Consider the following 47255-nt stretch of genomic DNA (forward strand, 5'->3'; position numbering starts at 1 on the left):
GCGTCCCCGCTGATGGCCACGGCCGCCGCCTTCGAGGCCGTGACGGACGAGTTCACCTTCGTCATCGGCCCCGTGCTCGCCTCCGCGCTGTGCACCGGCGTGCACCCGGCGGCCGGCCTGGTCGCCGAGGCGGCGCTGACACTCCTCGGCGGTGTCCTGTTCGCCGCCCGGCGCTCCACCGAGCCGGCCGTCCGGAGCGCGGCGACCACCGCCGAGCCGCACCGCTCGGCGCTCTCCGTCCCGGGCGTGCGTGTCCTCGCCGTCACCTTCCTGGGCATCGGAGCGGTCTTCGGGGGCATGCAGGTCTCCCTGACCGCGTTCTCCGAGGAGATCGGCCGCCCCGGGGTGAACGGCCTGCTGTACGGGATCTTCGCGGCCGGCAACATGCTGGCCGGGATCGCCTGCGGCGCCATCGCCTGGAAGAGCAGCCCGCGCCGCCGGCTGGTCGTCGGCTACCTGGCCCTGACAGTGACCGCGTCCGGGCTCTGGGCCGTCCACTCGGTACCGCTGCTGGCGGGACTCGGACTGCTGGTCGGCCTGTGCATCGCCCCGGCCCTGATCAGCGGCTACACGCTGGTCGAGGCCCTGGTCCCGGCCTCCGCCCGCACCGAGGCCTTCACGTGGCTGACGGCAGCGGTGGCGCTCGGCCAGGCGGCCGCCGTCACGGTGGCCGGACAGCTCGCGGACGCCCATGGGGCGAGCACCGGTTTCGTGGTGCCGCTGGCCGGGACGGCACTGGCCCTGGTCACCCTCCTGACCCTGCGCTCGCGGCTCGTACCACGAGCCCCGGGGCGGGCGGTGGCACGTGGGATCGGTCACCGCGAGCCGGTCACAGTGGACTGACGGCTCGGAATGCGTCAGTATGGAGCGTCGTTAGCACTCATTGAGTGAGAGTGCCAGGAGGAGCAAGTGCCGACCTATCAGTACCAGTGCACCGAATGCGGCGAGGGCCTCGAGGCGGTGCAGAAGTTCACCGATGATGCCCTGACCGTGTGCCCGAACTGCGAGGGACGCCTCAAGAAGGTGTTCTCGGCGGTCGGCATCGTCTTCAAGGGTTCCGGTTTCTACCGGAACGACAGCCGCGGCTCCTCGTCGAGCAGCACGCCGGCCACCCCGAAGGCGACCGGTTCGTCCACCACGCCGTCGTCCTCGTCGGGCTCGGACTCCAAGCCCGCGACTTCGTCGTCCACGGCGTCCTCGTCGACGTCGGCTTCCTCGTCGTCGAGCAGTTCGTCGGCCGCCTGAGACCGCGCGGACATCCCAGGCTCCGCAGTGGCCCCGCCGATCCGTTCGGCGGGGCCACTGTCGTGCCCGGCCCCCGTCGTGCCCGGTCCCGGTGGCCGGCTGCCCCGCCCAGGCCGTGATCGGCCGGCCCCGTGGTGACCATCACCGCCGTTAGTGTGACCGCATGGCCAACGCAGAAGCAGCTACAGCGGAAATCGGCGTCATCGGCGGATCGGGCTTCTACTCCTTCCTGGAGGACGTGACCGAGGTCCAGGTGGACACGCCGTACGGGGCACCGAGCGACTCCCTCTTCCTGGGCGAGATCGCGGGCCGCCGGGTGGCCTTCCTCCCGCGTCACGGCCGGGGGCACCACCTGCCGCCGCACCGGATCAACTACCGCGCCAACCTGTGGGCCCTGCGCTCCGTCGGTGTGCGCCAGGTGCTGGGGCCGTGCGCGGTCGGCGGCCTGCGCCCGGAGTACGGGCCGGGCACCCTGCTCGTACCGGATCAGCTGGTGGACCGCACCAAGACCCGTACGCAGACGTTCTACGACGGCGAGACGCGCGCCGACGGGGTCCGGCCGAACGTGGTGCACCTCGGTTTCGGCGATCCGTACTGCCCGGAGGGGCGCAAGGCCGCCCTCGCGGCGGCACGCGGGCGTGACTGGGAGCCGGTGGACGGCGGGACGCTGGTGGTGGTCGAGGGACCCCGGTTCTCGACCCGCGCGGAGTCGCGCTGGCACGCGGCCATGGGCTGGTCGGTCGTCGGGATGACGGGACACCCGGAAGCGGTCCTGGCCCGGGAACTGAGCCTCTGTTACACGACGCTGACCCTGGTGACCGACCTCGACGCGGGCGCCGAAGCGGGCGAGGGCGTCAACCACGGGGAGGTCCTGGAGGTGTTCGCGGCCAACGTGGACCGGCTGCGGTCGGTGCTCTTCGACGCGGTGGCCGCACTGCCTCCGGGCACGGACCGCGACTGCGTGTGCGCGCGCGGACTGGACGGCATCGAGACCGGGCTGGAGCTCCCCTGAGCACCGTCCGCGTCGTCCCCGCCGTCTCGCGGGGTCGACTCGTACGGGTGGCGGGGTTGTTCACAACCTGAGGTCTGTCCCCAGGCATCAGCCGAGGGCGCCGCTTCGGGGGAGGGTGAGGGAGTCCCTCACGCACGCCTCTCACGACTGGTGGTGTTGGCCATGTTCCCGTCGGTGCCCGATACGCGTCCCGCACCTCCCCCGCCCTGCGGGATCCCGCCTTTCGCACCCCTGCGTCCGCGCGGCGGCGGTCGCGGACGGCTGCGGTCCACGCTGCGCAGGCACCGCCGGGCGGCCGCGGCCGGTTTCGCCCTGTCCTGCGCCGTGTTCGCCGTGTCCGGTCTCGGAGGTTCCGGGCCGGGCGCCGTGGCTCCGGCGGTAGCGGAGGCCGGTGCCGGGCACGGCGTACGGCAGGCGCCGGAGCGGCAGCGGGTCCGCCTGGTGTCCGCGCCCGTACGGATCGCCGACGCGGCGGCGGTCGGCCTGCTGCGGCCAGGAGACCGGGTCGATGTGCTGGCCGCCTACGAGGGGGAGCCGAAGGCGCGCCTGGTCGCGAGGGATGTGCGCATCACGCGGATTCCCCGGGGCCAGGACGGCTCAGGAGCGGACGACTCGGGACCGGACGGCTCAGGACCGGCCCGGGCGGATGCTCCGTACGGCGGGGCGGACGCGGGCAGCGGGGCTCTGGTGGTTCTCGCCGTGCCGCGGGCGACCGCGGCCGCCTTGGCGGGGGCCGGCGTGTCGGGGACGCTGGTCGTGGCGGTGTCCCGTGCCGCGTAGCCGGTTCGGCCACGGCAGCCGGTCAGAAGTGGTGCGGCGGCTTCTCGTCGAGGAAGCGCGCCAGATCGGCGGCGCTGCCGCCGGCCGGAGCCCGCTCGCCCCACCCCTGGTCCGTGTCGTCCACGGACTGCCCGTCCAGCGGATCGTCGAAGACCAGGGCCGGCTGGGGCCTTGGCTCCTGTCGCGGCTGCTGGTGCGGCTGCGACGGCTTCGGCTTTCGCGGTCCGGGGGCGGGGGCGGTACTCATGCCTTCAAGGGTACGGCGGTGTTCAGCGGTCCTCGGGGGCGAGTGCCCACAGCCCCAGGACGACGAGGAAGGACAGGCAGAGGAAGCCCGCACCCCACCACGCCGTACCGGTGTTGCCCTCCATCCATTCGTCGACGACGACCGTCAGCCCCCAGAGCTGTCCGACGACCACGCTCAGGGCCAGCACCAGCCGGGCCGCCAGCTTCGCGGAACGCTCGGGTTCCTGCTCGCTTCCCGCTCCGGGCCCGGGGCCGGTGTGGCGCACCCGAGGATCGCCGTAGCCGCTGGTGGGCCGGATCTGGGGATAGCGCTCATGGATGGGGCGGTTCAGTTCGCGGCGTTCGCTGCCCGGGTGGTAGTCCGGGTACGGCGGTCCCGGGAGGCCGGGGGGCCGTGGCGGCTCGACGGGGTCCAGGGGCTCGGTCATGTCCGTCCCCCCGGGGCGGAGGCGCCGGACGAGGGCGCGGGGGGTGGCGCCTCCGCGCCGCCCCCGGTGCCGGGGCAGCCGATCCGGGCGGCGAGATCCGGGCGGTCCTCGCCGACCTGGCGGCACAGCCCCTCCTCGGCGCTCTCATCGGAGCGGGTGGTGCCCACGGCCCAGATGCTGCCGTCGTCCAGCTCGGCCAGCACGACCTTCGGCAGCCCGCGGGGCGGCGGGCCGGCGGTGACGTCACCGGTCCGGGCGTCGAAGACGCCTTCGTGACACGGGCAGTACAGCTCGCCCTCCGTGCCGCGGTCCTTGCGCCAGAGCACGGCGCAGGCCAGGTGGGTGCAGACGGCGGAGTAGCCGACGAGGGTGCCGTCGTCCATGCGGACGGCGACGGCCCGGTCCTCGTCGCCCGGGTACCGGAAGGCGAGGGATTCACCGGGGAGCAGCCGTGGGGCGATCTGCTTCGCTTCGGGCGCCTTCCCCCCCTCCTCGTCCCCGTGGCGGTGGAGGATTCCGGCGGCCACACCCAGGCCCCCCAGTGCGAGGCCGCCGGAGACGGTGGTCACGATCCTGAGGTAGTCGCGCCGGGTGGTCAGCGCGTCGGCTGCGATCCTGTCGTGCAGCGCCTCGCGGGGGTCGCCGTCGGAGTCCCGGTCGTTGCCCGGCTGCTCCTGTTCGGTGACGCTCATCGGCGGACGTCCCTCCCGTTGATCTCGACGACGGGCAGCCCGCCCGGCACCGGCCACTGGACCCGCTCCGCGGGCACGACCATGGCGACGCCGGTACGGACCTCGCTCTCACCGAAGACGAAGGTGTCGGCGACCTGGACTCCGGGGCGCTCGGCCTGGAGTTCCTCGACGGTGCCGTAGAAGAGCGCTCCGGTCGGGCAGACGGTGGCGCACATGGGGGCGAGCCCGTACGCGGTGCGGTCGTAGCAGAGGTTGCACTTCATCTGCAGCTTCGCCCGGAGGTCGATCTTCGGGACGCCGAAGGGGCAGGCGTTGACGCAGTTCGCGCAACCGATGCAGCGGGTGGTGTCGGCCTCCTGCACGACGCCGTCGGCGGTCACCAGGATCGCGTCGGCGGGGCACACCTCGGCGCAGGGGGCCACCGGGTCCTCGCAGTGCATGCAGACCGTGGGGAGGGAGGCCACGGAGGCGCCCTCGTCGGTGTAGTCCAGGTGGATCATCGATCTGCCCCGGTGCGAGTCGCACTCCCGGCAGGCGGAGACGCAGGCCTGGCAGCCGATGCAGCGCCCCGGGTCGATGAAGATCGTTCTGCCCATCATCAGGGCATCAGCCCCTCTCCGAGGTGCCTCGGCCCTGCGGGGCCGTGGGTGGCAATGGGTCCGTTCGCGAGACCTGCGTCTCGGGGTAGGCGACATGTCCGGGGGCGACCGGCGGGGCCGGCACCTCGTCGACCGCGCCGGCGTGTTCGATGCGGCAGGCGCAGACCTTGTACTCGGGGATCTTCGAGCGGGGGTCGAGGGCGTCGATGGTGAGCGCGTTCGCCGCTGCGGGGACGGGCCAGTGGTACGGGATGAAGACCGTGTCGGGCCGGATCGCCTCGGTCACGAGGGCGGGGAAGACCTCGCTGCCGCGCCGGGTGACGACCCGGACGGGTTCGCCGTTGCGGAAGCCGTGGGACGGGTGGATCTCCGCCCAGGGGCGCGGGGTCTGTTCGACGAGGCCGCCGAGGCGACGGGTCTGGTTGCCGGAGAGGAAGTGGGCGACGGTGCGGCCGGTGGTCAACGTCATCGGATGTTCGTCGTCGTACGGATCGGCCGGCGGGTGCCACTCGACGACCTGCAGGTGGATCCTGCCGTCGGCGTGGTAGGTCGTGCCGTCCTCGAAGAGGCGGGGGGTGCCGGGGTGATCGGTCGACGGGCAGGGCCAGGAGATGCCGCCGGTCTCCTCGAGCCGTTCGTAGGTGATGCCGGAGTAGTCGATGATCGTGCCGGCGGAGGCCCTGCGCAGTTCGTCGAAGACGTCGCGGGTGCGGCGGAACGCGAACTTGTCGCCGGCGCCGAGACGGCGGGCGAGCTCACACATCACCCAGGTGTCGGTCCGCACCCCGGAGGGCGGCTCCTGCGCCTTGTTGTGCTTGACGACACGGGCTTCGGCGTTGGCCATCACTCCCTCGTCCTCGGCCCAGACGGTCACGGGGAAGACGACATGCGCGTTGGCCGCGGTCTCGGAGAGGAAGAAGTCGAACTGGGCGTGGAATTCGGTGGTGTCGTACCCCTGCTTGACCACGGTGTAGTTGGGGAGGGAGACGAAGGGGTTGTTGCAGATGCCGATCAGGCCGCGGATCTCCTGCCGCTGCATCTGCCAGACCATTTCCATCATCGACGTTCCTGCGCCGGGGAGTTCCGACTCCTCGATGCCCCAGATCGCACAGATCTGCCGACGGTGCTCCTCGTTGAGGATCGAGCGGCCGCCGGGGAGCAGATCGGCCTTCTGGCCGTGTTCGCGGCCACCCTGACCGTTGCCCTGCCCGGTGAGGGTGCCGTAGCCGGCACCGGGCTTGCCGATGTGACCGGTCGCGGTGCAGAGGTTGATGACGGAGAGGCAGTTCTCGACTCCCTGGGTGTGGTGCTCGATGCCCCGGGCGTGGAAGGCCATGGCCTTCGGTGCCCGGGCGAAGGCGCGGGCGACCTGGACGACCTGCTCCGCGGGGATCCCGCAGATCTCGGCGGCACGCGACGGGGTGTAGCCTGCGACGTTGGCCTTGACCTCCTCCCAGCCGGTGGCATGGGCCGCGAGGTAGGCCTCGTCGGTGAGGCCCTCCTCGATGACCACGTGCAGCACCGCGTTGAAGAAGGCCGAATCGGTGCCCGACCTGAGGGCGACGTGGATGTCGGCGGTCCGCGCGACCGCGGTCTCACGCGGGTCGACCACGATCAGGGTGGCCCCGCGGTCCCGGGCCCCCCACACGTACTGGGTCAGGACGGGGAAGCACTCGCCGACGTTGGCCCCGGCGAGCAGCAGGCAGTCGGTGAGCAGGATGTCGGAGAAGGGGTTGCCGGCCCGGTCGATGTTGAAGGCCAGCTTGTTGGCGCCCGCCGCGCTGACCATGCAGAGCCGGCCGTTGTAGTCGACGTTGCGGGTCTTGAGTGCCACCCGCGCGAACTTGCCGACGAGGTAGGTCTTCTCCGAGAAGAGGCTCGCGCCGCCGAGCACCCCGACCGCGTCCCTCCCGTGGTCCCGCTGGATGCGCTGGATCTCGGAGACCGTGAAGTCGAGCGCCTCGTCCCAGGAGACCTCCCGCAGCTCCTCGTCACGGGTGCGGCGCATGAGGGGTGCCGTGAGCCGGTCGGGGTGGTTGACCTGCTGGTAGGCGTGGATTCCTTTGGGGCAGAGCCGCATGCGGTTGATGTCGTGGTTGCGGGGTTCGACGCCGAAGACCTTGCCGTGCCGGTCGACGCGCAGGTACATGCCGCACTGGACACCGCAGAAGCAGCAGTGGGTGGGGACCAGCGTTTCGCCGTGCTGGTCGGCGTGCCACTTGTCTGCGGGGATGCCGCCCGCGTCGCGGAATCCCTGGGAGCCCGGTGGCGCGATCGCGGGGTCGAGGGGGACGACCGTACGGCGGTCGGCTGCGCGTGGGTCTGCCGTCACTTGTAGCCCTTCTTCACCTGGGAGAGGTATGCGTTGCCGCGCAGCACCCGCTTGCAGCGCGGGCAGTACTCGGTCCAGCGGTCGAAGCCGAGTTCCAGGTCGCGCATGGTGCCGCGCAGGTTCTCGACGTAGGCGCCGGTGTCGATCGGTTCCTCGCAGCGGCGGCACGCGAAGACCTCGTCGTCCTGCCGCGACGTGTACTTGAAGAGCTGCATGCCGACGGCCGCGGGGCGCTGCACGATGTGGAAGAACTTCCCGAACGGGATGTAGATGAGGGTGAAGACCACCGAGACCATGTGCAGGATCGCCAGGAACTCGTAGCCGCCGCCGTGCAGGAAGATCGACGAGAAGGTGAGCAGCAGGCCGGTCACGGAGATGATGACGAGTGCCAGGAGCGGGACCATGTCGTAGGCGAAACGCTGCCCGGTCATGGCGCCGCGGTCCTTCATCCGGCGCCGGAGGAAGTAGGCGGCACCCGGGATGACCAGCACGGCGGCGATGTCCAGGCCGTGGAACATCAGCCAGCCGAGGAAGTCGAGCGAGTCGAATCCGACGATCTTGAAGCCCCAGACGCGCATCTCGTAGCCCGGCCCCGCCCCGGTGGCGGACGTGAAGGTGAACCACCCCCACGTCAGCGGGAAGGTGATGAGCGCGGCCAGGACGCAGCCCCAGAAGATCAGCTGGTGGGCCGCCCAGCGTGCGTGCGAACGGGCGCCGAGGAACTTCTGGAAGCCGAGGTAGGTCGCGATCATCCTCGGCAGGGCGGTGGGGGCCTTGCGGAAGTTCTCCGCCGAGAAGAAACTGCGCCAGCCGCTCACGAAGAGCCGCCGGGCGGCGGGGGCCGAGACCCAGACGGTGTAGCGGTAGGCGACACCGAACGCGAGGAAGACGCTGGCCACGGCATACGGCAGGAGGGCGGAGTCGAAGTCGTGCAGCAGCCGGCTGCCGAACACGATCGCGAGGACCAGCAGGGCGGACGCGACCGCGCCCGCCGTGGCCGCCCTGCCGTTGACGGACCGCGGGAGTGCCTCCACCGCCCTGGCGACGGCGCCGGAGCCCCGGCGCGACTGCCGGAGGTCGGGTCCCCCGGGAGGGTCGGTATGAGCACCGGGGTCCGGGTGTTCGGTTGCGGGGGGCGCTTCTGGTGGATCGGTCACTCCGCCACCGTAGGACCGAATTATGCACTTTCTCCGGTTTTGACCACCGAGAGGGTGAGCGAGTCGCGGGGGAGTCGCCTACTTCCTGCCCATGAGGCCCTGTGCCGTGTGTGCCGTGTCCTGTGCCGTGTGCCGTGTGCCGTGTGCCGTGTGCCGTGTCCTGTGCCGTGAGGGAGGCCGGCGTCACTGCCCGCGCCGGCCGGCGCGTACCGTCCCGCGCCGCGGCCGCACCCGATGGCGTTCCGCGGCCGCACCCGATGGCGTTCGTGTCCCGGCGCACTCCCGGTCACGGCGCCGTGCGCTGTACGTTCGCCGGAACACGGGCGCCCGTCGGGGCCGCCGGACGTCGCACACGGGAGGATTCCGCCATGCCCGAGGACGCGCCCTTCTCCGGGCCACTGGACGCGCTGACGGATGTCACCGGGATCCGTGTCGGCCATGCCCGGCTGTCCGGGGAGGGGAGTCTGTCCGGCACCACCGTCGTGCTCGCCCCCGTGGGAGGCGCCGTCGCCGCCGTCGACGTCCGGGGCGGCGGCCCCGGTACCCGGGAGACGGACGCCCTCGATCCCCGCAACCTCGTGCAACGCGTCGACGCGATCGTCCTCACCGGCGGCAGCGCGTACGGACTGGACGCTGCCTCCGGCGTGACGGCCTGGCTGGAGGAACAGGGCCGTGGAGTGCCCGTCGGCAAGGGGCCCGGCCAGGTGGTGCCGGTCGTACCGGCCGCCTGCCTCTTCGACCTCGGGCGCGGCGGTGACTGGCGGGCCCGGCCGGACGCGTCGACCGGACGGGCCGCCGTCGAGGCCGCCGCCGCTTCCGAGCCGGGGTCGCAGGTCGCACAGGGCACGGTGGGCGCGGGGACGGGCGCCGTCGCCGGCGAACTCAAGGGTGGTGTCGGCACGGCGAGCGTGCGGCTGGCTTCGGGGGTCACGGTCGCGGCGCTGGCCGTCGTGAACGCCGCCGGCTCGGTCGTCGACCCGCGGACCGGCGTCCTCTACGGCGAGTACGGGGGTGCGCGGCCGCCCGTCCGTCCCGCGCCCGCGACGCACGATGCTGCCCGCCGGCGGCTGGCGGCCATCCGGGAGGCACGGGGCGACGGTCCCTTCAACACCACGATCGCGGTGGTCGCCACCGACGCCGCACTCACCCGCGCCCAGGCGCAGAAGCTCGCGGGCACGGCGCACGACGGCTTGGCGCGCGCCGTCCGCCCGGTACACCTGCTGACCGACGGGGACACCGTCTTCACGCTGGCGACCGGCCGGCTGCCGCTGCCCCCGGACACGGTCCCGGCGCTGAACGGCATTCTGGCCGCCGGGGCGGAGTCGCTGGCCAGGGCCGTGGTGAAGGCCGTCAGGGCAGCCCACGGGGTGGAGGGCCCCGGCGGTGACTTCCCGTCGTACAGCGACCTCTACGGCGACATGGACGGGCGGCGCGGCGACACGGACCGCGAGCACGGCGACCCGTCCTGAAGGGCCCGGAACTTTTCACCCGGTCGGTACGTTTTTCGCGAACCCCGGTCACGATGTCAGACCCAGGGACTACGTTATGCACGCATCGAGTAACGCGCGGCGACGGCCTGGAGACAGCACCTTGAGCGATCCGTACGAGACAACCGAGCAGCACCTCGAGCGACTCCTGCGATGCGCCCTCAACTCCTTCGATCTCTCGGACACCACCATCGAGCGGCTCGGGACGGCGCTGACGCACAGCAGTGCGCTGCACTCGTCGCTCCACAGCGCCGCCCTGCACCGTGAGACCTACCGGCACACCTATCTGCTCGCCGACGGCTCGGCCCTCACCTTGTGGGAGCTGGTGCACGGGGGCGGGCGGGGGGCCGAGGCGCCCCGCTCCCACGAGCTGTACGACGTCGAGGCGGAGGCGCAGATCGCCGCCGCCCGGCTGGCCGGCGGGTTCCTGGACACGCGGTCGCCCGGCGACGACACCTCGCAGAGCGACCTGGAGGTCCTCACCCTGCTGACCACCTCGCCCCCCGCCCCGCTGCCCCGGATGTACGCCCAGGACAAGTCGGCGGATCACGCGCGCCGTGTCCTTCGCCGTGCGGAGAACGGCGACAGACCGGGGTCGGAGACGGCAGGACTGCTGCGCGCCGCCTTCGCCCACCACATCACCCAGATCTTCGGGCGCCAGTGCCGCGTGGACGGGCGGGACGCCGGGTTCACCCTCTACGAACACGCCTTCCTCCTCCTGGACGGCACGGAGACGAGCCTGTGGGAGGTCGAGCACACGGCGACACCCGACGGCCGTCACATGTGCGAGGTGTACGGCGACGAACAGGCAGCTCGCCGGGCCATGGAGAACCGCACCCGGATCTGCTGACCGCCATGGCGGCCGCCCCGGATCACCTCGGCGGCCGCACACCGGCCCGGCACCCGCATCGCCCGGGCCCGCCGGTGTGGCGGCCTGTCGCGCGCTCACGGACGCCCGGCCGACTCCGCACCCGGGCCGGGTGCGGAGTCGGCCGGGCGGCGGGAGGCCGTCCGGTCCGGTGGTCAGCCGGCCAGCGCGGGCTCCTTCGCGATCCCGCCGTCCCCGGCCTGGGCCGGTGCCTCGTCGCCCTCGTCATCCTCGCCACCCTCCAGGTGCACCTGGGGCCTGGCGGGCAGGGCGAACATCACGCAGAAGATCACCGCGAGCACTCCGGCCACCCACCACAGCGACTGCTGGAAGGCGTCGACGAACGCGGGGCCTGTCTCCTCCGGCAGGAGACGGTCGCCGATCGAGCCGAAGAAGACGACCGACACGAGGCCGAGTCCCAGAGCCGTACCCATCTGCTGCACGGTGTTGATCAGCCCGGACGCCGAACCGGAATGCTCCTTCGGCACGCCGGAGAGCACCGCGTCCGTCAGCGGAGCGACGATCAGGCCCATCCCCACGCCCATGACGACCAGCGGGAGCGCCATCTGCCAGGGGGTGATGTCCATTCCGTAGTGCCCGGCCTCCCAGATGTAGAGGAGCAGCCCGGTGATCATCAGCAGGGCGCCCGTCTGCAGCACCTTGCGGCCGAAGCGGGGTACCAGTTTCTGCACAGAGAGGCCCGCGGCGACCGAGACGGCGACGGAGAAGGGGATCCCCGTCGAGCCGGCGCGCAGGGCGCTCCAGCCGAGGCCCATCTGGAGGTAGAGCGTCCAGACCAGGAAGAAGATGCCGAGGGCGACACCGAAGGTCAGCTGGACGGCGATGCCTGCCGCGAAGCTCTTCACGCGGAACAGTGACAGTTCGATGAGCGGCGAGCCGTCCCGGTCCGCTTTCCGGCGCTCGAAGACGACCAGGGCGGCGAACACCAGGAGGCTGGCCGCCATCGACACGTGCCCCCACAGCGGCCAGCCCAGCTCCCGCCCTCGGGTGAGCGGGTAGAGCAGCATGAGGAGACCGAGGGTCACCAGGGCCACACCGGTCAGGTCCAGCCGGAGCGCTTTCGGCGCCTTGGACTCGCTGATGAACCTCCGCCCCAGGAGCAGTCCGGCGACGCCGACCGGCAGGTTGATCAGGAAGATCGGCCGCCACTCGAGACCGAACAGGTTCCACTCGGTCAGCAGGGCGCCGAGCAGCGGTCCCGAGACCGCGCCGAGGCCCACGATGGCGCCGAAGAGCCCGAAGACCTTGCCGCGCTCGTGCGCGGGGAAGGTGGCATGCACGATCGACAGCACCTGGGGCACCATCAGGGCGGCCATACCGCCCTGCAGGATGCGCGAGGCGACCAGCATCTCCGGGTTCACGGCGAGGCCGCAGAGGGCGGAGGCGATCGTGAAACCGCCTATGCCGATGAGGAAGAGCCGCTTGCGGCCGTAGATGTCACCGAGCCGGCCGCCCGTGATGAGGCCGGCCGCGAAGGCCAGGGCGTACCCGGCGGTGATCCACTGGATGGACGTGAACGAGGCCCCGGTGTCCCGGGTGATGCTCGGAATGGCGATGTTGACGATCGTGACATCGACCAGGTCCATGAAGGCCGCGGTCATCACGATCGCGAGGGCGAACCAGCGGCGCCGGTCCCCAGGATCCTGAGTGGTGGCCGGCCCTGGTGACGAAGTGCCGGCGGCTGCCGTGGCCGACAGAGGTGCGGAAGAAGTCATGGGAGGGAAGCTAGACGTCCAACAGGTCAGGACATGACCTAATGGGCGCGCATGATGGGTGCATGACCGACACCTCGGCACGACTGCTGAAACTGCTGTCGCTCCTCCAGACGCCACGTGAGTGGCCGGGCAGGGAACTGGCCGAGCGGCTCGACGTCACCCCGCGCACCATCCGCCGCGACATCGACCGTCTCCGTGACCTCGGCTACCCGGTCGAGGCCAGCCGGGGCTCGGTCGGCGGTTACCGCCTGGTCGCAGGCAGCGCCATGCCGCCGCTCCTCCTGGACGACGAGGAAGCCGTGGCCATCGCGGTGGGGCTGCGGGCGGGGGCGGGACATGCCATCGAGGGGGTGGACGAGGCGTCGGTCCGAGCCCTGGCCAAGCTGGAACAGGTCCTGCCGTCGCGACTGCGGCACCGGGTCTCCTCGCTCCAGAACGCCACCGTGCCGCTCACCCGTGGCGACGGCTCCACCATCGACCCCCGCACGCTCACCACGATCGCCTCGGCGGTCACCGGGCGGGAACGGCTCCGGTTCGCCTACCGCTCGGGGGACGGCACGGCCTCCCGGCGGCAGACCGAGCCGTACCGGTTGGTGAGCACGGGGAGCCGCTGGTACCTCGTGGCGTACGACATGGACCGTGAGGACTGGCGGACCTTCCGCGTGGACAGGGTGAGCGAGCCGTTCCCCACCGGCTCCCGCTTCACCCCGCGTGACCTGCCGACCGGGAGCACGGCCGAGTTCTTCGCCCGCTCCATGTCACGCGCGCAGAACGACCTGCACATCGACGTGACCTTCCGGGCCCCGGCCGGCTTCGTCACGGCGCGGCTGCCCTCGCACCTCGGTGCGGTGGAGGCGACGGGTGAGGACAGCTGCCGGCTGCGCACGGTCTCCTCCGACTCCCTCGAGTGGGTCGCACTGCGGCTGGCACTCGTGGACTGCGAGTTCGAAGCGCACGGGCCCGTGCAGCTGGTGGAGTACCTCGACGGACTGGGCTCCCGCCTGACCCGCGCTTCGTCGGCGGGGCCGCGGGCTGCGGAATCCGGGCCGGGGACGGCCTCGCCCGCCGCGCCTTCGCCGACGAGGAGCCCGAGCGGACATGGGTGAGCCCCGGCGCCGGGGGGGTGGGCGCCGGGACTCAGCTCAGGGGGACCGGAAAGAAGACCGGTCGTCGGGCCGGTGCGAACCGGCTTGATGGGGAGATTACGGGTTATCGGCTCACGCCGCAGCGTCAAAGCCCGTGTCGTGAGCCATTCGCTTCAATTCGAGTAGTGCGTGCTTCTCGATCTGCCGGATCCGCTCCCGCGTCAGACCGTGCTGCTTGCCCACCTCGGTGAGGGTCCGCTCCCGCCCGTCCTCGATGCCGTAACGCATGCGGATGATGGAGGCGGTGCGGTTGTCGAGCTTGCCGATCAGGTCCTCGAGCTCCTCGCTGCGCAGCAGCGTCATCACGGACTGCTCGGGCGAGACCGCGGAGGTGTCCTCCAGCAGGTCACCGAACTGCGTGTCGCCGTCGTCGTCCACGGACATGTTCAGGCTGACGGGGTCACGCGCCCAGTCCAGGACGTTGCCGATGCGCTCGGCGTTGGAATCCAGCTCGGCCGCGATCTCCGCGTGCTCCGGGTCGCGCCCGTGCTCGCGGTTGAACTCCCGCTGGACCCGCCGGATCCGGCCCAGCTCCTCCACGAGGTGGACGGGAAGCCGGATGGTGCGGGACTGGTCGGCGATGGAGCGGGTGATCGCCTGCCGGATCCACCATGTCGCGTACGTGGAGAACTTGAAGCCCTTGGCGTAGTCGAACTTCTCGACCGCGCGCACCAGGCCCGCGTTGCCCTCCTGGATCAGGTCGAGCAGGGGGAGACCGGCCCTGGGGTAGCGCCGGGCCACGGCAACGACGAGCCGGAGGTTGGAACGGATGAATACGTCCTTCGCGCGCTCGCTCTCGGCGACCAGCGCCTCGAGCTCCTCACGCGTCGCTCCGCCGGCGTCGCTCTCCACCTCGCCGTCGAGGATCTGCTGGGCATAGACGCCCGCCTCGATCGTCTGGGAGAGTTCGACCTCCTTGGCGGCGTCGAGCAGCGGTGTGCGAGCGATCTCGTCCAGGTACATGCCGACCAGGTCGCGATCGGCGATCTCCCCGCCCACGGCGCGAACACTGCTTGCCCGGTCGGTCCCGCCGGTGGCGGCGGACGAACGACGGGCGACGGCACGGGTTGCCATGCGTGCTCCCTTGCTGAGTAGGTCGCGACACCCTTTCGGGTGCCCTGCATCCGATGGAAACAACGACTGGAATCCGGACAGAATTCCCACGGTGACCGCTCACTTTCGCGATCATGCAGTACCCTGTCCGCCCCTACGTCAGGACAGATGTCACAGATACCCGCAGAAGTACTGGTCAGACCCAGCTCCGCGGCCGATCTCGAGACGCTGGCGGATATCCGCGACCACTACGCCCGTGAGACGGCTCTCACATGCGGTACGCAACCCTTACCGGCATGCGCGCCGGCCCTGGTTTCACCCCCGCCGTCCGGAAGACGGACCGCACCGCCTCCTGGTTGCTCGGAACGCGTGTGCCCCTCGCGGCGCGTCCGCAGTCCTCGGCTGTGCCACCAACAGCCCTCACCGCCCCTACCGCCCCCACCGCCGCTAGGCGGCGTACCGCTCCTCGGCCGAGGTGAGCGCCTGCCGCGCACGACGCGAGGGGCCACGGTGTCGGCGCATCTGCGCGAGACGCTGTTCGCGACCCCGCCCGACGAGGACGTCCACAGCGCCTGCGCCATGATCGAGCAGGCGGACGAGGCGCCGGTTCGGCTGCACCACGCGTCCGGCTTCCACCACGTCGGTGGGTACACGCGGGTGGTACGGGAGGCGGATGGCCGCCGAAGCGGACGGGATGGTCAGCCGAACTGGATCGAACGCTTCGCCAGACCCATCCAGAAGCCCTCGATGACACTGCGGCCCTGGTCGAGTTCACCCTCGGCCGCGCCCAGCGTGACGAACAGCGGGGCGAAGTGCTCGGTGCGGGGATGAGCCAGCCTGCCGGCCGGCGAGGTGTGCTCGAAGTCCAGCAGGGAGTCGATGTCCTGTGCCCGCAGGGCCTGGTTCCCCCAGTCGTCGAACTCCGCGGACCAGCCGGGAGTCCCGCCGCCGGGGTGGCGGAGCGCGGCCAGGTTGTGCGTGAAGAAGCCGCTGCCGACGATGAGCACTCCTTCGTCGCGGAGCGGGGCGAGCTTGCGCCCCACGTCCATCAGCTTCCGCGGGTCGAGCGTCGGCATGGAGACCTGGAGCACCGGGATGTCCGCGGCGGGGAACATCTCGACCAGGGGGACGTAGGCCCCGTGGTCGAGGCCGCGGTCGGGGAGGTCCTGGACGGGGGTGCCCGCGCCTCGCAGGAGCTTGCGGACGTCCTCCGCGAGCCGCGGGGCCCCCGGAGCGGCGTAGCGCACCTGGTAGTAGTGCTCGGGAAAGCCCCAGAAGTCGTACACGAGCGGCACCGGCACGGTGGCACCGAGTGCGAGCGGGGCCTCCTCCCAGTGGGCGGAGACCATCAGGATCGCCTTGGGGCGGGGCAGACCCGCCGACCAGGCGGCGAGTTCGCCGGGCCAGACGGGGTCGTCGGCGAGGGGCGGGGCCCCGTGGGACAGGTAGAGGGCCGGCATGCGCTCGGAGACGAGGGTCATGGCTCTCCCATTCCTCTGCCGATCAAGGTAAGTGTTCTCTACAGACACCGGTAGCGGCCTGCATCGACAGCCCAGGGATTCGGCAGATCATTTGTTTTAATGTTCAAGCTCCTACTACCGGAGACCTTAGCTCTATCTAGTTCAACTTTCAAGAAAAGGTCGTACAGTGGAGTACATGACCACGGCATCCACCGGCGGGCCCCGATGGCTCACCGACGAAGAGCAGCGCGTCTGGCAGGCGTACCTGCACGCCACGACGCTCATGGAGGATCACCTCGACCGCCAGTTGCAGCGCGACGCGGGCATGCCGCACATCTACTACGGGCTGCTCGTCCAGTTGTCCCAGGCTCCCCGGCGGCAGAAGCGGATGACCGCGCTGGCCAGGGACGCCAAGATCACCCGCTCCCGGCTCTCGCACGCCGTCGCCCGCCTGGAGAAGAGCGGCTGGGTCCGCCGCGAGGAGTGCCCCTCCGACAAGAGGGGCCAGAACGCGGTCCTCACCGACGAGGGGTTCGAGATGCTCGCACGGTCCGCGCCCGGACACGTCGAAGCCGTACGCCAGGCGATGTTCGCCCGGCTGACGCCCGGACAGGTGCGGAGCCTGGGCGAGATCATGCAGGTCATCGCCGCGGGGTTGCAGCCGGAGGACACGGACGCGGATCTGCCCTGGCTCCGCTGAGCGGAGCCAGGGCAGATCGCGTGAGGGCCGTCGGGCTCGGCGCCCGTCGAGGCTGGGGCGCGTGCGCCCGACGCCTGTCGCGCTCGGGCGGCCGTCGGGCTCGGGCGGCCGTCACGCCTGGGTGGCCATCACGCCGGACGCCCGTCAGGCCCGGGTGGTGCCCGTCAACGGTTCAGTGAGCGATGACCGGGATCTTGAACTCGTCCTCGACGCCGTCGATGACGTCCCCGGAGCCGTCGGAGCTGCCGGCCGGTCCGGTGCCCGGTCGCCCGGTGTTGATGAGCGTCGCCGCGATCACGGAAGCGGCGACGAGGATGCCGACCGCCCACCAGATCGCACTGGCGAAGCCACTGACCATGGCCTGGAGCTGCAGCAGCCTCGCATCGGTGGCGCCCGCGGCGTGGTCGGCGATGTAGGCGGTCGTGGCGCCGGCGGCGATGGTGTTGAGCAGCGCCGTACCGATGGCGCCGCCGACCTGCTGCGAGGTGTTCACCATCGCGGAGGCGACCCCCGCGTCACGCGGCTCGATCCCGTGCGTGGCCAGCGACATGGCCGGCATGAACGCCGTGCCCATGCCGAGGCCCAGCAGCAGCTGTCCCGGCAGGATGACGCTCGCGTACGAGGTGTCGACCTCCAGCTGCGTCAGGAGCAGCATGCCGATCGCGGCCACCAGGAAGCCGGGCCCCATGAGCAGCCGCGGCGGAACCCGGGTCATCAGCCGGGCGCCGATCTGGGTGGATCCGGTGATCATGCCCGCGATCATCGGGAGGAACGCGAAACCGGTCTTGACCGGCGAGTAGCCCTTGGCGACCTGGAGGTAGTAGGTCAGGAAGAGGAAGAGTCCGAACATCGCGATGATGGCGAGACCCAGCGAGAGGTAGACGCCCCCTCGGTTGCGCTCGGTCAGGACGCGGAGCGGGAGCAGCGGCGAGGCGACGCGTGACTCGGTGACGACGAAGGCCAGGAGCAGCACGGCGGCGGCGACGAACATGCCCACGGTCAGGGTGTCCGACCAGCCGGCCGACTCGGCGCGGGTGAAGCCGTAGACCAGTGCGACCAGTCCGAGCGTGGACAGGACGACGCCGGGCACGTCGAGCGGCGAGCGGTTGCGGCCACCGGCCGGCTCACGGATGACGAAGTAGGCGCCCGCGGCCGCGACGATCGCGAACGGGATGTTCACGAAGAACGTCCAGCGCCAGTTCAGGTACTCGGTGAGGAAGCCGCCCAGGATCAGGCCGACGGCGCCACCGCCACCGGCGATTGCACCGTAGATGCCGAAGGCCTTGGCCCGCTCCTTGGCGTCGGTGAACATCACCGCGAGCAGCGACAGGGCGGCCGGCGCGAGCAGCGCGCCGAAGGCGCCCTGCAGAGCCCGGGAGCCGAACATCATCGCTTCGCCCTGCGCCGCACCGCCGAGTGCGGAGGCGGCGGCGAAGCCGAGCAGGCCGACCACGAAGGTGCGCTTACGGCCCCAGAGGTCCGCGATGCGTCCGCCGAAGAGCAGAAGACCGCCGAAAGCGAGTGCGTAGGCGGTGATGACCCACTGCTTGTTGCCCTCGGAGATACCGAGGTCCGTCTGGGCCGAGGGCAGGGCGATGTTCACGATGGTCGCGTCGAGCACGACCATCAGCTGGGCGAGGGCTATGAAGGCCAGTGCCTTCCAGCGACTGGGGTCCGGAAGCCGGGTCTCGGCTGTTTTCGACATGGGAGTAGCCACCTAAGGGCGCGCGTGGGCGTGAAGAGCCGTGAGGGTCGGGAAGAGTGGGAGTGGTCGTGAGCTCGGCGTCGGCGACGAGTCGGCGGATCGGCACTGCTCGGGGCCGTGCCGGCACAGGGCGTGCTGGTTCGGCCCCTGAACTGTCGGTCGGTCCGGGAATGGGTCCGGTCTGGTGCCTGTCGGGATTCTGTCGGCCGTCGGGACCGTGGTCTGTTGGGTTGCCGGTGCGGCGGGTCAGTGCCCGCGGCGCAGAACCTCCAAGGTCGCCGCCGATCCGGGCAGCTCGGAGCGGGCCGGAGCTTCCAGGCCGTCCAGGAAGAGCTGCAGGTGACGGTGGGTGAATTGGTCGATGTCCGGACAGGCGATGCCGGGCAGCGGCCGGGTGAGCTGGGAGAGGGCGACGAGTACGTCACCGACGGCGATGTCGGTGCGCAGGCGCCCGGCGGACATGGCGCGCTCCACGAGCCCTTCGACGGCCTCTTCGAGGCGTCGGCGCTCGGCGAGCAGTTCGGGGTGGTCCTTGTCGAATCCGCCCGTCAGCATCGGGCACAGAGCACCGATCCGCTCGTCGGCCGCCGCGTGCACGAAGCGGCTGAGAGCGGCGAAGGGATCGGACTCGGCCGCGACGGCTTCCTCCGCACGGTCGGTGGTGCGTGAGGTGACCGCGAGCACGACCTCGTGGGTCAGGGCGGCCCGGTCGGGGAAGTTCCGGTACAGCGTGGCGTTGCCGACTCCCGCCCGGCGGGCGACCTCGTCGAGCGGGACGTCCGGTCCGAACTCGACGAACATCTCGCGGGCGGCCGACACGATCCGCTCCCGGTTGCGCAGTGCGTCGGCCCGGGGGCGGGTCGTGCGGCCCTGCGCGGCACAGGCGGCGGTGTCGGTGACGGTTTCCACGACTGCGACCTTTCCTGGCGACGAACGAATGGGGATACCCCGGCGATACAACCGGGGACACCTTCCCCGTTTAGCGGGGACACAGGTGCAAACGGGGAAGGTGTCCCCGGTTATTTCCCCACCTTATGTGACGTGGCTCACAGCGCCTGGTCGGCAGAACCCCTCCATCGGGTGCACCCGACGAGCGGTCCCCCACCACCCGGCACAGGCTGATCGCCAGAGCGCAGTCAGGGCCGGCCGGCTGCCGTGGACCGAAGGCGATGCCCTATGCAGCAGCCCCGCCAACGGATACGCGGATGCCGTCGCCCCCTCGCACTCGCCGGGGCGACGGCCCTGGTCATCGCGACCATGGCCTCGGCCAGCTCCACGCTGCACATCCCCGGCCGCGCCGCCGCGGGCCCGGTGGCCGCACCCCGGGGAACAGGCCTCGGTCCGTGCCGGATCGCCGCGACCTTGGGCGTGCAGATGACGGAGGGCATGCCGACACCCCCGGGATACGCGCGCTCGACCGGCCGGCTCAAAGCCCTCAACCTGATGATCGACTTCCCGGACGCCGAGGCGACCGAACCGGCGGCCGACCGGCTCGCCGAATTCTTCCCGCAGACCGCCGAGTGGTTCCGCACCAGCTCCTACGGCCGTCTCATCTACGAACCCCAGGCACCCCTGAAGGACTGGCTGCGGATGCCGCTGCCGTTCTCCGAGTACGGGATAGAACGCGGTTCGCCGTATGAACCCGGCTACCGCAAGCTCGTCAAGGACCTCGTGCGGGTCGCCGACCCGAAGGTCGACTTCGGGGCGTACGACCTCGTCAACGTGCTGGTCACCCCGAACGCGGGACCTTCGGCGCTCGACACGGTGCTGTCCGTGACGTTCTCCGGCAACGACGACGCCCCGTTCGCCGACGGGGTTCCGCTCGCCAACACGTCCTTCGTCTACAGCCGCCAGGACGACGGCTCCGGGTCGTACGCGGAAACCGGATACCGCGTCCTGCCGCACGAGAACGGCCACGTCTTCGGACTGCCCGACCTCTACACCATGGAGGGCGGCGGCTCCGTGGGGCACTGGGACATCATGTCCGAGGACTGGGGGGCCAACAACGACCTCCTGGGCTGGCACAAGTGGAAGCTCGGCTGGCTCGACAACGACCAGGTCAGCTGCGCCGCAGCTACGGGCACCACTGAGCACACGATCGGCCCACTGGCCACGGCGGGCGGCCCGAAACTGGCCTTCGTGCCGCTGAGCGCCCAGTCGGGCTACGCGGTGGAGGTACGGACCGCCGCGGGGAACGACGACGCGATATGCCGGCCCGGGGTCCTCATCTACAAGGTGAGTTCGGACGTCGACACCGGCCAGGGGCCGATATCCGTCGCGGACAGCACCGAGGACAGCGGCGGCTGCACCCGGCGGCCCAACGTCCACGCCGAACTCTCGGACGCGCCGTTCGAACCAGGAGAGACGTTCACCGACCGGTCCAGCGGCATACGCATATCCGTCCTCTCGAAGGACGACGCCGGGGACTACCGGATCAGGATCACCCGGCCGTGACCGCTATCGGCCCCCGCCGTCCCAGTCGTGCTCCCGCAGCGTTCTCCGCAACTCCTGCTTGAGGACCTTGCCCGCCGGATTACGGGGCAGCGGCTCAGGCGTGAGGAGTACACGGGACGGGACCTTGAACGCGGCCAGAGCACCACCCACCCTCGCCCGCAACTCGTCCACCGTGACCTCGGCGCCCGGCCGCAGCGTCACCACGGCCGCGACCTCCTCCCCCAGGACCGGATGCGGAACGCCGAGCACCGCCGCGTCCTCCACGTCCGGGTGCTCGTGCAGGGCGGCCTCGACCTCCGCGCTGTAGACGTTCTCGCCACCCCTGATCACCACGTCCTTGATCCGGTCGAGGACGGTGACACGGCCTGCGCGCACGACAGCCAGATCCCCCGTGCGGAACCACCCTTCGGTGAAGGCCTCCGCCGTGGCCACCTCATCGCGCCAGTAGCCCCGCACCAGGGACTGCCCCCGCAGCCACAACTCGCCGGCCCGTCCCTCCGGGAGGGCCTCCCCGCCCGCACCGGCGATCCGCACCTCCGTGACCGGCGTCGGGACACCGACGGACTCCGGCTGTGCCCGGTAATCGGTGCCGACGTTGGCCAGGACACCGCCGCTGGTCTCGGTCAGGCCGTAGCCGTTGCGCGGTTCGATCCGATCACCGTGCCGGGCGGTGAGATGGGCGACGAGACGCGGTGGAGCGGCCGCACCACCCGTACTCAGCATCCGCAGGGTGTCCAGACCGTCCCCCGCCCGCTCCGCCGCGGCGAGCAACTCGAGCGCTGTGGTGGGCACCCCGGCGAAGTGGGTGATGTGATGCTCACGGATCAGCCTCAGAGCCTCATCGGCCTCCCACTTCCGCATCAGGACGAGCGTGCCCCCCGCCGCCATGGCCCCGTAGAGGCTGGTGAACGCCGCTACGTGGAAGAACGGGTAGGTCATCAGCGTGACCGGCGCCTGTCCCTGACCGGGAACGGCCCCCCGGCCGAGTGCCGAAACCGCCGCCTGGAAGCGCGGATTCAGGGCTGCGCCCGCCTGCGCCAACTGCGTGGCCACCGCCCCCTTGGGCCGCCCGGTGGTGCCGGAGGTGTAGATGATCGTCGCATCGTCCTCCGGCCGGATCTCCACCTCGGGAGGCGCTCCCAGTGGATCGGGCTCCGGGAGGTCCCCGTACCACTCGGCTCGGGCGGGAAGGGGGCCTCCCCATGACGCCGCTCCCCCGCGCCGGCCTTCCAGGTGCCCGGCTGCCGCACCCCGGCCGCCGGGAGCCTGATCCCCGAAGACAACGAAGCGTGCACCGGCACCCTCGCCCCAGGCAGCCACTTTCGGCAACTGGTCCTCGTCGACCAGCAGCACCCTGGGCTCGCAGTCGTCCAGGGCGTGACCGAACTCGGCTGCCGTCCACCAGGTGTTGAGCGGGACGGCGACCAGACCCGCCAACTGGGCCGCCCAGAAGGCGATCTGCCACTCGGGACGATTGCGCATGGCCACCACAGCCCGGTCGCCCGGCCGTAGGCCGTAGACCTGGCTGAACCGACGCGCCAGCGCGGAGGCGGCGGCGAAGAACTGCCGATAGGACCAGACGCCCTGGCGGGCGACGAGGAACGGCTGGTCCCCGAACGCCCAGGTGGTCTCCACGAACTCGCGGAGCGTACGCGGGCCGTCCGCGTAGACGAGCGGACCGTGGTCGGCGCGGACCACGGCGAACGGGGCACCGGGAGCGGTCAGCCTCGCCGAGATACGTTCCAGGGCCGTCGGGTCGCCTGGGTCCCCGGGGCGGGGGACTGCGGAGTCCGGCGACGGGGAGGAAGGCGAGGGGCGGGACGATGGGGAACCACTGCGGTCGGTGTGCGGCACGGACGACCTCCCAAGCACTGTCTCAGCAAGCTGGCGACGCTATGCCCGCACCCGGCCACGGTCAAGAAGTGTCCCCGTCGCCATCCGCTCAGCATCATGCGACCCAGCATCGCGGACCCCACAGCCCCCTCGGGTGGGAAGCCGACATCACCCTTGGGTCAGGCGTTGTCCTTGGCCCCGGGGATCTCCTTCACCGCGTCGACGACGGCTCGCTGCGTGATCGCCGTGTGCCCGGTGACCGTCCCTGCTTTGATCCCCTCCGCGTCCCGCGTCCGCACCGTACGCTCGCCCAGGTAGCTGAAGGTCTTCGGGTCGAAGATCCACTCAGTACGATCGCCGGACGTCTCGTCCGTCCGCGCTATGGCGATCCCGTGCCGGCCGACCGCATCCGTCGTGTCCTCGACCACCACCACACCCGGGATCTTCGCAGCGGCCCGGTAGAGCGCGGACGCCAACTCCGCCGGCATCACCTGCTCCATGACCAGGTCACCGATCGTCGTGAACGCCTGCTGATCAGGGCCGTTTCCCTGCCCTGCCGTCTCCTTGTAGATCTTCCGCAGCAGCTGGTCGGGGTCGGTGGTCAGCGTCTTGAGGTAGTCGTAGCTGGGCGCCCCGATGCTTGGTCTCGCCGGATTGTCCGGGTTGTCGTCAAGGGTCAGCCCCTCCTGTGTCGTGGTGTCGTTGCCCGGCTCGATCAGCCAGCCCTTGCGGCCGTCCGGCGACAACCAGACCTGGCGGGGGTGCAGCTTCTGCACATAGGTCTCGTTCCTGCCGGTGTCGGCGTTCTCCGAGGTCGACAGCCAGGAGACCTGGCTCTTGATGTAGATGAACTGACCAGGCCGAGGCTCCGGGAGCTTCTCCCGCACCGCGGCGCCGGAGATCTGCGCGACCGTGCTGCTGAGACCTTCCGTGGTGCCCTGCGCCACCTGGACGACCGATGCGGGCACGGCTCCCTTCGGTGGCCCGGCCAGGTCACCGCTCTCCTGCCCGGCCAACCGAACGGCGCCGGCCGCTCCGGCCAGCACGGCGACCGCGACAGCAGCCGCGACCAACGCGGCCCGCCGGCCGACACGGCCCGGCCGCTCGGGCGGCGGGACGGACCCTCCGGACGGGGCCCGCCGGCGCTCGTCCGCCGTGCCCCGCGCCTGGGCTTGCTGGATCTCGTACATCAGGTGCTCCTCGATCCTGGTCAGACGGCCGTGGGACAGCACCGGATCGCCCGGCGCCGGCAGCAGCTCCGCCAGCTCCGCGTGGTCGAGCGGCTCCGAGGGCCGCCGCCAAGGGGTGCGATTCATCGGTTTCTCTCCTCGTTCGACCGGACCGCGACTACGCGGCCACCCTGTACTTGTCCGACCACCCCGACCGGTTCCGCCTTTCTCCGTCGACGACGCAGCTCCCCGTCCGTGAGCTTGCGCAACCGGGTCCTCGCCCTCGACAACCGGGAGCGCACCGTGCCGACCGGTACCCCGAACGCGTCGGCTGCCTCCGCGTATCCGAGTCCGGACCAGACACACAGCGCGAAGACCTCACGCTCACCACGGCGCAACTGCCCCAAGGCCGCCCTGGCCGCCGCCAGTTCCTCCGAGTCGGTGATACGTCCGACCAGCTCGTCCGCGAAATCGGGCAGCACGTCGCGCAGTGGGACCCTGGCCAGCGCCTTCTCATGCCTACGAGCGGCACGTCCGGTGTTCCGCAGCACGTTGACCGCGATACCCATCAGCCATGGCCGCGGGCTGTCGCCTTCGTCCCGCAGCCTCTCGCGCAGGCGCCAGGCCTCCAGGAAGGTCAACGACACGATGTCCTCAGCCGCAGCCCAGTCCCCGGTCGTCCGGACGGCATGCCGGTAGACGAGCTGGGCATGGTCACGGAACAACTCCCGGAAGGCTTCCGGGTCCCCCGCGCGGATGCGGGCATGCATCGAGTAGTTCACCTTCTGACTTGTCCGCACACCTCAGCCCGTTGCTGTGATGCGCGTCACATTGTCTGCCCGTCGGCCGTGGGCCGCCCGTTGCCCACGCCGAGCCCTCCCTGCCCCCGGGCCCCACCCGAGGCGATCCGGTACCCTGTCGTTGGCCACACAGCCACGGACCGGCACTCGGCAGGACCCTTCCTCACGGAACTCAGTCGAGAACCCTCCAGCACTGATGTGACCAGGGCGTTTGTCCAGCAGATCCGAAGATCGCCACACTGTATCGACGGATCCGCTCGTCACGGGCCCGCCCCGCCTTCGTAGCTCAGGGGATAGAGCACCGCTCTCCTAAAGCGGGTGTCGCAGGTTCGAATCCTGCCGGGGGCACCAGGGAAAAGGCCCGGACCGATCAAGGTCCGGGCCTTTTTGACGGCACCATTTGACGGCAGCCGTGCCTCAGGCGCCCGGCAGACGGCGCTTGAGCAGGCGGTCCATGTGGCTGATCGCCTCACGCTGAATGTCGTGGACGACGTGGGTGTAGACGTCCATCGTGATGCTGATCTGGCTGTGGCCGAGGATTTCCATGATGACCCTCGGCGCGACACCGGCCGCCGTCAGCAGCGTCGCGCAGCCGTGCCGGGCATCGTGCAGCCGGACCACCCGCAGACCGGCACCGGCTGCCACCCGCGTGAACGAGCGGTAGACGTTGCGGGGCTCCACCGGCCGGCCGTTCCTCGTGGCGAAGATGTAGCCGCCCTCGGACCATGTGACGCCCGTATCGGCGAAAGTCTCCCGCTGCTTCAGCCGGTGCCAGCGCAGCGGTGCGACGCACAGGGCGGGCATCGGCACGACCCTGCGGCGCCTGCTCTTGGGGTCGTCGTCATAGAGCGTGCCCCGGCGGCGCTGGGTCTGGTGGCGGACGTGCAGCACCCGGTTGTCCAGGTCCACGTCCGTCCAGCGCAGGCCCACTAGTTCACCGCGCCGCAGCCCCATGCAGATGGCCAGCATGAACGCGGCATACAGCGGGTCGCTGCGCGCGGCTTCCAGGAAGGACAGGGTCTCCTTCAGTGACCACGGGCTGATCTCGCGCTGCTTCACGCGGGGCGGCTCCACCAGGGAGGCGACGTTGCGCGTGATCAGTTCCTCGCGGACCGCCGCCGTGAGCGCCGTACGCAGCACCCGATGGGCTTCCTTCGCGGTGGCCGCTGTCTGAGCGGCCTGCACCCGGGCGATGAAGCGGCGCACGTCGGCGACGCTCAGCGTCTCCAGCCGCTTGGTGCCGAGCATGGGGATCAGGTAGAGGCGGACGTGCGCCTCGTACTTGTCCAGAGTGCTGAGCTTGCGACGCGACTGGACGTAGTGCTCCAGCCAGTAGGGCAGCCACTCGGACAGCTTGGCCGACCTGGTGGGGGTCGGGATGCCCTGCCGGTCGCGCAGGACCAACTCCTGCCGCTTGGTGTCGCACTCCTCCCATGTGCCGCCGTAGACGGTCTTGCGCTTGCGTGTGCCGTCCGGCTGGGGCACGTAGACGCGGGCTTCGTACCGCCCGTCCTTTCGCTGCCAGATACTGCCGGCGCCGTTCGGGTTCCTCTTCTTCGGGGCCATCAGGCGGCTTCCTCCAGCTTGGCTTCCATGAACGTGCGGAGAGATTCGGCGGGGATACGGCGGGCTCGGCCGATGGTGATGCTCGCCAGCTCTCGCGAGCGGATGAGGTCGTAGACCTTGAAGCGGCTGAGACCCAAGGCCTCCATGACTTCGGGAACCTTGAGTGCTCGATGGGTGGTGGGCAGGGCAGAACTCACGGCGGCCTCCAAGAGAGCGGCGTGTGCTGTGTGCGTTCCGAGGGGCGCGGCTGTCCTAGGTGCGGATTTCTGCGTCACCGCGTCACCCGCGTCACCTGAGCCTTTGACCAGGGAGTTTGGGTGACGGAGCTAAGGAGGGGTGCGTCACCCGTGCGTCACCGCCTGCGTCACCGGGTGACGCAGGTGACGCAGGATGACGCAGAGTCGTCCGTCTGCGTCACCGCTGTTTCCGCAGCTCAGGAGCCGTTTTCTGTCTTTGGTGACGCAGGTGACGCAGACCTTCCCTACTTAGGAAAGAAGAAGGGGGTGTCTGTAGTAGTGGCGGTGATCCTTCAGGCGTGAGAAGGAGCCCTTCGGGCACGCCTTTGGCGCGGCGTTCCGCCGGACAAGCAAGAGGAGCACCCGGCGCGGCGTGCTCTTCTTGCTTGTCCGGGTGACCGGGCGGTGCGGGTCAGAACGCTGTCGCCTGCTCGGGCGGTGCTGGTGGGCTCTGGCGCCGCATTTCGAGGTAGCGGCCCGTTTTGGTGCGGCCCGAGTCGACGAGGACCCCTCGGGCGGCCAGGGTGGGTTGGAGGCGCTTGAGTCGGTCGGAGAGGACTTTGCCGGTGGTCGGCCAGCCCTTGGGCAGGGGCCGCAGTTCGTCGGCGCTGTAGACGCGGCTGAGGCAGTGCAGCCACTCGGTGGACGTCATCCGCTGCTCACCACCGGGTTCGATCGCGTCGGCGTGGAGGAGGACGGTCTGGGCGAGCAGGTCCCCTTCAATGACGTCGTCGTTGAGGTCGTCGAGGCTGGCCCGGTAGGCGGGGAGCGCCCGGAGGCTGGTGGCCGCGTCGAACTGAGCGCAGAGGTGGGCGAAGTCCGCCATCCGCAGATCGGTGGGCGTGTCAGCCTGAGCGGCACGGACCTTGACCGTGAGGTCCAGGAGTGAGCCGAGGATGACGGGCAGTGCCTCTGCGAACTCTGCCCACAGCTCGGCTTCGGTGCGCCTCACGGTGGGGCGCTCCAGGCGCAGGGGCAGGAGGCGTTCGGCGAGGTCGGGGCGGATGACGCCGACGTCGATGCCGGTCAGGAGCAAGGGGCGGCGGTAGCCGACGCGGAAGACGTCTCCGTCGGTGAACAGGGCGCGCTTCACGGACTCGGCTCCGGTGACGATGCAGCACATGGCGTCGGACAGGTCCGGCGTCATGTGGGAGAGGTTGTCCAGCGCAGTGACCCACCCCGCGGCTACGGCTGCGATGAGGTTTTCCTCGTCCTTCGGGGCCCGGCGCAGGTCGCCGGTCATGCCCTCGATGATCCGCACGAGCATCCGGCCGGCCGTGGACTTGCCCGCGCCCTGCGGGCCGGTGAGGAACGGGGCCGGGACGGGTACGGACGGCCCGAGGCAGCCGATCAGCCAGGCGAGAGCCAGGCACTCGGTTTCCGCGTTGGTGAAGTTGGTCAGCCGGAACAGGAGGTCGATGCCCTTGCCGTCGGTGTCCTTGGCAGGCAGGGGGAGTTCCCCGGTGAGCTGGGTGCGTCGCCAGCACACCTCGCGGGGGTCGGGCACGGTGATGTCCCAGCCGGTGGGGTGGATGCGGACGGACTGACCGTCGTTGCGGCCCAGGTCCAGCCACGTCGCTCCGTCGAAGCCAGGGGCCACGCGGATCTGCACGGGCTGGGTGGCCTCGGTCAGTGCCAGGGCTTCGATCAAGTCCAGTGCCTCCTTGAGTGCGGTCCCGTTGAACACGCCGCGCCCGTCCTTGAACAGGCCGACCATGAGTTCTTGGCGGTGGCTGCCCGTCGTGCCCTGCGAGCGGATCGGCCTGGCCACGGGGTGCCCGAGCTTCTGCGCGTAGACGGTGCCGTCAGCGGTGCGGAAGTACCGGAAGTGCGCCTGCGCGTAGTCGGTGATGACCTCGCGTGCAGGGCTCTTCTCGTCGTCAGCCATGTCACAGTCCCAACCTGGTCAAGGCGTTCGTCCACGCGTCGGTGCAGTGCCGGGGGCCCTCACCCTTGGCCTGCGCGGCGGCGAACAGACGCTCGATGTGGGCATCGGTCAGGCACCCGCACCGGCCATGGGCGGACAGCACCGCGAGGAAGGTCCGGTAGACGGTCGAGTGCACTGCGGAGGTGGCCTCGGTGATGCGCTGCTCGGCCATCGCGATGCCACGATCCAGATAGGTAGGTGTGCGGTGACGGCACTGCCCGCCCCCGGCCGGCGCGGACACGCCGACGGGGTGCGGTGCGGGCCGGACCGTGGAGGGTGCCTTGACGGTCAGGGCGCGTACGGCATCGGGGAGGGCGGTCATGGTGCCGGTGCCGGGGCCGAGCCATCGGGCGTAGGCCATGGACGACTTGATGTCCACGCCGGGCCGGACCGCGTTCGCGGACTGCATGGCACCGAGGTAGATCCAGTGCTCCCCACGGGTGGTGGGCACGATCCGAGTGGCGGGCAGGTTCTGGCGGGCCCATGTGATGGCGTCGGCGTCGTCGAGGTCCACGACGGTCAGCCGGGCGCCTGCCGGGTGGTAGGCGACGGCCTGAGCCTGCCGCCACGCCTCCGCCCACGGTGGAGAGGTGAGGGTGGCGGGGTCGGTCGTGGCTGCGGCCCAGCCGTGGCAGACGCCGGGGCAGTCACAGCTCCCGGCGTTCTTCATGGTGGGGCGCCCTCCGCACGTGTTGCCGGCGCATTGGGTGCAGTTGCCGAACGGGAGCTTGCCCGCCCGCAGCGGGAGCGCGGGAACGCCGACCGCCGCGAGGTCCAGGGCCGCGCGCAGGTGGGTACTCATGCAGCCACCTCCACCGGGCGGACAGCGGCGAGTAGGGCGCGGCCGATGTGCTCGGAGAAAGCGGGCGGGATGGCCTCGGTCAGCTCCTCGCGGACGTCGGTCCATGTGATGCCCATGGCCGTCTGCATCTCCGGCACGGTGGCCTTGCCGCCACCGGCGCCGTACGGGGCGACGTAGGGGCCGTCCCGGTAGACGCCGTGCCGGTAGCCCCGCACATAGCCCCGGTGCTTGGGGTGTTCGGGCTGCGGCATGCTCCAGCCGCCCAGCTCGAAGTTGCGGTGCCGCAGAACACCGAGATGGAACATCTCCCCGCACAGCCACACGTCTCGCCGGACCGGAGCTTTCCCGGTGGGCTGCTCGATGACGTACGGCAAGCCGGACGCGTCCAGCAGGGTGCGGAGTTCGGGGATGACCTGCACGTGGGTGCGGCCCCAGCCGCGTGAGGCGTTGGTGCCCACGGTGAGGGCACATCCGGCCTGGCAGGGCGGGGAGGTGTGCACTCCCGCGTACTGCTCAATCTCGCCGGACTTGATGAGGGCGGCGAGGTATTCGAGGGCGTCACCCTGGTGGAAGGTGAAGGGGTAGTTCGAGCGGTCGACGATGTCCACGCCGGTCACTTCGAACCCGGCGCGGTGGTAGCCCATGGCCGCGCCGCCGGCGCAAGAGAAGAGATCGAGTAAGCGGGGTCGGTGGCCGGGTACTCGCCGGATCGGGACAGGTTGAGTCATGCTGGATGTCTCCAGTTCTCTGTAGTGGCGTGCTGGACGAGGGCGGCCCCGGACTTTGGCGAGACGGGGGCCGCCCTTGGTCATGAGGCTTTCGGGCCGCCGGGGCGGCTAAGGGTGTGGGTGGTCGCGGTCGGGGGTCGGCTTCCGCTGAAGGTGTTCCAGCGGCCGGGTCCGCTTCCGCTAGTCGTCATGGGCCCGCTGCTGGTGGGCTTGGTGGGCTTGCCTCGGCTGTCGCTCATCTCGGCTTCCTGACCGTTCGCGCTGCGTTGCGGGAGGGCGCGGCGTTCCTCGGGGTGGTCAACCGTGGAAGCGGTTGCGCTTGAAGACGGCCTTACGGATGTTCACCGTCGTCGCGCCCTTGCTTTGGCTGGCGGTGAGGACCTGTACGGCGATGAAGCCACCGAAGATGACGGCGGCCAGGATGATGAGCTGCTGGACCAGGGCCGCGAGTGCGGCGATGAACGTGGTCAGCAGGACCAGCCCGCCGCAGACGGCACCGAACCCGATCCCACCGAGCGCGACGTTCACCGCCGTACGCGACACGAGCGGCTTGGCCGTGACCGGCTCGGGCTGACTGTGGTCGATGGCGTACCCGGTGATGACCCGCCCGTCGGGCAGCACGATCGACGTCACCGACGGCACCCCGGCAGGCTGCACCGGGACGACCGGAACGGCCGGGTAGGGCGCGATGGGGGTGGGCTGGTGGATGGTCACGGCCCGTTCGGTGGGGCGGTGGCCGGTGTTCTCGGGGAACATGCGGAATCCCTTCCTCTGCTGGTTCAGGGAGGCGGAAGCACCCCCTGCGGGAGGCGCTGTGAGGGGGCTTTAGGGGTGCTGAGCTGGGGTGACTCCCTGCCTCCCTGAACATCATTTGTGCAGGTCAGGCCCAGGGAGGCAGGTCAGGGAGGCGTTCAGGGAGTTCTCCCTGCCTCCCTGACCCGCCCGGGGTGCGCTCCCTGTAATCAGGAAGCGGAAGCGGAACCGTCGGTGTCCCGGTTCGCCAACGCTCGGGCGATGCGCTCACGCCCGACGACCATCCGCCCGTCCGACTTGTACGGCTCGGCCGCCGTGCCATCGAGGACGCGCTTCAGGTCGGCGTGCGTCCAGCTCCCGTAGCTGTCCTCGGACAGCACCGCGAGGCGCTGCAACACGTCTTGGGTCAGGACCCGATTCGTCTCGCCGATGACGGCCGCGATGTCGGCGAGCGGGTCGCGCACCTCGCCCTGCTCGATGACGTGCAGGGTGGTGACGCCGTCGCGCAGGGCGCGGGCCCGGGTGGCGATCTCCTTGGCCTGGTCGTCGTTGATGTAGTGGGTCCGCACGGTGATGGATGCCTGGCCGGCGGGAATCTCGATGCCGTCGGACGCGACGACGAGGGTCCCCTTGTCCAGGCCCTGCCGCAGCAGGTGCGGCGCCGCCCCGCCGTCGATGGCCTTGTCTCCCAGCGCCATCCGGGCCTGCGACTCCGTGCCGAGGACCAGCGAGGCGCGAGTGTGGGCGCCCTCTCGGACCAGCTTGGGAAGGTTCTGGTCCGTGGGGTCCTGCGTGCCCTGCCACAGCGTCACGTCGACTGCGCGCCCCTGGTTGTTGACCTTGCGCACCGCCATGAAGTAACGGGACGTCGCCTTCGACCCGCCGTACGGGCGCTTCTCGCTGTCGACGACCGGGCACATGAACGCGAGCTGCGCCTCGTCCACGATCCCGACCAGCGGTGCGAACTTCGTCCCGGGCGGTGCCTGGAGACGGCGCTCCATCTCCGCGACCAGGCCCTCCACCATCTCGGTGGCCTGGATGACGTGATCGTCGGTCGGCCCCTGGATGAGCACCGTGGCCAGGCCGTCGAACATGGCCCAGTCCCCGACGCCCTTGAGGTCCGCGATCCGGAACTCCACCGTGCGGTCCAGGGCCAGCCACAGGGCGAGGGCCCGGAGTGCTGCGGTCTTGCCCTGGTTGGACAGGCCGGTGATGAGCAGGTGACGCTGATACAGGCTCAGGGCGGCTGCGTCGCCGCGCAGGTCCTGGCCCCACGGCGCCTTGCCGGTCTTGTAGTCGGCCTTGCTGTCCGGGTCGGTGACCAGCGGAGACGGGCCGATCGGCTCGTCCAGCGCGCCACTGTCCGCGACCCACAGGCGGACCGTTCGGGCCGCCTCAGCGATGGTGATGAACACTTCGTGCTCGTGCCGGGACAGGTTCTCGGCGAGCTTGCGCCGCCGCTTCTGCACCTCGTCCGTGGAGACACCGGAAGGCAGGGTCACGTCGACTTCGACCCCGCATCCGGCGATCCGGATCGGGCCCAGCATGCTTGCGCCGGCGTCGCCCATCTCCTTGATGGCGTTCCGCAGCGGAGCGACACCGAGGTTCCGGAGCGCGAGGACGACGATGGACGGGGTGATCGGCTCACCCTCACCGGACCGCACGTTCGCGGGCAGTGCCCACTGGGGTGCGGCCTGCTGGTTCTTGCCCACTGCCCACAGGCCGAGCAAGACCGCCCACGGGCCGATGGTGACGAGGGGGCCCCAGGTCACGGTAATGATGAAGACGATCCAGCGGACCAGCTCGATCAGCGCCATGGTGGGGGCGCCGATGTCGGTCCAGTCCTTGTTGGCGACGGCAAGCATGATGCCCAGGAGCAAGAGACCACCCGCCCCGATGCCGAGACCGGCCGCGATGCCCTTGGCCGCGTCCATCGGCGCGGTGAGCAGGTCCATGCGGCGCCGGTGGCGTTCCTGGCGGAAGCGCTGCCCGCGCTCTTCCCACTCGGTGGCGGCCTCCATGTTCCCCGCGGCTTCCGCCGCACGAAGCATCCGCTCGTAGCGGGAGGCGGTACGGCCCTCCCACGTACGGCGGGCCACGATCCGCGTCCCGCCCAGCACGTACAGCCCGTGGCGGGCGGTCGCGCGGCACGCGGTCTTGGTGTGCTCGTGCGTGGCCACCGTGCGGATACCCCGTGCGGAGCGCACCCACAGGGGCACAGGCGCCTTCTCAGCGACCGGAGTTGTTACAGCGGCCACGTCCACCGGAGCGGGCTCTATGGGGGCGGGGGCGGTCTTTTCGAAGAGAGGAACGACGTTGTCGCTCATGACGGAACGACTCCTGACTGCCCCACAGTTGGGGCGAGGAAGTGTGGGGTGGGGGTCAGGCTGCGGCGGCGGGGACGAGACGGCCGGCGAGGTACTCGGAGCCGTACGCCTCCTTCTCCTCGGCCTCCAGGCAGCGTGCGTGCTCGCGGTCCCAGCGGCGCGACTGCTTCTCGACACCGAGGTCGTGGCGCAGACCGGCGACGAGCCGGTCCCGGACGCCCTTGCGGCTGGTCTGCATCGCGTGGACCAACTCGTGCACGAGCGTGATCGCGAACACCGCTTCGTTGGGGTGCTGGTCGACGTTGACGACGATCAACACCCCGCCGTCGGCGAGCGGGATGGACCGCCCGGCGACGTCCCGGGCGTACCGCTTCGCGTCCCGCAGCGCCCGGGCCTGCATCCTCTTGTCGGTGCATCCGGCGGTCTCCCACTCGGCTGCCGTGCTCACCTCGGCCAGGTTCCGCTCTCCGGTGAGGACGACCTGCACGTCAGGCATGCGGCCGGCCACGGACCGCTCGACGATCCGCACGGCCTCTTCACTCAGGCGCTTGGCAGTGCGCAGGGTGGATCCGTAGCCGAAGAGCTTGTGTGTGCTGACAGTCAGCTTCACTACGTCACTCCGATCGTTGCCGCAGGTCAGGCGGCGGGTTCGATGTCTGAGCAGGGCACGCACATGCCGAGCGAGCGCGGGATGCAGTACCCGACGTCGCGACGGCAGTTGGGGCAGGTCCGGCGGGCCCGCATGGCCGCTTCGAGAGCGACCATGCGAGCGGGCGTCATGGGCCGTACGGGCTTGGCACGGTCGACGCGGTAGAGGTAGGCGACCAGCGGGCCCCGCCGTCGACGGGGCCGCTCCAGCTGCGCGGCCACGTCCTGGCCACCGGGGCGCAGCCCGAGGGCTCGGAGCTGGCGGCGGGTGGCATAGCCGTCCGGGGCCAGGCGCCACCGGTAGACGGGAAGCGTGGCCATCAGGCCACCGCCTCATCCGGCCCGGTGGTCCGCTCAGCCCGCAGCGTCTCGCGCAGTACGCGGGCCTTGGCGGCGGAGGTGTGGACGGCCTTGCGGATACCCTCGGCCGTCAGGTCCCCGACCGGCCAGTCGACGGTAGCCGTCCGTGCCTCGTCGAGCAGTTCGTCTGCCGTGCGGACCGGTCGGGTCGACCGTGCGGCGTCCGGCACGCGTCCGGTCGCCGCACGCGGCCGGGTCGACTCGGCGGCCACCGCCCGTACCTGAACCGGCTCGACCCGCTTGACCAGGTCGACCGGCGCAGGAGCAGGAAGAGCGGGCCGAGCAACGACCGGGACGGCCGGGGCGGGGGTCGACTCTCCCAGGTCAGAGGTAGACCGATTTACGGTCGTCTCTGTGGCTTTCTCCGCATTCGCGGTGTCGACCGGTCGGTGGTGCAGGACCTTCGCCACGAGGTCTGAGCCGAAGTAGATCGACCCGACCGGCAGCGAGGTGGCGAGCAGCACCAGGGCCCAGTTGGCGGGGTCCCAGTCGGCCAGTCGGCCCCAGTCGGCCATCTGGCCGTGCAGCTCCGGGACAAGGCCGTGGACGTAGTTCAGGACCAGCGAAGCCAGGGTGTAGGCGGCCAGCACGCGCAGTGCGAACCGTCGTGCTTCGTCGGTCAGGACGAGCGTGGCGACCAGGGCCAGTGCCATCAGGCCGTCGACGACGAACGGGTAGAGCAGCGCGGCTGTGCCGTCCGCCCCGGTCGCACTCGCCACGTCCCGCAGCGCGTTCCACGAGACACGGAACGCCATCGCGACGACGACCACGAGAGCGGCGACCAGCAGTCCCTTGCCGAAGCGGTTCATTCCGCCTCACCTCCCGTGGCGTCCGGGGTGAGCGGCCGGACCGCGATGGCGGCCCACAGGTGGCGGGGGGCCGGGGAGGTGCGGGTGGCGTTCCACTCCCACTCGGGCCCGTCCGCGACGGCGTAGCCCAGGGCGGTCAGCGCTCGTACGCGCTCCTGCACCGTGGGCATCGGGGTCACGCGGCCGAAGTCGTGCATCGGCCACAAAATGCACGGGGCGTCGGTCAGGACGTAGAGAACCCAGGTGCCGGACGCCTGCGTGGCCATGCGGGCCTGTGGGAGGCTCGCCATCACGCCACCTCGTCAGCGGTCGCGTTCGCCAGCGCCCGGCGAGCCGCCAGCACCCGCCGGCGGGCCCGACGGACCCGGCGCTCGTCCACCTCGTTGGCCGGGTGGTCGATGGTCATGATCTGCGCGTCCAGCAACTCGACCTCCGCCAGGATCAGCGGCATCTCCCGGTCGATCGCGTCCAGCTCGGCAGCCGACGGCTCGATGTCGAGCGCCTCGGCCGTAACAAGGGCCTGAAGTGCAGCGATGGTCTTCATGGGTCGTTTTCTCCTCACAGTGGGACGGCCCGAACAGCGGCCCCGGTGTTCGAGCACCGGGGCCGCGCGCCGTCATGGTCGTTCGTGGGCTACGAGCGACCACGGCGACCCGGCACCGCAGCCCGCCGGAGAGGCGGGCCCGAATGCCGGGCACCGTGAGCGCTGGTGCTTCGGTTCTCCTGATGTCGCACGGCGCTGCTCGTTCCGGGGAGATCCGAGATCCCGGAAGTCGTCGCAGTTTCGAAGGTGTGCCGTGCGGTTCTTAGAGCCGATGGCGTTCCCCGGTCAGGGGGTGTGGGCCCCGGTGTGAAGGGGGCCGTTTCTCGGTCGGCTGGTCTCCACTCGCCTCGGCCGGAACGGTCACGGCCGTACTGACGCGGTGGATCACGCTGTGGAGTTGTCGTAGTCGCACCCGTCCGGGCACGCAATGCACGGAGCCAGCGGCTCCTGTACTCCTGCACTCATGTGCAGGAGTTACGTTCATCAGAATGCCCAACTCCTGTACATGAGTCAACCCGCCGCGATCGAATTCTGTGCGGCGGGTCACGATGGTGGGTCTTCCGTCAGTCCCCCGCCGGGATGCGGTAGTCGAGAACGAACTGGTCAGCGGCCATGATGGTGTCGCACACCTCCACTACGCGGCCTGCTTCAGATTCTGCGCTCCGAGTCAGATGGATGACCGGCGAGCCGGGGCTGAGAGTGAGCGCTCCGACCTCTTGCTTCGTGGCGAGTCGCGCACGAACCGTCTCCGTGAACTCTTTGAGCGTGTGTCCGTGGTCTTCCAAGCGGGCGTAGATGCCCCCGGGGCCCGGGTTTTCCGCGAGGAGTTCCGGAATGTCCTCGGCGATGTCCCACGGCAGATAGGACGTCGCCTCTTCGGTCGGTGTGCCGTTGCTGAAGTACAGGCGACGTCGAGCGAGGACCTTGGTGCCGGCAGCGATGTTCAATCGCTCCGCGATGTCCTCCGGAGCATCCGAAGGGCCGATGTACAGGACCGTGACGCCCGGTGTCTTACCGGCCTGCTCGCTCTCCGCGATGTATGCGGCCTTGCCAGCCCTGCGATGCGACCGACGGAAGCGATCCGAGGACTTCCGGCGTACCGGTGGCTGACTCTTCACGAACGAGCCCTTGCCGTGCAATGTGTCGATCAGGCCCGTAGGCCTTAGCTCTGCCACGGCCTTTCGGGCGGTGCCCTGGGACACGGAGTAGCGAGCCATCAGCTCTGACTCACTAGGCACCTTGCTGCCGGGGGCCAGCACTCCGGTCCTGATCTGCTGTGCGAGGTCTTCCGCGATCTGTAGGTACCGTGGCTTGCCAGAGTCCCTAGAGGCTGTAATCCCCATGTTCTTCGATTCTCCTATGCTCATATACATGAGTAACGCTACCCAGGAAGGTGCGTCAATGTCGCAGCACTCGGTGTCGGTAGCCGGCGTCGTCGTGCGGGAGGACGGCCGTGTCCTCGTGATTAGGCGAGCCGACAACGGTGCGTGGGAGGCGCCCGGTGGTGTCCTCGAACTGGACGAGCGTCCCGAGGACGGAGCCCGCAGGGAGGTTCTGGAAGAGACCGGAATCAAGGTCGACGCAGTGCGTCTCACTGGCGTGTACAAGAACATGGCCAGGGGGGTCGTGGCCCTGGTGTTCCTGTGCCGCCCGGTGGGAGGACAGGAGCGGACATCTGACGAGTCGACCGCCGTGCGTTGGTTCGATCGTGGAGAGGTAGAGGCCCACATGGTCGAGGCGTACGCGGTCCGCGTGCTTGACGCCCTCGACAGCCAAACCCCCCCGGTGCGTGCCCATGACGGACGACGGGTGCTCGGCGGGTTGGCCAGTCCGTGACTCTGGCGGTATCGGAAGCCTGCCTATCCTCCCTGCCTCGGGCGTAGTGTTCGAGGATGGCCATGGGAGACCGGCAGCGCCGCGACGGGGCTGCGAAACGCGTCCAGTTGACCAGCGGCGATCACGGCGGCCCGAAGGACAAGAAGGCCCGTAAGCCGCGAGCGGCGAAGCCTGATGGGGCTCAACGGAGGGCTGCCGCTGCGAGGGAGTGGAAGAGGTTGTTCGCGCGCCTGGATGAGGTACAGCAACGAGAAGCCCGGCGACAAGAGCGCCCGAAGTAAGGCAACTTCCCTCCTAGTGTCGCCGGGTGATGACGGCAGTGGTTGACGGCAACGTCCCCGCATGACTGCGTATCCCAGAGGGCTCGGGCAGCAGTGCGTGCCGGTACGAGAGCCCGCGAAGCCACGGCTGCACACTCGGTCGGTCGAACTCCTAAAGCGGGTGTCGCAGGTTCGAATCCTGCCGGGGGCACCAGTGCAGAAGGGGCCCACCTCCGCATTCTCGGAGGTGGGCCCCTTCTGACATCCACGTCCGACATCAACGCGGGCCCCTGTGCGGCCGCCTCATCTCCGTATCGCCGGTGAATGAACTACGGCGGCGGCTCGCGGAGCGCGTGTGGGAGCCAGGAGAGCGCCTGCCCTCCCGCACCCAGATCGGCCAGGAGCGCGGCGTTGGCGAGGACATCGTCCGCAGGGCTCAGGAGCTGCTGATCTCCCGGGAGCCGTACGACCCCGCCGGCACCCTCGTCGTCCTCCCCGAGGGCGGGCCGTACGCTGAGCATGCGTTGTGAGCCACATGGCCGCGATCGGCACGACGGTCAGCCGCGCCGTGGAGCACCCGGACCCGAGGCAGGCGACCGCCGAAGAGGCGTCTTCGCTCGGCGTCCAGGAGGCTGCTTGGGTCACGCGCATCCGGCGGACGCATGACAGCGACGACGGTCGCCCCGCGGAGGCCGGGGACATCGTGGTGCCCTCGGCTCACTGCGAGATCGCCTACGGGGCTCCGATCAGCTACGGGTCTCCGATCAGCCGATGACAACTGCGCCATGCGTGAAGGGAGAGGTGGATGGGTCGCCGCAGAGGTACGCGTAAGGACACCGCAGTCGTGACCGCGACGGTGCGTGAGTGGAGCGACGAGGAGGGCTGGGGCGTCCTCGACTCGCCCGAGACTCGCGGAGGATGCTTCGGCCACTACGCCGAGATCCAGGCGCCCGGCTTCCGCACGCTGTCGCCCGGGCAACTGGTCGATCTCACCTGGGAAGCGCCCGGCTTCAAGCAGGACGGGTACGACTACCGGGCGGTGAGCATCGTTCCCCGGTCCGCCTGACGTTCACGGCTGGCATCGGCAAGATCGGACGTCGGCAGCCAGCCAGGCCCTCGGACGACCTTCGGATCAGCCGACGACAGCACCAGGGGCGGGCGCGGGTCGAACTCCTGAAGCGGTGCTCACCCTCTGCACCGCTCAGGACGAGGGTGTGAAGCCGGCTGACTGGTCGAGGTGAAACGCGGAGCCCGGAGCCGTCGGGGTCCAGCCCTCACGCAGGGCAAGCCGAACAGCCGCGGCGACACCGGATGGCACTACAGGCTCAGCCGCGCGACCGAGCCAGTTGTTCGGATGAGGCTGGTCGGTGGTGACCACGAGTGGCATACCTGGGTTATCCGCGTGCTCGACCGCGAACGTGCACGGCGACCACGTGAGGCCCTGAAAGTACGTCGGTCTGCCTCGCAGCCGCCAGCGGTAGACGACCCCGTCGACGACGATCCGTCGTGATCCCTTGCGGACCAGCGCCATCACTCCCCCTTCAACAGCGACGGTGCCGGCGGGCCAGGCCCGCCATCCGTCTGTCTCGGTTTCCGTGGCATTCAGCGGCGTTCACGGCCGTTCGGGCAGGACCGAAGCCGGTGGCCGCGCCCTGGTGCTTGCCGACGGCGACCCGGTCGCTCTCCTCCTCGCCTGTCGCATATTGCCTCGCTGGACGGCCACCGCCTCCGTATGGTCTGCGCCGGGACGAGGTCGGACAACGGCACGGGCTGTGCGGGGAGCTGGGGGACGGTGAGCAGGAGACGCTACGTGGCCAGGGGGGGTGCCGGGGGGCTACCGCGTCTGGGACAACCGAGGCCGTCGATGGTGGGGCGATCTCTACGAGTTCTGCCCGGACGGCCTCCTGGCCGAGCTGAACGGTCAGGCGGACCCGGCTCGGATCACCACGTTGATGAAGCACTACCGGGCGCGGAAGCGGTAGGCGCCACCGATTCGCGGACGACGACGGCGGGCACCGAAGCGCACCGGATCGAGCGGCGAACCGCGGTGAACGCAACGGGCCCCGGCGACACCTCGACTCAACCGTTCACACAGGTCAGCACCAGAACTAGTCGCAGACGCTCACAGCTTCCCAGGCTGATACTGCCAACGGAGCCATCGAGTCACGGAGTCACGGAGTCAGCAGGGCATGAAGCCTTGCCCCGTGCCCTCGCAAGGCAGAACCAGCTGGATCTCAGGTAGAACCGGCCGGCTTCCAGGCGGCCCACTGATCGCGCACTACGAGCGCGCCCCGACGGCGACGGCCCGGTCGGATGAGCAGCGACACCCGCATCCCCTATGTCCTGCGTCACACCGCAGGCGCGGGAACTCGCGCGCCTCTCGCACCGACTCCTGTACGTGCACCTCACCGTCCCCACCGGTCCACGCATGAGGAAGAGTCGATGACCGAGACCACGCCTGCCGCGTCACCGCCGCTCCGGCGACGCACGACCGAAGAGCCCTCCGTCGAGAAGACCGTCGACGAGAGCGCGTCCGCCGAAAGCACGCCCGTCGAAGACACCTCCGTCGAGGCGGCCGCCACCCGACAGAACGGCACCGACCGGGCCGCCGCCCAACAGACCGTTTGGGAAGAGGACTTCGCCACACCCGCGCCGAGAAGCGGCGGGGGTGCCTGGAGTGGGCTGCGGCCCCTCCTGCTGCGCCTGCACTTCTACGCGGGCGTCCTCATCGGGCCGTTCCTGCTCGTCGCCGCCGTGACCGGGCTGCTCTACACGGCGACCCCGCAGATCGAGTCCGTCCTCTACCACCACGAGCTGAAGGTCACGCCGCACGGCGATCCCAAGCCGCTCGCCGTCCAGGTGAACTCCGCCCGCGAGGCGGTACCCGGCGGGCGACTCGTCTCCGTGACCATGGGCGCCGGGGACAACGACACGACCCGGGTCACCTTCGAGGTCGAGGGGCTGCCCGAGGGCTACACGCAGACCGCCTTCGTCGATCCGTACGACGCCGAAGTGCACGGCACGCTGCGCACCTTCGGCGAGTGGCTGCCCGTGCGGTCCTGGTTCGACAGCCTGCACCGCACGCTGCACCTCGGGGAGTTCGGCCGCTACTACAGCGAGATAGCCGCCAGCTGGCTGTGGGTCGAGGTACTCGGCGGGCTCGCCCTGTGGCTCGGGGCGCCGCGCGGCCGGGAGCGGCTGCGCGCACTGTTCGTGCCTCGCCGGGGCAGGAAGGGACGCAAGCGTGTGCTGTCCTGGCACGGGGCCGTGGGGTTGTGGGTGGCGGCCGGGTTCCTCGCGCTCTCGGCGACCGGGCTGACGTGGTCGGCGTACGCGGGCGTGAACATCGGCAGGATCCAGGACGCGCTGGGCGGGGCGACGCCCTCCGTATCCTCGTCCCTCGGCAGCACCACACAGGGGAGCGGCTCGGTGGGGGGCGGCCCCTCCGCCGGCTCCCCCACCGCACGGGTCGATCTCGACGACGCCGTCCGCATCGCCCGCTCCGAGGGTCTGCGCGGCAAGCTCGTCATCAGCCCGCCCCCGGACGGCAGAAGCGCGTACGTCGTCGAGGAGAACACCCGGCACTGGCCGGAGCAGCAGGACTCGGTCGCGATCGACCCGGCCACCGGCAGGGTCCTGGACAAGCTGGTCTTCGACGACTTCCCCCTCCTCGCCAAGCTCACGCGCTGGGGCATCGACGCCCACATGGGCCTGCTCTTCGGCCTCGCCAACCAGATCGCCCTCGCGGTCATCGCCCTCGCGCTCATCGCCATGCTCCTCTGGGGCTATCGCATGTGGTGGCTGCGCAGGCCCACCCGGGCAGGCGGGACGCGACCCGGACGTCCCCCGGCGCGGGGGGCCTGGCGCCGGGTGCCGGGCAGGGTCATGGCGCCGCTCGTCGTCGTGACCGCCGTCCTCGCCTACTTCCTGCCGCTGTTCGGGCTGCCTCTGGCCTGCTTCCTGCTCGCGGACCCGGCGGTCGCGCAGGTACGCCGACGCGGGCGCGCGCGCACGGAAGCGCGAGCCGGGTCACCCGAGGAGGTGGCCCGATGATCGCCGCCACCGGGTTGCGCTGGATTCTGACCCTGCTCTTCTGCGCGCTCGCCGCCTACGGTCTGTGGCGCGCCGTCGTGGCCCGCTCCCACCCGTGGACCGCACGGCTCGCGCACGGTCTGCACGCGGTGATGGCCCTCGCCATGTTCGCGATGGCCTGGGCCTGGGGCATGGACCTGCCCGGTACGCCGCAGGTGGTGTTCTTCTCCGCCGCCGCTGCCTGGTTCGTGCTGGCCGCCCTCGCTCTGCCGAACCGCCCCGAGCCTCGGGTCCACGCCCTCGCGCGCTCACTGTCGCATGCCGTGATGACCGGCGCGATGGCGTGGATGGTCGCCGCGATGTCGTCGGGCATGTCCATGGGAGCGACGGACGCGGGTCAGGCACACGACATGCCCGGGATGGACATGTCGGCGCCGGGAGCACTCGCGACGATGACGCTCAGCGGCACCGCCGACCGCTGGAGCGCGGGTCTGCTCGCACTCGTCCTCCTGGCCCTCGCCCTGTGGTGGCTCGCGGAGGGCTTCGACACGGGCCGCCTCGCACCACGCTCGACGGACTCCACGCCCCCGGGCGGCACGACCTCGGGCAGCACGGCGCACGCCGCCCGGGACGCGGGATGTCACGGGCTGATGGCGCTGGGCATGGCGGTGATGTTCCTCGTCATGGTGTGAGCAGCCGGTCCGATCCGGCTGAACGAGCCTCCATCGACGTGACGGCACGGCCGAAGCGGACGTGGCGGCCCGGCGACGAGGTCTCCTTCACGCTCCGTTTCACCCACGGAACGCCTGTGCGGATCCAGGCGGTCGTCGTGCGGCCCGGCACGCTGACCGGCCGTCCGCCGCGGCCGTAGCGCCATGCCCCGCCCCACCGCGTGCCCCTCGCATATGCCGGTATTCCGCTGCCGCGTTCACGTGTCCGACATGGGCGGCAAGCCGGAAACGCCGCCATGTCGTTCGGCTTCCCGCGATGGGAGGATCAGGCGCCATGGAGGCGGGACCGGTCGGACGCGCGGTGAGGGCGGCGATGTTCGCCGTCGTCTCGGTCACGCTCGCCGCGACCGGACACGTCCTGATGTCCGAGGCCCCGCTTCCCGTCTGGGTGCCCGCCACCGGATTCCTCGCGCTCGCGGTCCCCGGTTGGTGGTTCGCGGCCCGCGAGCGCGGCCCCTGGCTCGTCACGGGCCTCGCCGTGGCGGCCCAGGTCGTGCTGCACCACGCTTTCTCGGCCGCACAGTCCGCCCTCGCGACCGTCGCGGGTACAGCCACGCGGACCGCCGCCGGAGCCGCCGCGCCACCGGCGGACGCCATGGCGGGCATGCAACACATGGCACATGTGGCGCACATGGCGCACCCGGACGACGCGGTCACCGGTGCCGCGATGACCGGCACGCAACGCCTGGCCGCCCTGGGCCACGCCTCCGCCATGGCCCCCTTGGACTCGACGGCCCATACGGGTCACGGCATGGCCGGGATGTCCTCGGCGGGCATGCTGGCCGCGCACGTCCTCGCCGCGTTCGTCTGCGGCGTGTGGATGGCCCGCGGCGAACGCGCCGCCTTCCAGACCCTGCGTGCGGTCGCGGGCCGGCTGCTCGCCCCTCTCGACCCTCTCCTGACCGCACCGCTGCCGGCCCGTCGCCCTCGCCTGCGCCCTCACCGGGGCCTGAGCGACCGGCTGTCACGGGGCCTGCGGTGCGCCCGCGCCCGGGACCGGCGCGGGCCGCCCGGGGTGCTCGCCGCGTCCTGAGGACGCGGCCGGCATCCGGAGGACGCGCGTCCCTGGCACACGACCGGTCGCCGACCGGCCCGCCGTCGTACCCGCGCCCGGCGGGAGTCCTCCGGCACACCCGGCCCGAAGGGCCCGGGTGCCCCGTTCACCGGAAACCCGGTTCCGTCCCGTACACCGCCGCGCGAGCTGTGCCTACGGCCCGTTGGCCCCGCGCCGTGCACGGACGCCCGGGTGCCGGACCGATCCGCGAAGGACACACCTGGCGATGAACACCCCCCTGCCCGCCCCGCGCGGGCCCCGGCGTGCGACCGCGCCACGCGGGCCACAGCGTGCGACCGCCCCGCGCGACAGGACGGCCGAGGACGCCGCCTCGACCGGCTGGGCACTCGCCGCCCGCGCCGGGGACCGCGAGGCCGCCGACGCCTTCGTACGGGCCCTGCACCGCGACGTCGTGCGGTACGTGGCCCATCTGTCCGCCGATCCGCAGGCCGCCGAGGACCTCGCGCAGGACACGTTCCTGCGTGCGCTGCGCACACTGCACCGCTTCGAGGGCCGCTCCACGGCCCGCACCTGGCTCCTCACCATCGCCCGCCGCACCGTCGTCGACGACTTCCGCAGGGCCGCCGCGCGCCCCCTGCTCGCCGACACCCACGACTGGCGCACGACCGTCGAACGCACCCAGCCGACGGGGCTGCCCGGCTTCGAGGAAGGCGTGGCGCTCCAGGACCTCCTGGCCGCGCTTCCCTACGACCGCCGGCAGGCCTTCGTCCTCACCCAACTGCTCGGGCTGTCCTACGCGGAGGCCGCCCGCGAGGCGGACTGCCCGGTCGGCACGGTCCGTTCCCGGGTGGCCCGCGCGCGTACCGCCATGACCGCGCAACTGGCACGCGACGAGGCGGAGGCCGTCACCCGGGCCGCCTGACGCGAGCCGGGGCCGCTTCCACGCCGGGGCGGCCCCGGCCGTCCGTGCGCGAGGGACACGCCCCTTCGGTAGTCGGCCGCGAACCGTGCGCGGTTCCCCGGTTACGCGCAGAGGTGACGCACCCGCCGCGGCGGTCCGGCGGCGCGTGCGTACGGGTATATCCGCCCCGTCCAAGGCCGCCACCGAGCGGGCGGCCCCGGCGGAAGGCGCCCCGATGACCGATGACCCCCACCTCCCGGACCTCACCTCCCTCGAACCCGTCGCCACGTTCTGCGGGAACTGCGACTGCGGCTGCCCCCAGCTCTTCATCGACCCCGCCGCGAGCGAGGACCGCCGCATCGTCCTCACGGACGACTTCGGCCAGCACGTCCAGATGAGCGCGACCCAGTTCGCCGACCTGGTCACCGAGGCGAAGGCCGGCAGGCTGGACGCGGTGGCTCCCGCCTGAGGAGCGGACCGGCCCGCGTGGAGCGGCGGCCGCGGAAGGAGGCGGCACGCCGCACCCCCGCTGTCCCCCGCTGTGCCCGGTCAACCGGTAGCCGGCGGGAACCACGGCCACCGGCGGGCAGGCGCACGAGGAGGGCCCCGACCGCACCCGGTCAGGGCTGTTCACCCGCGGTGGGTGCGGAAGGTGAACCACGGGTGGCATCGCTGCCGTGAGGCCTGTCAAGGCCGTCGTCGTGGGCCGGCCGCGCCGTGCGTCTCGGTGATGAGGGTCTGCACTTCCATGACCGCGTCGCGGAGGCGTCCTGGCTGTATGCCCTCCCGTGCCATCCATTCGTCGAGGCGGGGCCGCAGGTACGCGACCATCCGGTGCCCGTGCCGCCGCAGCACCGAGCGGGTGATCGAGACCTCTTCCTGGATCTCCCGGCGCAGCTCGTCGGTCCAGCCCTGCGCGCGGTCAGCTCGCTCCAGCGGGTCTTTCAGTGCGGCCACGGTCCTGTCCAGGGTCTCTGCCGGCTCCACGGTCCCCCCACCCTTTCGTACGGTCTGCCGTCGCTCTGCCGTCGCTCTGCTGTCGCTCTGCCGCCGGCCTTCCGGCGAGTTCGAGCCGCACGTCTCGGTCCGCGTCCCGCTCGGGTCCCTCCCCTGTGTCCCAGGTCGGGCACCCTGCGGCATCACGTGGGCCTGGTTACGCCTTGAGCGTCCTGCGGCCTGCCCGCCTCCCGGGCGCGGAGCCGTCCGTCGTCGAGGACCTCCCCGATCACGTGGCGGGCGGTCGACGCCATGACCGGGTTCGTGTTCCGGTACGACGAGAGTTCCATGAGCGCGATCGACAGGGCCCAGCCCCGGCCCCGCGCCCACGCCGCGCCGTCGGCCGCCGTCGCCACGCGGAAGGTGCGCCGTGCCGGGGCCGTGAGCAGGTACCAGCCGGCGATGAGGTCCACCGCCGGGTCGGCCACACCCGTGCAGCCGAAGTCGATGACGCCCGTCAGACGGCCGTCGGCCAGCAGGACGTTGCCCGGCTGCAGATCGCCGTGGACCCATGAGGAGGCCGTCGGGCCGGGGGCACGGAGGGCCTGCGTCCAGGCCGCGGTCACCGCCGCCGTGTCGACGATTCCTTCCAGCGTCGCCAGGGCGGCGCGGGTGGCCGCGTCCCGCGTGGCCAGCGGCTCGCTCCGGTAGGCGGGCGGGCCGTCCGTCACCTCGATCCCGCGCAGCGCGGCGAGCAACCGGGCGAGATCCGCGGCGAGTTCGGCCGTCCCTGTACCGGCGGCCGGGTTGCCGCCGTCCACCCAGCGGCAGACGGACCAGTCCCAGGGGTACTCGGCGGTGGGTGTGCCGTGTGCCAGCGGCTCCGGGATCGCGTACGGGAGGTGGGGGGGCGAGCCGGGGCAGCCAGTGGTGCTCCGTCGCCACGTCCTTCGATCCGCCTTCGCCGCGCGGCAGCCGCACGGCCATGTCCGCGCCCAGCCGGTGGACGGTGTTGACGGTGCCGTGGGAGTGGACGGGCTGGATCGGCAGGCCGGCCCATGCGGGGAACTGCGCGGCGAGCAGGCGGCGTACGAGCGCCTGATCGGCCGTCACCTCGTTGGCGTGCATCCGTCGATGCAAGCGGTACGGGTCCCGGGGGTCAAGGTGATTCGGTGGGCCCCGAGCCACCGCCGGACCGGTGTCGCGGTCGGCTGCGCGGGACCGCTGTCCCGCACGGTGACCCGAGACGGGCGGCTGCGCGGGACAAGGGGCTCCGAGGAGCCGCACCCGACCGGCCCGCGTGTCACCTTCGTGTCAACGGCACGATGCCTTCATCTGCGCCGCGGCGTGGTGGGCGCCCACCAGCTCCGTGTCGCCCCAGTCGCGGCCCCGGTCGAGCAGCCGCACGGCGAAGGTGCCGCCCTTGACCGGGTAGCTCCGGACGTCGACCGCCTCGCCCCGGTGGTCCCGTTGGCGCACGGCGAAGCCCGTGTAGGCGGAGTCCTCCTCCTGGGGGTCGGAGAGCACGCGGTAGACGGTCGGGGCCCCCGCCACATCACTGTCGCGGACGCTCTCCGGCACGAAGACGGTCAGCGCGCACTCGCGGAACCCCGCTCCGAGGTGCCACGACCAGACGGCGCTGCTCCCCCGGTCCTCGGACGGGAGCCCCGACATCGGGACGGCGCTGAACCGTCCGTCGCACGCGCCCCCCGCGAAGCCACCCGAAGGGACGGTGTACCAGCCCGCGTCCCCGTTCTCGAAGCGGCCGCGCTCCTCGTAGTCCCCCGTGGTGCAGCCGGGGCCCGCCCACGCGGTGTAGCGGTACCCGTCCTGTCCCCCGGAGGGGGCCGGGGCGCCGGGCGCCGGCGTCGCCCCGCTCCCGCCGTCTGCGGGGCCGATCCGGGTGGGGGCCCCGCCGCCGATCGGTGCCGGTACGGCGCCGG

46 protein-coding genes, 1 tRNA gene and 3 pseudogenes are annotated in these 47255 nt (G+C 70.9%); 19 read left to right on the forward strand and 31 right to left on the reverse strand.

Annotated features, from left to right (window positions below; all coding sequences use genetic code 11):
* The 4 genes from ABZ371_RS04140 to ABZ371_RS04155 form a co-directional block, all read left to right on the forward strand.
* Positions 1–843 (forward strand): MFS transporter (locus ABZ371_RS04140; protein WP_358673121.1); only part of this gene is annotated, 843 nt, incomplete at its 5' end.
* Between the two features lie 66 nt (positions 844–909).
* Positions 910–1245, forward strand: coding sequence for an FmdB family zinc ribbon protein (locus tag ABZ371_RS04145; protein WP_358673124.1), 336 nt, complete (start codon positions 910–912; stop codon positions 1243–1245).
* Positions 1246–1408: 163 nt separating this feature from the next.
* Positions 1409–2257: an S-methyl-5'-thioadenosine phosphorylase gene (locus ABZ371_RS04150; protein WP_358673127.1), complete on the forward strand. Its 849-nt coding sequence runs from the start codon at positions 1409–1411 to the stop codon at positions 2255–2257.
* Positions 2258–2623: 366 nt separating this feature from the next.
* Positions 2624–3037, forward strand: a complete 414-nt coding sequence (locus ABZ371_RS04155) for an RcpC/CpaB family pilus assembly protein (protein WP_358673129.1) — start codon at positions 2624–2626, stop codon at positions 3035–3037.
* 22 nt (positions 3038–3059) lie between these two features.
* Here ABZ371_RS04155 and ABZ371_RS04160 read toward each other — a convergent pair whose 3' ends face one another.
* From ABZ371_RS04160 to ABZ371_RS04185, 6 genes are read right to left on the reverse strand one after another with little or no spacing between them, the layout of a single operon-like run.
* Positions 3060–3284: a hypothetical protein gene (locus ABZ371_RS04160; protein ID WP_358673132.1), complete on the reverse strand. Its 225-nt coding sequence runs from the start codon at positions 3282–3284 to the stop codon at positions 3060–3062.
* A gap of 22 nt (positions 3285–3306) precedes the next feature.
* A complete protein-coding gene (locus ABZ371_RS04165; protein ID WP_358673134.1) occupies positions 3307–3711 on the reverse strand; it encodes a hypothetical protein in 405 nt (134 codons plus the stop codon).
* A complete protein-coding gene (locus tag ABZ371_RS04170) occupies positions 3708–4403 on the reverse strand; it encodes a Rieske (2Fe-2S) protein (RefSeq protein WP_358673137.1) in 696 nt (231 codons plus the stop codon). Before ABZ371_RS04170 ends, ABZ371_RS04165 begins: the two co-directional genes overlap by 4 nt.
* The gene (locus ABZ371_RS04175; RefSeq protein ID WP_358673140.1) at positions 4400–5002 is read right to left on the reverse strand and encodes a 4Fe-4S dicluster domain-containing protein; all 603 of its coding nucleotides are present in this window, start codon (positions 5000–5002) and stop codon (positions 4400–4402) included. The genes ABZ371_RS04170 and ABZ371_RS04175 overlap by 4 nt, the downstream gene beginning before the upstream one ends.
* 7 nt (positions 5003–5009) lie before the next feature.
* The gene (locus ABZ371_RS04180) at positions 5010–7334 is read right to left on the reverse strand and encodes a molybdopterin oxidoreductase family protein (RefSeq protein WP_358673142.1); all 2325 of its coding nucleotides are present in this window, start codon (positions 7332–7334) and stop codon (positions 5010–5012) included.
* Entirely contained in the window at positions 7331–8491 is a 1161-nt protein-coding gene (locus ABZ371_RS04185; protein WP_358673145.1) for an MFS transporter, read from the reverse strand. Before ABZ371_RS04185 ends, ABZ371_RS04180 begins: the two co-directional genes overlap by 4 nt.
* A 368-nt stretch (positions 8492–8859) precedes the next feature.
* Here ABZ371_RS04185 and ABZ371_RS04190 point away from each other — a divergent pair, with 368 nt between their 5' ends.
* Together ABZ371_RS04190 and ABZ371_RS04195 are read left to right on the forward strand one after the other, a co-directional pair.
* Positions 8860–9960, forward strand: a complete 1101-nt coding sequence (locus tag ABZ371_RS04190; protein WP_358673147.1) for a P1 family peptidase — start codon at positions 8860–8862, stop codon at positions 9958–9960.
* 121 nt (positions 9961–10081) lie between these two features.
* Complete coding sequence (locus tag ABZ371_RS04195) at positions 10082–10828, forward strand: DUF6227 family protein (RefSeq protein WP_358673149.1); 747 nt, start codon at positions 10082–10084, stop codon at positions 10826–10828.
* Between the two features lie 173 nt (positions 10829–11001).
* On the opposite strand, the gene ABZ371_RS04200 is transcribed toward ABZ371_RS04195, so the two are convergent.
* Positions 11002–12582, reverse strand: a complete 1581-nt coding sequence (locus ABZ371_RS04200) for an MFS transporter (RefSeq protein WP_358673152.1) — start codon at positions 12580–12582, stop codon at positions 11002–11004.
* 62 nt (positions 12583–12644) lie between these two features.
* Between ABZ371_RS04200 and ABZ371_RS04205 the strand changes: the two genes are divergently transcribed.
* Entirely contained in the window at positions 12645–13688 is a 1044-nt protein-coding gene (locus ABZ371_RS04205; RefSeq protein WP_358673155.1) for a transcriptional regulator, read from the forward strand.
* 111 nt (positions 13689–13799) lie between these two features.
* On the opposite strand, the gene ABZ371_RS04210 is transcribed toward ABZ371_RS04205, so the two are convergent.
* Complete coding sequence (locus ABZ371_RS04210; RefSeq protein WP_358673158.1) at positions 13800–14801, reverse strand: sigma-70 family RNA polymerase sigma factor; 1002 nt, start codon at positions 14799–14801, stop codon at positions 13800–13802.
* A gap of 677 nt (positions 14802–15478) precedes the next feature.
* Positions 15479–16261, reverse strand: a complete 783-nt coding sequence (locus tag ABZ371_RS04215) for a class III extradiol ring-cleavage dioxygenase (RefSeq protein WP_358673161.1) — start codon at positions 16259–16261, stop codon at positions 15479–15481.
* Between the two features lie 166 nt (positions 16262–16427).
* Here ABZ371_RS04215 and ABZ371_RS04220 point away from each other — a divergent pair, with 166 nt between their 5' ends.
* The gene (locus ABZ371_RS04220) at positions 16428–16940 is read left to right on the forward strand and encodes a MarR family transcriptional regulator (protein ID WP_358673164.1); all 513 of its coding nucleotides are present in this window, start codon (positions 16428–16430) and stop codon (positions 16938–16940) included.
* 172 nt (positions 16941–17112) lie between these two features.
* Here the strand turns inward: ABZ371_RS04220 and ABZ371_RS04225 are convergent, their stop codons facing one another.
* Together ABZ371_RS04225 and ABZ371_RS04230 are read right to left on the reverse strand one after the other, a co-directional pair.
* Positions 17113–18645, reverse strand: a complete 1533-nt coding sequence (locus tag ABZ371_RS04225) for an MFS transporter (protein WP_358673167.1) — start codon at positions 18643–18645, stop codon at positions 17113–17115.
* 246 nt (positions 18646–18891) lie between these two features.
* Positions 18892–19554, reverse strand: a complete 663-nt coding sequence (locus ABZ371_RS04230) for a TetR/AcrR family transcriptional regulator (RefSeq protein ID WP_358673170.1) — start codon at positions 19552–19554, stop codon at positions 18892–18894.
* A gap of 267 nt (positions 19555–19821) precedes the next feature.
* On the opposite strand from ABZ371_RS04230, the gene ABZ371_RS04235 reads away from it, so the two are divergent.
* Positions 19822–21099 carry a M6 family metalloprotease domain-containing protein gene (locus ABZ371_RS04235; protein ID WP_358673173.1) on the forward strand — a complete coding sequence of 426 codons (1278 nt, stop codon included), beginning with the start codon at positions 19822–19824 and terminating at the stop codon, positions 21097–21099.
* Between the two features lie 3 nt (positions 21100–21102).
* On the opposite strand, the gene ABZ371_RS04240 is transcribed toward ABZ371_RS04235, so the two are convergent.
* The 3 genes from ABZ371_RS04240 to ABZ371_RS04250 form a co-directional block, all read right to left on the reverse strand.
* Positions 21103–22797, reverse strand: coding sequence for a class I adenylate-forming enzyme family protein (locus ABZ371_RS04240; protein ID WP_358673176.1), 1695 nt, complete (start codon positions 22795–22797; stop codon positions 21103–21105).
* A 314-nt stretch (positions 22798–23111) separates the two neighbouring features.
* Complete coding sequence (locus ABZ371_RS04245; protein WP_358673179.1) at positions 23112–24248, reverse strand: CU044_5270 family protein; 1137 nt, start codon at positions 24246–24248, stop codon at positions 23112–23114.
* Positions 24245–24871, reverse strand: coding sequence for an RNA polymerase sigma factor (locus tag ABZ371_RS04250; protein ID WP_358673182.1), 627 nt, complete (start codon positions 24869–24871; stop codon positions 24245–24247). Before ABZ371_RS04250 ends, ABZ371_RS04245 begins: the two co-directional genes overlap by 4 nt.
* A 305-nt stretch (positions 24872–25176) precedes the next feature.
* Between ABZ371_RS04250 and ABZ371_RS04255 the strand changes: the two genes are divergently transcribed.
* A tRNA-Arg gene (locus ABZ371_RS04255) sits at positions 25177–25252 on the forward strand.
* 66 nt (positions 25253–25318) lie between these two features.
* Here ABZ371_RS04255 and ABZ371_RS04260 read toward each other — a convergent pair.
* The 13 genes from ABZ371_RS04260 to ABZ371_RS04320 all read right to left on the reverse strand — a co-directional run bounded on the left by ABZ371_RS04260 (position 25319) and on the right by ABZ371_RS04320 (position 36944).
* The gene (locus ABZ371_RS04260) at positions 25319–26467 is read right to left on the reverse strand and encodes a tyrosine-type recombinase/integrase (protein ID WP_358673185.1); all 1149 of its coding nucleotides are present in this window, start codon (positions 26465–26467) and stop codon (positions 25319–25321) included.
* Complete coding sequence (locus ABZ371_RS04265) at positions 26467–26664, reverse strand: helix-turn-helix domain-containing protein (protein WP_358673187.1); 198 nt, start codon at positions 26662–26664, stop codon at positions 26467–26469. Before ABZ371_RS04265 ends, ABZ371_RS04260 begins: the two co-directional genes overlap by 1 nt.
* 451 nt (positions 26665–27115) lie before the next feature.
* On the reverse strand, positions 27116–28591 hold the full coding sequence (locus ABZ371_RS04270; protein WP_358673190.1) for an ATP-binding protein: 1476 nt from the start codon (positions 28589–28591) through the stop codon (positions 27116–27118).
* 1 nt (position 28592) lies between these two features.
* Positions 28593–29432, reverse strand: a complete 840-nt coding sequence (locus tag ABZ371_RS04275) for a DNA primase (RefSeq protein WP_358673192.1) — start codon at positions 29430–29432, stop codon at positions 28593–28595.
* Positions 29429–30160 carry a DNA methylase gene (locus ABZ371_RS04280; protein ID WP_358673194.1) on the reverse strand — a complete coding sequence of 244 codons (732 nt, stop codon included), beginning with the start codon at positions 30158–30160 and terminating at the stop codon, positions 29429–29431. The genes ABZ371_RS04275 and ABZ371_RS04280 overlap by 4 nt, the downstream gene beginning before the upstream one ends.
* Positions 30161–30457: 297 nt before the next feature.
* Positions 30458–30916 (reverse strand): hypothetical protein, encoded by a 459-nt coding sequence (locus ABZ371_RS04285; RefSeq protein WP_358673197.1) that lies wholly within the window; start codon positions 30914–30916, stop codon positions 30458–30460.
* Positions 30917–31122: 206 nt separating this feature from the next.
* The gene (locus tag ABZ371_RS04290; RefSeq protein WP_358673199.1) at positions 31123–33240 is read right to left on the reverse strand and encodes an FtsK/SpoIIIE domain-containing protein; all 2118 of its coding nucleotides are present in this window, start codon (positions 33238–33240) and stop codon (positions 31123–31125) included.
* Positions 33241–33295: 55 nt separating this feature from the next.
* Positions 33296–33850: a hypothetical protein gene (locus tag ABZ371_RS04295; protein ID WP_358673201.1), complete on the reverse strand. Its 555-nt coding sequence runs from the start codon at positions 33848–33850 to the stop codon at positions 33296–33298.
* Positions 33851–33876: 26 nt separating this feature from the next.
* Complete coding sequence (locus ABZ371_RS04300) at positions 33877–34209, reverse strand: RRQRL motif-containing zinc-binding protein (RefSeq protein WP_358673204.1); 333 nt, start codon at positions 34207–34209, stop codon at positions 33877–33879.
* Positions 34209–35057, reverse strand: coding sequence for a DUF2637 domain-containing protein (locus ABZ371_RS04305; RefSeq protein ID WP_358673207.1), 849 nt, complete (start codon positions 35055–35057; stop codon positions 34209–34211). The genes ABZ371_RS04300 and ABZ371_RS04305 overlap by 1 nt, the downstream gene beginning before the upstream one ends.
* Positions 35054–35347: a DUF6303 family protein gene (locus tag ABZ371_RS04310; RefSeq protein WP_358673210.1), complete on the reverse strand. Its 294-nt coding sequence runs from the start codon at positions 35345–35347 to the stop codon at positions 35054–35056. The genes ABZ371_RS04305 and ABZ371_RS04310 overlap by 4 nt, the downstream gene beginning before the upstream one ends.
* Positions 35347–35601 carry a DUF6284 family protein gene (locus tag ABZ371_RS04315; RefSeq protein WP_358673212.1) on the reverse strand — a complete coding sequence of 85 codons (255 nt, stop codon included), beginning with the start codon at positions 35599–35601 and terminating at the stop codon, positions 35347–35349. Before ABZ371_RS04315 ends, ABZ371_RS04310 begins: the two co-directional genes overlap by 1 nt.
* A gap of 563 nt (positions 35602–36164) precedes the next feature.
* The gene (locus tag ABZ371_RS04320; RefSeq protein ID WP_358673245.1) at positions 36165–36944 is read right to left on the reverse strand and encodes a GntR family transcriptional regulator; all 780 of its coding nucleotides are present in this window, start codon (positions 36942–36944) and stop codon (positions 36165–36167) included.
* A 16-nt stretch (positions 36945–36960) separates the two neighbouring features.
* On the opposite strand from ABZ371_RS04320, the gene ABZ371_RS04325 reads away from it, so the two are divergent.
* The 3 genes and pseudogenes from ABZ371_RS04325 (at position 36961) to ABZ371_RS04335 (ending at position 38763) form a co-directional block, all read left to right on the forward strand.
* The gene (locus tag ABZ371_RS04325; RefSeq protein WP_358673215.1) at positions 36961–37437 is read left to right on the forward strand and encodes an NUDIX domain-containing protein; all 477 of its coding nucleotides are present in this window, start codon (positions 36961–36963) and stop codon (positions 37435–37437) included.
* 552 nt (positions 37438–37989) lie between these two features.
* Positions 37990–38472, forward strand: a pseudogene (locus ABZ371_RS04330) (UTRA domain-containing protein).
* A 30-nt stretch (positions 38473–38502) separates the two neighbouring features.
* Positions 38503–38763, forward strand: a complete 261-nt coding sequence (locus ABZ371_RS04335; RefSeq protein ID WP_358673218.1) for a cold shock domain-containing protein — start codon at positions 38503–38505, stop codon at positions 38761–38763.
* Between the two features lie 135 nt (positions 38764–38898).
* On the opposite strand, the gene ABZ371_RS04340 is transcribed toward ABZ371_RS04335, so the two are convergent.
* A complete protein-coding gene (locus tag ABZ371_RS04340) occupies positions 38899–39228 on the reverse strand; it encodes a hypothetical protein (RefSeq protein ID WP_358673221.1) in 330 nt (109 codons plus the stop codon).
* A gap of 261 nt (positions 39229–39489) precedes the next feature.
* On the opposite strand from ABZ371_RS04340, the pseudogene ABZ371_RS04345 reads away from it, so the two are divergent.
* The 6 genes and pseudogenes from ABZ371_RS04345 (at position 39490) to ABZ371_RS04370 (ending at position 44845) form a co-directional block, all read left to right on the forward strand.
* Positions 39490–39679 (forward strand): annotated as a pseudogene (locus ABZ371_RS04345) (hypothetical protein).
* Positions 39680–40139: 460 nt separating this feature from the next.
* Positions 40140–41750: a PepSY-associated TM helix domain-containing protein gene (locus ABZ371_RS04350; protein WP_358673224.1), complete on the forward strand. Its 1611-nt coding sequence runs from the start codon at positions 40140–40142 to the stop codon at positions 41748–41750.
* Positions 41747–42421: a DUF5134 domain-containing protein gene (locus ABZ371_RS04355; RefSeq protein ID WP_358673227.1), complete on the forward strand. Its 675-nt coding sequence runs from the start codon at positions 41747–41749 to the stop codon at positions 42419–42421. The genes ABZ371_RS04350 and ABZ371_RS04355 overlap by 4 nt, the downstream gene beginning before the upstream one ends.
* A gap of 313 nt (positions 42422–42734) precedes the next feature.
* Positions 42735–43493: a hypothetical protein gene (locus ABZ371_RS04360; protein ID WP_358673230.1), complete on the forward strand. Its 759-nt coding sequence runs from the start codon at positions 42735–42737 to the stop codon at positions 43491–43493.
* A 247-nt stretch (positions 43494–43740) separates the two neighbouring features.
* Complete coding sequence (locus tag ABZ371_RS04365) at positions 43741–44397, forward strand: sigma-70 family RNA polymerase sigma factor (protein ID WP_358673233.1); 657 nt, start codon at positions 43741–43743, stop codon at positions 44395–44397.
* Between the two features lie 214 nt (positions 44398–44611).
* On the forward strand, positions 44612–44845 hold the full coding sequence (locus tag ABZ371_RS04370; protein WP_358673236.1) for a hypothetical protein: 234 nt from the start codon (positions 44612–44614) through the stop codon (positions 44843–44845).
* 218 nt (positions 44846–45063) lie between these two features.
* Here ABZ371_RS04370 and ABZ371_RS04375 read toward each other — a convergent pair whose 3' ends face one another.
* The 3 genes and pseudogenes from ABZ371_RS04375 to ABZ371_RS04385 form a co-directional block, all read right to left on the reverse strand.
* Positions 45064–45363: a hypothetical protein gene (locus ABZ371_RS04375; protein WP_358673239.1), complete on the reverse strand. Its 300-nt coding sequence runs from the start codon at positions 45361–45363 to the stop codon at positions 45064–45066.
* A 152-nt stretch (positions 45364–45515) separates the two neighbouring features.
* Positions 45516–46440, reverse strand: a pseudogene (locus ABZ371_RS04380) (aminoglycoside phosphotransferase family protein).
* 186 nt (positions 46441–46626) lie between these two features.
* The coding region (locus tag ABZ371_RS04385) for an adhesin (protein WP_358673242.1) at positions 46627–47255 on the reverse strand (629 nt) is incomplete at its 5' end.

This window comes from Streptomyces sp. NPDC005899, assembly GCF_040629645.1.
Classification (GTDB): Bacteria; Actinomycetota; Actinomycetes; order Streptomycetales; family Streptomycetaceae; genus Streptomyces.

What these genes read in the sequence shown, in the direction of transcription:
- ABZ371_RS04260 (WP_358673185.1), bottom strand. Translation starts at nt 26,467, where the DNA reads ATGGCCCCGAAGAAGAGGAACCCGAACGGCGCCGGCAGTATCTGGCAG.
- ABZ371_RS04175 (WP_358673140.1), bottom strand. Translation starts at nt 5,002, where the DNA reads ATGATGGGCAGAACGATCTTCATCGACCCGGGGCGCTGCATCGGCTGC.
- ABZ371_RS04275 (WP_358673192.1), bottom strand. Translation starts at nt 29,432, where the DNA reads ATGAGTACCCACCTGCGCGCGGCCCTGGACCTCGCGGCGGTCGGCGTT.
- ABZ371_RS04285 (WP_358673197.1), bottom strand. Translation starts at nt 30,916, where the DNA reads ATGTTCCCCGAGAACACCGGCCACCGCCCCACCGAACGGGCCGTGACC.
- ABZ371_RS04305 (WP_358673207.1), bottom strand. Translation starts at nt 35,057, where the DNA reads ATGAACCGCTTCGGCAAGGGACTGCTGGTCGCCGCTCTCGTGGTCGTC.
- ABZ371_RS04360 (WP_358673230.1), top strand. Translation starts at nt 42,735, where the DNA reads ATGGAGGCGGGACCGGTCGGACGCGCGGTGAGGGCGGCGATGTTCGCC.
- ABZ371_RS04280 (WP_358673194.1), bottom strand. Translation starts at nt 30,160, where the DNA reads ATGACTCAACCTGTCCCGATCCGGCGAGTACCCGGCCACCGACCCCGC.
- ABZ371_RS04315 (WP_358673212.1), bottom strand. Translation starts at nt 35,601, where the DNA reads ATGAAGACCATCGCTGCACTTCAGGCCCTTGTTACGGCCGAGGCGCTC.
- ABZ371_RS04160 (WP_358673132.1), bottom strand. Translation starts at nt 3,284, where the DNA reads ATGAGTACCGCCCCCGCCCCCGGACCGCGAAAGCCGAAGCCGTCGCAG.
- ABZ371_RS04340 (WP_358673221.1), bottom strand. Translation starts at nt 39,228, where the DNA reads ATGGCGCTGGTCCGCAAGGGATCACGACGGATCGTCGTCGACGGGGTC.
- ABZ371_RS04325 (WP_358673215.1), top strand. Translation starts at nt 36,961, where the DNA reads ATGCTCATATACATGAGTAACGCTACCCAGGAAGGTGCGTCAATGTCG.
- ABZ371_RS04370 (WP_358673236.1), top strand. Translation starts at nt 44,612, where the DNA reads ATGACCGATGACCCCCACCTCCCGGACCTCACCTCCCTCGAACCCGTC.
- ABZ371_RS04165 (WP_358673134.1), bottom strand. Translation starts at nt 3,711, where the DNA reads ATGACCGAGCCCCTGGACCCCGTCGAGCCGCCACGGCCCCCCGGCCTC.
- ABZ371_RS04225 (WP_358673167.1), bottom strand. Translation starts at nt 18,645, where the DNA reads ATGTCGAAAACAGCCGAGACCCGGCTTCCGGACCCCAGTCGCTGGAAG.
- ABZ371_RS04190 (WP_358673147.1), top strand. Translation starts at nt 8,860, where the DNA reads ATGCCCGAGGACGCGCCCTTCTCCGGGCCACTGGACGCGCTGACGGAT.
- ABZ371_RS04300 (WP_358673204.1), bottom strand. Translation starts at nt 34,209, where the DNA reads ATGGCCACGCTTCCCGTCTACCGGTGGCGCCTGGCCCCGGACGGCTAT.
- ABZ371_RS04200 (WP_358673152.1), bottom strand. Translation starts at nt 12,582, where the DNA reads ATGACTTCTTCCGCACCTCTGTCGGCCACGGCAGCCGCCGGCACTTCG.
- ABZ371_RS04170 (WP_358673137.1), bottom strand. Translation starts at nt 4,403, where the DNA reads ATGAGCGTCACCGAACAGGAGCAGCCGGGCAACGACCGGGACTCCGAC.
- ABZ371_RS04235 (WP_358673173.1), top strand. Translation starts at nt 19,822, where the DNA reads ATGCAGCAGCCCCGCCAACGGATACGCGGATGCCGTCGCCCCCTCGCA.
- ABZ371_RS04355 (WP_358673227.1), top strand. Translation starts at nt 41,747, where the DNA reads ATGATCGCCGCCACCGGGTTGCGCTGGATTCTGACCCTGCTCTTCTGC.
- ABZ371_RS04350 (WP_358673224.1), top strand. Translation starts at nt 40,140, where the DNA reads ATGACCGAGACCACGCCTGCCGCGTCACCGCCGCTCCGGCGACGCACG.
- ABZ371_RS04270 (WP_358673190.1), bottom strand. Translation starts at nt 28,591, where the DNA reads ATGGCTGACGACGAGAAGAGCCCTGCACGCGAGGTCATCACCGACTAC.
- ABZ371_RS04335 (WP_358673218.1), top strand. Translation starts at nt 38,503, where the DNA reads ATGGGTCGCCGCAGAGGTACGCGTAAGGACACCGCAGTCGTGACCGCG.
- ABZ371_RS04150 (WP_358673127.1), top strand. Translation starts at nt 1,409, where the DNA reads ATGGCCAACGCAGAAGCAGCTACAGCGGAAATCGGCGTCATCGGCGGA.
- ABZ371_RS04210 (WP_358673158.1), bottom strand. Translation starts at nt 14,801, where the DNA reads ATGGCAACCCGTGCCGTCGCCCGTCGTTCGTCCGCCGCCACCGGCGGG.
- ABZ371_RS04215 (WP_358673161.1), bottom strand. Translation starts at nt 16,261, where the DNA reads ATGACCCTCGTCTCCGAGCGCATGCCGGCCCTCTACCTGTCCCACGGG.
- ABZ371_RS04245 (WP_358673179.1), bottom strand. Translation starts at nt 24,248, where the DNA reads ATGAATCGCACCCCTTGGCGGCGGCCCTCGGAGCCGCTCGACCACGCG.
- ABZ371_RS04310 (WP_358673210.1), bottom strand. Translation starts at nt 35,347, where the DNA reads ATGGCGAGCCTCCCACAGGCCCGCATGGCCACGCAGGCGTCCGGCACC.
- ABZ371_RS04250 (WP_358673182.1), bottom strand. Translation starts at nt 24,871, where the DNA reads ATGCATGCCCGCATCCGCGCGGGGGACCCGGAAGCCTTCCGGGAGTTG.
- ABZ371_RS04205 (WP_358673155.1), top strand. Translation starts at nt 12,645, where the DNA reads ATGACCGACACCTCGGCACGACTGCTGAAACTGCTGTCGCTCCTCCAG.
- ABZ371_RS04320 (WP_358673245.1), bottom strand. Translation starts at nt 36,944, where the DNA reads ATGGGGATTACAGCCTCTAGGGACTCTGGCAAGCCACGGTACCTACAG.
- ABZ371_RS04290 (WP_358673199.1), bottom strand. Translation starts at nt 33,240, where the DNA reads ATGAGCGACAACGTCGTTCCTCTCTTCGAAAAGACCGCCCCCGCCCCC.
- ABZ371_RS04365 (WP_358673233.1), top strand. Translation starts at nt 43,741, where the DNA reads ATGAACACCCCCCTGCCCGCCCCGCGCGGGCCCCGGCGTGCGACCGCG.